This is a genomic window from Bacillus sp. I-2 (genome assembly GCF_001974945.1).
Classification (GTDB): domain Bacteria; phylum Bacillota; class Bacilli; order Bacillales; family Bacillaceae; genus Bacillus; species Bacillus safensis.
In genome coordinates this window covers 115,344-170,895 of sequence record NZ_LZRW01000044.1, presented here as the reverse complement: position 1 = coordinate 170,895, position 55,552 = coordinate 115,344, and the positions used below count along the sequence as shown (strand labels likewise).

Sequence of the window (55,552 nt, the reverse complement as noted above, 5' to 3'; positions counted from 1 at the left end):
ATGTGGTCACCTCCTCTCTCGAAGATGCTTCGAACTGCAGCTTAATCAGTTGTTCATCTAACTCAAACAAGCTGTTCAAACAACCACCCCTTTCATTTGATATAAATATGAACACATGTAACAAAAAGAAAGAACATTTTAGAATAGAACCTTTTATAAAACGCTTACAATTATGCGTTCTGAAAAATGTTCAATACTGTTACCTTTGTAAAGATATTATAATATTCAAAATTATAAGTCAATGTCCCTAGGGAAATTTAAATAAAAAAAGACGCAGTGATCACTGCGTCTCTTCCTTCTAACCTTCTATACTGCTTGTTAAATGTGGCTTCCTATATCTAAAAATTCAGATACAAATAGATTGTCTGTCTGTACTGCCATTTCTTCCTTTGTACCAATTTTTTCGATTCTTCCTTCATTCATCACCACAACACGATCAGCAATATCGAATGCTTCTTCTTGATCATGTGTCACAAAAATGGTGGTCATTTGAAAGTCACGATGGACTTTTTTCAGCCAATGCCTTAATTCTTTCCTCACCTTTGTATCAAGTGCGCCAAAGGGTTCATCCAACAGGAGTGCCTTCGGCTGAACGGCAAGTGCGCGCGCCAGTGCTACACGCTGCTTTTGCCCGCCTGACAGCTGATCTGGATACCGCTGCTCATACTGCGTAAGCTGAACAACCTCTAAAAGCTCATGTACCCGCTCTTTGATGTCTTTTTTAGGCAGTCTTTCTCCTCTAGGTTTAATTTTCAGTCCATATGCCACATTATCAAAAACCGTCATATTTCGAAAAAGCGCATATTGCTGAAACACAAAACCGATCTGCCGTTTTCGTACTGGAATGTGTGTGTAATCCTGATCTCCGAATAAAATCTGCCCGTTATTGGCGTAATCAAGACCTGCAATGATTCTTAATAACGTCGTCTTTCCAGAGCCAGACGGTCCTAATAAAGAGATCAATTCCCCATTTCTTATCGATAAATCCACGTTTTGCAAAACCTTTGTCTGACCAAATTGTTTTGATATTTGTTTTGCGGTAATTCCCAAGACCGATCCCTCCATTTATGTTGACCGCTTGCCAAGCCGATGATCCCTCTGCTGAATGATTTGCTTAATGATTAAAGTAATGACTGCCACAAACGCCATGAGAGACGCCACAGCAAAAGCGGCTTGAAATTGGTACTCATTGTATAAAATTTCGATATGAAGCGGCATCGTATTGGTCATCCCTCGAATATGACCTGATACAACCGACACGGCACCAAATTCACCAATCGCTCTTGCCCCGGCTAAAATAACACCGTAAAAAAGAGCCCATTTGATATTCGGCAGTGTCACAAAGAAAAAAGTCTTCCATCCGTTTGCACCAAGTGTGAGCGATGCTTCCTCCTCATGAATGCCTTCATGCTGCATAAATGGGATTAATTCTCTAGCAATAAACGGAAATGTAACGAATATGGTAGCTAGGATCATGCCTGGTACAGAATAAATGACTTTCCATCCATTCGTCATAAGCCAAGGTCCTAAAAGCCCGTTTGAACCAAATAAAAGCACAAATACAAGTCCAGCAATCACAGGCGAAACAGCAAACGGGAGATCAATCACAGTCGTTAACAAACGTTTTCCGCGGAAATTAAATTTTGTGATAAGCCATGCAGCACTCACCCCAAAGATCATTTGAAGCGGCAAGGTGACGACGACAATGAAAACGGTCAATTTGATCGCCGCGAGTGTATCTGGATGTGAGATGGCCAGAAGGTATGAACCCCACCCTTTCTCAAATGCCTTTGAAAACACGGCGATCAGCGGTATGAGTAAAAATAAAATCAAAAAAGCATACACGACCGTAATCAATAGGATTTTCACCGCTTTTGATTCGGTTACAGGACTTTTATACTGAACATGGTGCCGATGACTAAGCTCTCTCTCCAATGGTTTCACCTCACGTATACTTGTTTTTTCCGCTCAACATACCACTGAATGCCGTGAATCAATAACAGGATGAAAAATGAAAGAAGCAGCATCAAGCATGCAATCGCTGCTGCACCATGATAATCATATTGTTCAAGCTTGGACATGATCATCAGCGGTGTAATTTCTGTTTTAAACGGAATATTTCCAGCAATAAACACAACAGAGCCATATTCACCTAGCGCTCTTGCAAACGCAAGTGAAAATCCAGTCATCACCGCAGGAAACAAGGCCGGCAGCAGTATGTGAAAAAAGGTCTGTCTCCTTGTCGCACCAAGAATCGCCGCAGCCTCTTCCACTTCCTGCTGCAGCCCCTCTATCACAGGCTGAACGGTTCGGATAACGAATGGAATACCAATAAAAATCAGTGCCAAAATAATCCCAATCGGTGTGTACGCCACCTTTATATGCAGAAATTGACCAATCCATCCATTAGGAGAATAAAGGGTGGTGAGGGCAATACCCGCAACAGCTGTTGGGAGAGCAAAAGGCAAATCAATGAGAGCATCTAAGATTTTCTTTCCAGGAAATGTGTACCTGGCGAGAACCCAGGCAATCAGTACACCAAACCCTGCATTGATGAGAGCAGCTGCAAAGGAAGTCGTCACGGTCAACTGAAGCGACTTCAATACTCTTGCATCGGTAAAAACCTTCCAAATCCCCTCTGCTCCTAATGAAGCCGTCCAAATAAATACCATGGATAAAGGAATGACGACAATCGCACTCACATAAACGAGCGTCACCCCAAGGCTCAGCCCAAACCCAGGCAATATACGTTTTCTTTTATTGGCGGCTGCATGTGCTTTCTTCATCACATCGCCCCCTATTTTTGTCTGATGTATATTTGATCAAATAAGCCGCCATCATCAAAAAATCTTTTCTGCGCCTTTCTCCACCCGCCAAACGCTTGATCAATCGTCACCATATCAATCTTTTTAAACTGGTCTTTATATTTGTTTAAGACTTCTTGATTTCTAGGGCGATAATAGTTTTTCGCCGCAATTTCCTGCCCTTTTTTAGAATATAAATAATCTAAATAAGCCTTCGCCACTTTCTCTGTTCCTTTACGTTTCACATTTTGATCAACGACCGCAACAGGCGGCTCCGCTAGAATACTAATTGATGGGGTGACAATTTCAAATTTGTCTTTGCCTAGTTCGTGCTGCGTTAAATAGGCTTCATTCTCCCATGCAATTAACACATCCCCAAGTCCGCGTTCAACAAAGGTCGTTGTGGCTCCGCGTGCACCTGAATCAAGGACTTCGACATGTTCATATAGCTTTTTGACAAAACCCTTTGTTTTTTCTTCATTCCCATGAAATGTTTTATCGGCGTAGGCCCATGCAGCTAAGTAATTCCATCTCGCACCGCCGGACGTTTTCGGATTTGGCGTAATGATGGATACACCTGGCCGGATCAAATCGTCCCAATCTTTAATATTTTTGGGATTCCCTTTCTTCACAAGAAACACAATGGTCGATGTATATGGTGTTGACTGATTTGGAAATTCTTTTTGCCAATCTTTCGAAAGCAGTCCGCGATCTGCAATCGCATCAATGTCATATCCTAAAGCCAGTGTTGCCACATCTGCCTCGAGTCCATCAATAATCGATCTTCCCTGCTTTCCTGATCCACCATGAGACTGCTTGATCGTGACATCCTCACCTGTTTTGTCTTTCCAATACGTCTGAAAGGCTTGATTGTATTCCTGATACAATTCACGTGTAGGATCATACGAAACATTTAACAGCTCAACCTTTCCCTTTTGCTTTGAAGCTTCGTTTGCGTTTGAGCATGCAGTACTCGTCACAGCCAAGACTAATATAATGGTCACGACCCAGACCCATTTCCACTTTTTCATGTTATCCCGCTCCCCCGTTATCAAAAATAGTGACACCAACCTTGCCGTTTCATACGCAAAAAAGACCCTTAGCCACCTGAAATACATCACAGTCCTGTACTTCAAATTGCCAAGAGCCTTCGGTTGTCCGATCAGCTATGTATGATTGATGTTAGTCTATATATTATTCAAACTATTCACAGGTGTCAACTCTGTTTTTTTCATTTAAACAAAAAAAGAAACGCCATCTTGAAGAGGCGCTTCTTTTCCCGGGAAATGGTTTTTAATCAGCAGATAGCTTTAAATTGACACCGACAGCGGTTCCATTTCTCGAGGAGTCAGCTACTCCTGTAAATGTCCCTGCTTTCCGATCAATGAGTAAGGCTTGCACATTTCCTATATCAATAGGTGAACTGCCAAAACGGTGACCCATATCATTTAGCTTCGTTCTCACATCAAGGGGAACACCTACTTCGTAACGGTAAGAAGTTGTACTGTTTGTATAAATCCGCGGCTCTTCCACCGCATCTTGCAGCTCCATGTCGTATTCAAGCAAGTTTAGGATCGTTTGTGAAACAGAAGCAATAATGGTCGTTCCTCCAGGTGAGCCCACAGTCATGACCGGCTCGTTATCTTTGAATATGATGGTCGGGGTCATACTGGATAATGGACGCTTATTCGGCTGGACTTCATTTGCTCCGCCTGGTCTTGCGTCAAAATCTGTTAGTTCATTATTTAAGAAAAAGCCATATTCCGGAACAAGAATCCCTGTACCAAATAACTGTTCAATGGTTGTTGTGAATGACACGACATTTCCCCACTGATCGGCAACAGTAAAATGAGTGGTCTCGCCAATGGTTTTATCTTCTGGCTGCGGGATAATTGGGGATGGATTTTTTTCATCCTCATACGCCCATGGATCTCCTTCTTTCGGGTTTTTGTTCATTTGATCTAATTGAATGAGAGAAGCTCTTTTTGAAATGTAATCATCGTCTAGTAGTCCTTTTAGTGGAACATCTACGAATTCGGGGTCGCCTGCATATGCAGCACGGTCAGCATAGGAGAGATGCATTGTTTCAGCTAGCAGCTGATATTTTTCGAATGATTTGGGGTCATATTGTGATAGATTGAAGTGATCTAGTATTTTGAGCATTTGCAGCATAAACACACCGCCTGAGCTTGGTGGAGGCATACTGGCAAGCTGGTATCCTTTATAGTCCCCCCAGATAGGCTTGTCAGTCTTGGCCTCATAACGACCAAGGTCATCAGTAGTCATCGTTCCGCCAAAATCTTGGACTGTCTTTGCAAGTGCTTTTGCTACTTTTCCTTCATAAAATGCTTTGCTTCCTTTTTTTGCAATGAGCTTAAATGTTTTCGCAAGACCTGGCTGTACAAGCAGATCACCTTCTTTGAGCGGCTGATCATCTGGAAGAAAGATTGGCGCTGCAGCCGTTTTTTTCAGCTTTTCTTGATGATCTTCAATGGCTTTTGCCAGAACAGAATCGATTTCAAATCCATCCTCTGCAAGCTGAATGGAAGGCTCAATCAATTCCTTCATCGAACGGGTTCCCCACTTATCTAATGCTGCTTCGAGACCTTTTACTGTCCCTGGAACACCAACCGCATTACCGTGTGTGGACCGCTCAGCAAATGGGATGACTTTTCCCTCATCCGTTAAAAACATGTCAGGTGTTGCGCCCTGTGGTGCTCGTTCTCTACTATTGATGATGGATGTTTCTTTTGTCTTTCCATCATAAACCATCATAAAACCACCGCCGCCAATTCCAGACATCATTGGCTCTGTCACATTCAGTGCGTACTGGATGGCAACAGCAGCATCCACTGCGTTTCCACCTTTCTTCAATACATCAGCACCTACTTCTGATGCCAGCGGGTGAGCAGTAGCCACCATGCCATCTTTACCAACAGCTACTTTACTCCCATGAGATTCGTTCGCATTGACTTGGCTGACAGGCAGAAAAAACGAGAAAACAAACAGACATATGGACAAAACAGTTAGAGAAATGCGTTTCATCAACAACACCCCTTCCATATTCTTACTTTGACCTTACCGACTTCTTGACCAGAATACAATAGATTATTCTAAAATTTCAAAAATTTTCATCCTATCATCCTACATTTCCCAAATCAAACATTGTTTTTCAAAACATATGACGCACTCACTCATTAGGAATAAAGACACATTATTTCCAACGATTCAGCTTCAAGGTATAATAAACACAACAAAGAGGGGGAAAAACATTGAACAACAAAAGCAGATTATTTTGGGAAGACTATTGGAAAAAGAAATCAGAAAAAGCACCTGCTGATGCGTTTGTTTCGGCGTGGGCATTCGGCTCAGATCCTGATCATTTGCTTGATCTTGTAAAGCAAGGAAAAAAAACAGCCACTTGTTCTGGACACCTTTTTTATGAAAAGGAACAGGAGCCGCTTCCACAACCCGGACAATATGCGGTCATTTTGGACAGCCAGGAAGAGCCAAAAGCCATCATTGAAATTACACATGTAGATATCATGCCAATGAATGAAGTCCCCGTATCATTTGCACAAGCAGAGGGTGAAGGCGATTTATCTTATGACTATTGGTACAGAGAACATAAAGAATTTTTCACAGAAGCACTCCAATCATACGGTTTAGAATTCAAAGAGGATATGCTTCTTGTTTGTGAACGGTTTAAGCTGATTCATTCAGCTTCTTAGCCTTTAAGCGGTGCCAAAAATGGCCCGCTTTTTTCGTTGCTTTTCCCCTTTTAGAAAAAGGTGAGTTGAGATCACATCTTTAGGTCAGAATAAGATCAAATAGAAAAAGTGAAGAAATTTTCGACTACACCTGTTTTTTTTCGACAAAAGAATATATAATTATTTGATGTGTGCATTGTCTCATTTATACAATGGAGGGTTTTTACATGTTAAAAAGGAAAAAAGACAAGTTTTCCGTCTTGTTAACGGAAATTGCTAAAAATTTAGATGAAACTGCTGAGTATTTTGTTAGCTATAAAGTAACAAATCAAACCACTCTGAAAGAATTTTCTGACACATTGAAGGAATATGAGACAAAAGGTGATAATCATGTTCATACCATGATTAAAGAGCTGAACAAAGCCTTTATTACACCGATTGAACGTGAAGACATTCTTCAATTGACGAATAGCCTCGATGATGTTTTAGATGGAATTGAGCATTTTTCCGCAACATTAGAAATTTACTCAATTACAAGCTCTGACGAACATATCGACAAATTCAGCCACTACATCAGAGAGTGTGCGAAAGAAATTTTAATCACAATTGATCTACTAGCTGAAAATCGCTTGAAAGATATTCATCCGCACGCAATCAAGATTAAAGAGATTGAACATAATTGTGACAATCTTCATCGTAAATCATTAAAGAACTTGTTTGGAAAAGAAACAGATCCAATTAAAGTGATTCAATACAAAGAAATTTACGAAACACTTGAAGAAATCGCTGATTCCTGTCAAAGTGTTGCCAACAATCTAGAAACAATCATTATGAAGAATGCGTAACGGGGTTAGTTAAACATGGACACATTACTCATCCTTACCATACTTATTGTCATTTGTGCACTTGCTTTTGATTTCATTAACGGGTTCCACGATACAGCAAATGCCATTGCGACTTCAGTTTCAACGAAGGCATTAAAGCCTAGACATGCGATCATCATGGCAGCGTTCATGAACTTCTTAGGAGCAATGACATTTACAGGTGTGGCAAAATCCATTACAAAAGACATCGCAGATCCATTCACACTTCAAAACGGCTCTGTTGTGATCTTGGCTGCTTTAATTGCCGCTATCACATGGAACTTGCTTACTTGGTATTACGGGATTCCGAGTAGTTCTTCACATGCATTAATCGGATCAATTGCAGGTGCGGTTATTGCCTCTGCCGGTTTTGGCGCTTTAAACTATTCGGGATTCATTAAAATCATTCAAGCACTTTTGCTTTCACCTATCCTAGCTTTCGTATTGGGATATATCGTGTATACCATTATCAAAATTATATTTAGAAACAACAATCTCGCAAAAACAAATAAACAATTCCGACGTGTTCAAATTTTAACGGCTGCACTGCAATCGTATACCCATGGGACAAACGATGCGCAAAAAGCGATGGGAATTATTACGATGGCTTTAATTGCAGGTAATTTGCATACAACAGACGACATTCCTTTCTGGGTACAATTCTCTTGTGCGCTTGCAATGGGACTCGGTACTTCTATCGGCGGCTGGAAGATTATCAAAACAGTCGGCGGTAAAATTATGAAAATTCGTCCAGTAAACGGAGTATCTGCCGACTTAACGGGTGCAGCTATTATCTTCGGTGCGACGTTTATTCACTTACCTGTTAGTACGACTCACGTTATCTCATCTTCTATTCTAGGTGTAGGTTCTGCACACAGAGTCAAAGGGGTTAACTGGGGTACGGCAAAACGTATGCTTGTCACTTGGGTAATTACATTACCGATTTCAGGAACTCTAGGGGCTCTTATATACTTTGTGTTAAATGCGATTCTCTAATATCAAAGACCTGTCTGACAGGTCTTTTTTTATTTGCCCGTACACTTAAAACCCTTCTTCTGCAGGACATTTTTTCATGAAGCAGGGTTTCCAATCATATCCATAGAAATAAACAAGTATTCATCTGTCTATGGGAGAGAAGAACATGCTATTATTTTTTCAATTGACTGTATGGTTATTGCTAGGTGCTCTGGCTGTGTATGTATTTGCGGTTTGGCGCTTTGAACAAAAAGTAAAAGAAAAGATGTTTGCCATTCGTAAAACGTGGTATTGGATTTATGTAGCAGGTGCTGTTGTTTACTGGACAAATGACCCTTCTTCTATCTTCACCGACTGGATGCACTACTTGATCATTGCCGTATTTTTCGCATTAACCGATGCTTTCATCTTTCTTAGCTCCTATATTAAGAAACTCGGAAATCATGAGCTGGAAACTGACACGCATCAACTCCTTGAACAAAATAACGATCTGCTTCATTCCTACCTCAATAAACTAAAAACGTACCAATACCTATTGAAAAATGAACCGATCCATGTATATTATGGAAGTGTAGAGGCATATATAGAGGGAATTGAGCGGCTGATTTATTCTTTTGCCGACAAGATGAATATTCAAGCGGTGCTTTGTCCATACGATATGCAGGAACAAAAAGACGACCTGCTTCGGACACTTGACCAGCGGGCTCTTATTCAGGCGAAGCTTGACAGGCAGGAAGTATATTACGATGATTTCGGTCATTTAGTGCTCATCCCATTTTCTGTAGCAGATGCTCATTTTGTCATTAAGCTCACCTCCGATGAGATTGTCACGGAGTTCGACTATTTATTAATGACATCACTTACAACAATTTATGACCTAATCTTGCCTGACGAAGAGGAAGGTGATGAAGATGGACCACGCACTTCAAGGGGATAACAACAATCCTAAGAAAAACCCTTTTAAGATTTTAAAGAAAAAACGCCATATCAGTATGGCCGATTATAAGGTAAGCCCCCATACTGAGCGAATTTTTAAAAAGAATGAACAGCTTCTGGATGAGTATAAAAATAAAAAGGCTTGATTACACTAAAGGACGCGGAACGAAATCCGCGTCCTGATTCCATTTTTACATAGACTTGCATACAATACACTATACGCTGCAACGATTGAGGTGCCAAAATGAAAAAGAAAATCAAACAACTGAGATATGTTCAGTTTGCCGAATATCAGCCGTCCCCATATACTAAGCGATTAATTGAAAAGAGTGAAACAGCCATCCAATCATACAAACAGAAACACTCACTGATTTAACAGTTTAACCAGCTTCTCCTTCGTTTTAGGACCGTATATTCCATCACTTGTCAAACCGTTCACCAGCTGAAAGCGCGCTACGGCATTCGCCGTTTTTTCCCCGTAAACACCATCGATGCCTTTATCTGCAGCCGATTTATCAGGATAAAAATAAACAGCAGCAAGCGCTTTTTGGACGAGGCGTACGTGCTCTCCCTTCGTTAGAGGCGAAGTCACCTTTAAAATCCCATCTGGCAGCTCATACATCATTTTTCCATCGTTTCGATAAATTTTGAGAACCTGTCCAATTTGAATCTTGTTCGGGTCGCTAATGTTATTCCACTTCTGAAGATCTTGCACTGTGACGTCATGAGCTTTGGCAATACTCGTTAACGTATCCCCGCTTTTGACGACATACGTGATGACCGTCTCAGGGTCTCCTGCTGTTTCAATTCCTTTTTTAAATTCATCCCATGTAGCGAGAAGCAGGCGCGGACATGCTTTTCCAGACCAGTGCTGATGTGTGACCACATTAGCTAGTGGAATGTTATGTTCTTTCAGCAGCTTTTGAATGAGCCATTGCGCATGTTTGACCGCTTGCTGGAAATTTCCATCTTCATTTTCACAAATTTCAATACCGATCGACTTTCTGTTCCCATTTCCATGTCCGTCCCCTGCATGCCAGCCATTTTCATTTAACGGCAGATGCTGAAAGATTTCATGATCATCCACTGTAAAGTGCCAGCTCACTTCTGTCGTTGGTCGTTTCACATATGCCGCATGACTTTTCGCATCCGCTCCCTTTGACGTGTTTGCTGTGTTATGAACCGTCACATACATCGGTGTCATGGCGTATCCTGGGCGGTTCCCGTTTCCAACTGGAATAAAATCTTGATAAATTTCTACCATGTTCTGCACTCCCTTTTGCTAAATTGAATTGATCTTTCTCATCAATTGGTGGCGTTCGTAAGACAACTTGGGTTTGTTTTAGTGATAAGACTATGGTAAAATTTGAATTCAATCCACTCTTTTTAGTAATGGAAAACGCAAAAATGAAGAAAAAAACAGGAATTAATTCCATTTTTCCTTGATTTTATGTTAAAATTGTTAAAAATAAGCCGATATTAAAAGTAAGTAATAGCTTCATTAGCTATTTAGTCCTATATGGACTTTTCTTTTACGCCAAAAACAGAACATACGTTTGCATGGAGGTTTTTAAATGACTGGTTTTTTAACCCATTTAGAAGAAGAGATTAAACGGTTATATGCCAAATTACAAATAAGCGGTCCTGCTTATAGAGACATGCAAAGGATCGCTTCTGAATTTCATGTATGGGTTCACTATGAGGATACTGGCAGCATGATGATCAAACATCAAGGTCTTTACAGTATTATATTAAACAGATCTCTATCGTCAGAGGAACAATGGCAGGATTTTGCCCACGAGCTTTGTCATGTGCTGAAGCATGCAGGCAATCATTTCAAGATGCACAAACTCTTTCGAGAACTGCAAGAGTTTCAGGCTAAACAATTCATGTATCACTTTTGTGTGCCGACCTTTATGCTGATGCAAATGAAGCTTCCAAACCTTCGGCAGCAAGCTATTTTGCACATTGCGCAAACATTTCACGTCACCTGGGCCTTCGCTGAAAAGCGACTCGCCTTGTTCGAACAGCGAAAAGCAGGCATTCGCTTCCAACAAGAGTTTACATCTTATTTAATGAAAGCCGAGAAGGTCGCGGAAAAAGAAGCTGTTTATCAAACGTAAGCCTCTTCTGCATAGGGCGACAGGGTTTATCCATAAAGATTTAATACTTGCTTGAGTACATTTGTGTACCGATAAAATTGCTCATTTTGCGTTTCACGGCGATAGCGCCGTCTGAAGTCTTGAAAGAATGCTCTTCTTTGCGCCTGACTGATTTCAAGCTGTACACTTTTTCCGGTCAGACATTGATTATTAATATTGTGAGGATGTGTTCCAGAATAGCGATCAGATTCAGATAGCAGCACTGCGGGAAATCCATTAAGCGTTAAACGTTTCACTGTTTCTGCCGCTTTTTCTCTGTCTGTCCCGCCCACTAATGTTTGAAGCACCTCCGTTTCCCCGTAGCCATGGAGCGCAAACGTGTAATGATGGGTATGCACTAGAGAAAGGCAGACCGGCTCATTGAAACGTGTGCTTGTAATATGAAGCACATGATTGCCTTTCACTTTAAGGCCTTCAAATAAATACATAGAATCATCACTTGCGATTTCATGAATGAGCTCACTCACGCCAGATTCAATTCCCCCAGCATGAGGGGACAAAACCAAAAGCTGGTCTCCTTTCCGCTCGTGAAGAATTTGATAGTCGATTCCCTCTCTTTCATGAGCGGAAAGCTCTTCATAACTTTGATATGTATCAATGATTTGCGTCATTCCATCTTCCCCATTTCTCTATATGAGCATAAGTCTACTGATCTTAAATTCTTTTGTAAAGGGATTTCGCATGACCTATCGACTTAATACATCCTTAAATTTTCCTTATCTTTTCGGCTATCTGTTGAATTTTGAGAAAAAATGACCGATAATTGAAATGAATAGAACTTTTGGACTATATGAATCTTTTTGCATTCTCTCTCATAAATTAGAAATATTGTGATCTACATCTGGAGGAATTCATGTTAAAAAAGAAAACCACCATCACCCTTGTCATCTTAATCCTTAGCTTCGCTGGCATCATTTACTGGAAATGCTTTTCTCTTCAAGGCGTATCTCACGGAACCTTTATCCGCTCGATGACATCACCTGACGGAACATATATCATCAACACCTATCGACATAGCGGAGGGAAACTAAAGGAGAACGCAGTTAGAGCAGAGATTGAAAACAAACTCACCCGCCGAAAGAAAACGATTTACTGGAAATACCCTGATAAAGACCCTCTCATTAAATGGAAAAATGGACAGCTTGTTCAAATTGGGCATGAGTTTTTAAATGTGGTAAAGGGAGAAACATACGATTATCGCTTTGACCGGAACAAAAGAAAATAGCGTATCAAAAAAAAACGAATCCCTCTTGGATTCGTTTTTTACGTTGACATCACATGCTGCATGAATTCTTTCATTTCTTTACTTACGCTCGTTAGTCGTTCCACAATTTCACTAAACTCTGTCACAAGTAAAGCCTGCTCTGATGATGAACCTTTCATATGGTCCATACTCTCAAGTAATGTATGTATATTAGAGGAGATCCCTTGCAGTGAACTTTCAATGTTTTCTGTTGCACGTGAAGTTTCACTTGAAAGCTTTTGAACCTCACTGGCTACAACACTAAAACCAGCCCCCTCTTTTCCTGCCCTGGCTGCTTCGATTGACGCATTCAATCCGAGCAAACTCGTTTGTTTCGAAATGCCCTTAATCATTTTTGTAATATCAGATGTTTTTTTCGAGCTTTCAAGTGTTTGCTGCGTTTGTAAGGTCATTTCCTCACTTGTCGCAGAAAGCTCTTCTGAATGTGCCGCCACCACATGCACCTTTTCTTGAATACTTTGAATGATGTCATTTAATGACTCCATATATGCTTCAAGCTCTAATTGATTTTTAAGTGGATAACCTAAAGCGAGTGCGCCGATCACTTGTTGATTTTCATCAAAAATTGGCAGACCCATTGCATTTAACGGTATTCCGTAAACCGATTCAGGCACAAACATACTTGATGTCTCACCTCTGAGCGCTTTTTTCATATTTAAATCATCTGGCTTAATGAGTTCTCCGGCTCGAATTTGAAAATCCACATCTTTCGATGGCAAATACAGCAAGAATTTCTCTCGATCAATGACACCCATCGTCACTTCGTTTTTTAAAATCTGCATCATATAAGGTGCTGCTGTCACAATACTCTGTAGTATATCCAATTTCTCTACCCCCTTATATAGTTTATCGGTCGTTCTTCTTAAATTAATAGATACTTTTTAAAAATAATGATGATGATTAGAAGAAATTCTTCATATTTACGAGTAAAAAGAAGTACTTTTCCTTTCTATATTCAAACGTATATTTGCTATAATTAATGAATTAACATATGATGAAATGGTCATGTAATCATTTTGTGTATTCATTGGAGGCGCATGTTGTGACACAACCCATGAAATATGAGCGGGCAATCGTCATTGGCGGAGGTATCACCGGGATGCTCGCTGCAAAAGTTTTATCAACATATTATCATCAAGTCTTAATTATTGAAAAGGATGAACTGCCAGACTCTCCTGAGAATCGTCTCGGCACTCCTCAAGCCTTTCATCCACATAGAATGCTGCCACTTGGCAAACAAATCGTTGAACGTCTATTCCCTGGTTATACAAAAGAGTTACTGGCAATGGACGGATTTAATACCATGCATCAAACCTCTCGATTTATCACAAAAGATGGCGAGTTAACGCTCACTGATACAGAAGAAACTGCCGTCACAAGACGCGCAATGCTAGAGTGGGTGCTGATGCAAAGAATGGTAAAAGAGGAACATGTGCAGTTTTTAGAAAAACATGAAGCCATCTCTCTTCAGTTTAAAGAGGGAACAAATCAGGTCATGGGGCTCATCGTGAAGAACCGGCAAGTAAAACCTGGCAGCATTCATGAAATGAAAGCAGACTTAGTGATCGATACGTCTGGAAGAATGTCCAAATTGCCAAAATGGCTGAAAGACGCTGGATGGACCTTACCAAAGACTGATGAGTTACATGTGTTTCTAGGCTACAGCACAAGATATTATCACATACCATCAGGGGCCCCACCCCTGCAATCAATGGTCGTAGTTGGCCAGCCAGACAAGCAAATTCCAACAGGACTGTTTGAACGGGTAGATCATGATTTAGTGGCTGTTCTTCTTTCTGCAGCTGGCGGTTCACATTATCCAACAACGGATGCTGATCAATTTGATTCAGAAACCGCTGCACTGACCCACCCCGCGATAGCAGAAGCCATCCCCCATTTAACGCCCTTTACAAAACCAAAAGGATTTAGAGTTCCTTCTTGCGTGAGACATCACTATGAACACATGCAGGATTGGCCAAGTGGATTATTGGTGATGGGCGATGCCTTGTGTACGTTAGATCCCATTCATGGACAGGGCATGACAAAGGCAGCCCTCGAAGCACAAACACTTGACCGTATGCTCAAACAAGCACAAAAAAATGAGCGGCTGTCTTTTGAAAAGGACACATTACAACAAATGCAGCAAGCGAGTGAACTTGGCTGGTGGCTTTGTGCAATTGCTGATATGGCGTGGGACGGTGTCGAGTTAAAAGGAGAAACAACCATCCCCCACTTGACGTTCGTACAGGAATTTTTAAATCGCTACGTACAATACGCCATTGTCACAAAACAGCCTGAACGACTTGAAGCGTATCACCGGATGCATTCTTTCTTAACAGAACCGAGAGAAATCATCAACTTAGAACAGCTGAACGACATGATTCAAGCTGACACCTCAGGAGAAACCGCCGAATGGTGGAAGCAATGGGATCAAAAGAACGATGAAGGCAACCGAGCTTTTTTCCATGAAGCGGTTCCTGACTTCCGTCTAAAGCACTTGCTGTCATTCGATTGAAACAAAAAAAGCCCCTTCAAAGGGGGCTTTTTCATTAACGTAATAATTGAAGTACGTTTTGCGGTTGCTGGTTTGCTTGCGCTAGCATTGCTTGAGATGCTTGAGAAAGAATGTTGTTCTTTGTGAACTCACTCATTTCTTTCGCCATGTCAACGTCACGAATACGAGACTCAGCAGCTGTTAAGTTTTCAGCAGAAGCACCAAGGTTATTGATTGTGTGCTCTAGACGGTTTTGGACTGCTCCAAGAGCTGAACGCTGTTTAGATACAGCGCCGATTGCTGCGTCGATTTTTGCTACTTCGGTGTCAAAGTTAAAGCCTTCTTCATTTACTTTAATATCTTTGACAGTCAATGTTTCAGCGTCCATTTTACCAATCTTTACATTGATATTTTGCTCAATGTTCGCTCCAATTTGAAATTGGAATCCATCCTCAACGCTACCATCCAACAAATTCTTTCCGTTAAATGCTGTACGCTGAGAAATACCATCAATTTCATCAACCAAAGCAGTGAGTTCTTCTTGAATAGCTGTTAAATCTTCTGTTTGTTGAGTCCCAACGTTACCTGCTTGAACTGTTAATTCACGCATACGTTGAAGAATCGCATGTGTTTCAGTTAATGCACCTTCAGCAGTTTGAATAAGAGAAATGCCATCTTGTGCGTTTTTAGACGCCATTTCTAATCCGCGGATTTGTCCACGCATTTTTTCAGAGATCGCAAGACCTGCTGCGTCATCTCCTGCACGGTTGATACGAAGTCCAGAAGAAAGCTTTTCCATGTTCTTTTGCCCTGCTCCATTGTTGGCAGACAAACGGTTCAGTGTGTTAAGTGCTGCGATATTGTGGTTAATTCTCATGTTAAATGACCTCCATGTGTTTGAACCAATTGGACGTCCTTATCCAAAAGTTCTAAATTAGAATTTTTTTGTAAGCCTTACAATCCATTTATCGAACTTTAATGGAATATGTTTAACAAAAAAGGAATAAATAAGGATAAAGTCTCATTCACTATGATCGTTTCGCTAGAGTATGCCAAATTTAAAGGTCATTTTTCATGATTTTATCATAGGGATTTAAGAATCATAAGAGTGTGGGGAATTCGAAGAAAAAACATCATAAAAAAAAGCCCCATAAAGGGGCCTTTCATTAACGTAGTAATTGAAGTACGTTTTGTGGCTGTTGGTTCGCTTGTGCAAGCATTGCTTGAGACGCTTGAGAAAGAATGTTGTTCTTAGTGAACTCACTCATTTCTTTCGCCATGTCAACGTCACGGATACGAGACTCAGCAGCTGTTAAGTTTTCAGAAGAAGCACCTAGGTTATTGATTGTGTGCTCTAGACGGTTTTGAACCGCACCAAGTTTAGCACGTTGAGATGAAACTTGGTTAATTGCAGCATCAACACCATCAAGTTGATTATCAAAAGATGTAGTAGCAAAATCAGTTACATCAATATTGCTAATTTTTACAGTAGCACTACCTAAATCAGCAGCTTTCATACTATCAATGTTTACACTTAATTGTTGACCAGAATTTGCGCCAATTTGGAATGTAAGTTTATCAGTAGCAAAAGTACCATCTAAAAGGTTTTTACCGTTAAATTGAGTACGGTCAGCAATCCCTTTACTACCTGCTTCTCCACCTACTTCTTCAACAAGTGCATTGATTTCATCTTGGATTGCTTTAAGATCTGTAGCAGCATCTTGGGTACCAGTGTTTCCAGCTTGTACGACTAGTTCACGAACACGTTGAAGGATTGAGTGAGTCTCAGTCAATGCACCTTCAGCTGTTTGGATAAGTGAGATACCGTCTTGTGCGTTTTTAGAAGCCATTTCTAATCCGCGGATTTGTCCACGCATTTTTTCAGAGATTGCAAGACCTGCTGCGTCATCTCCTGCACGGTTGATTTTAAGACCAGAAGAAAGTTTCTCCATGTTCTTTTGGCTCGCACCGTTGTTTGCAGACAAACGGTTTAATGTGTTAAGCGCTGCGATATTGTGGTTAATTCTCATTTCCTATTACCTCCATGTATGTGGGACCTAACAGACGTCCTTGTCTGAAAAAAGTCCTTTATTCTAGGGCTTATCAACCCTGACAATTCTATTATCGGATTTGTTTATAGGATGTTTAGAAGATTTTTTAAAAAATATCTTATTTTTTAATGACGTTATTCCTAATTTTAACAATTTCATCAAAATAAAAGCTGCTGATCTCTTATCAGCAGCTTTACAATTTATGAATATCAGTATTGCTTGATATCAAACATTAAGATATTTTGGTACACAACGTAATCCTTCTTACTTGTGAAAGGACCTTTATTGTGTTCATCATTGATTTCATAGAAGTTCATGCCAATTCCAAAACTTCTCTCTTTATACCAGTTTAGAAAATCGTTGATTTCTTTCATTGAAAGCAAATAATCCTTTTGCAGCCCGTTTATCATGGTAATTGAAAGTATACCTTTTGTTGATTCTTCACCAGGTTTTGTCCCGTCCTGATCTTTCGGTTCTTCGGTTGAACCATCGCCAGGTTTTGTCCCGTCTTGATCTTTCGGTTCTTCGGTTGTGCCATCACCAGGTTTTGTCCCGTCTTGATCTTTCGGTTCTTCGGTTGTGCCATCACCAGGTTTTGTCCCGTCTTGATCTTTCGGTTCTTCGGTTGTGCCGTCACCAGGTTTTGTCCCGTCTTGATCTTTCGGTTCTTCGGTTGTGCCATCATCTGGCTTTGATTCACCTTCAGCAATTTGTAAATCTTTTAGTGAGATAGAAATCACTGATTTGTAATCACTTTTAATCGATTTTGAATGATAATCTTGCTGGAAATTTCGTCCACCTATGATATATATGGTATCCTCAATCGTTACAGCACTTGAACCTACTCTAGCTTCAGGTAAATTGATCGAGCTTCTTTTCACAGAATTCGTTTTAGCATCATAAAACTGTGTGTATGGTGATAATAGACTGGCTCTGTCATCATACTGACCTCCAGCCATGAACAATTTTCCCTGATATGTTGTAAATGCAGCCCCTAGTTGATAAAACTTTAACTGTGATTTTGTTTGTACCCATTGATTTGTTTCAATGTTGTATTCATACACTTGGGAATTTTTGTGATTACTAACTGTTCTTTCTCCACCTGTAGCATAAATTTTGTTGTCAACGACTTCTGACATAGACATACCAGTAAATTGCTGAGGAAACATTTTTAATTGTAGCCATTTATCTGTTTTTGTATCATAACTATAAAAATTATGTTCTTGATAAGGACTTTTATTCGTTGCAAGAATATAAATCTTATCATTTACAACACTTGCACTTATGTCACCTTTTGTCACAGCATAGTATGGTATATTAATCGGTGTTTTTGCCCATGTATCTAATTCTGCATCATAAATATCAATCGTATTTGTGCTATCTTGATATGCTCCTCCAATGACATATACTTTTTTACCTATCGCCACTGCCGTACTATCTGTTCTTTCTCTAGGCATGTCAGCTTTTGAGCTCCACTCATTTTTGTGAGGATCGTACATGTAGGTATTTTTATTACTATATGCCTTTTCACTACTTCCCCCAAAAACAAAAATCTTCCCATCTACTACTGCGGAACTAGAATGAAGTCTCTCTTCCGGTAAGTCTGCTCGCTTCGTCCACCCATTTGTCTCAACTGCATGAGCTTTTAACGGATGGATTGTGACCATCATTAAAATAGTCAAAAGCACTAAAAATAAACCTTTTTTCATCGTTTCTTTCCTCCATATCTTAAATATCCCCCCTTTTATCGACATATTTGTAATAAAATTTAATTTTTATCATTGTACACCAGAACAAATATCCTCAAATTGCACCTGTTATTTACCCTCACACATACATCACCGGTGTCGATATTTTAATAATCTTTCCGCCGCGACGATAAAACCTTGGGACGCGGCGGCTTAAGGTGGCGATGACTTCGTAGTTGATCGTATTGAGCATTTCGGCGATTTCATCGACAGAAATTTCTCCTCCCTTTTGACGACCATATATGACGACTTCTTCGCCTTGCTTTGCTTTCATTTCTCCTAAACTGATCATGGTCATATCCATTGTGACGCGGCCAGCAATCGGCATTCGTTTTCCTCGGAAAAGCATGAATCCTCGATTGGATAAAGCACGTGAGTACCCATCTGCATAACCGATTGGTATGGTTGCTATCACTTCATCAGGTTTTGCTACATAGGTTGCCCCATAGCTGACGGTTCTTGGCTTTGTCACCATTTCCTTCACGAACGCAATCCTTGCTTTTAAACTGAGAGCGGGCTCTAGCTTAACAGCATCTAAACTCTCAATGTATTGCGAAGGGTACAGTCCATATAGCCCGATGCCGAGCCGAATCATATCTGCGCTAAATTCAGGAAACGCGATAGCAGCCGCTGTATTGTTCATATGTACTGTGGGCAGTGTAATGCCTTGTTTTTTTAAGAAACGAAGAAAATCAATAAAAATGCTGTGCTGCAGCAGTGTGAAATCAGGGTCAGGCTCATCCGCAGTGGAGAAATGCGTAAATATTCCATCCCACCTCAGGTTTTCACTCTTTTCAAGCGCCTCCACCACCTCTAACAGCTCTTCCTTTGTCCGTACACCTAATCGTCCCATCCCTGTGTCAACATTGATATGAATCCCAAGGCGATGCTGACTTTCTTCTTCCGCTAAGATCTCATTTGCTTGAACAATCCAGTCTTCTCGAAGGCCGGATAGGTCAATTCTCCAGGCTGCAGCCCTTTTCACACAGTCGAGCGGGGTAAATCCAAGGACCAGAATCGGTGCTTCAATTTTTGCTCTCCGCAATACAATGCCTTCTTCCAAGCTGGCAACCGCAAGCTCTGTCGCACCGCTTTCTAGTGCCTGCCGCGCTACTTCAACTGAACCGTGTCCATAAGCATTCGCCTTTACGACAGCCATGATCTTACTTTTCCTTGGAATATGCGCTTGAATGGCTTCGATATTTCTTTTAATCGCGTCAAGATTGACCTCGATCCAGACTTCCCTGCAAAGCTTTTGCATGTATGTTTCCTCCAGTCATTTCGATATCAATGTTCGTTTTCGTGTCTAGTCTATCTTTATTCATTTTTGAGAAAAACATTCAACCGCAATGATTGAACCAGCCTTGTCTTGATTGACATAAAAAAAGAAACCACCTCAAATGGTGATTTCTTCTTTATGAACAGGCATTTCATTAATCCGCAGATTTCATCATTGAATCAATTTCATGATAAATCTCTTCCAGATTTTCTCGTTCAGTCAAATACTCGGCAGTGCTCTTACAAACAGGCACATCAAATGTCAGAAAGGTGAGCGTGATCGTTGATGATTCCTGATCATTCATAGTTAATCTCAATTCAAGTGTCGAGATCTCTTCATTATTATCAATCTCAACAGATTGTTCAATCGGCACACCATCTTCTAACATGTCAACTTGTTTCAACTCTTTCAAGGAAAGCTCAGTGACTTCAAACTTGAATTTTCGAGATGAGCCGCCAGGTTGGTGTGTAATAAAGCGCATTACCTTTCGCTCATCATCAATCGCAAAGCCTTTATCAACATTTTGTGAAAAAAGGTATGTGGAAGCCTGAAAACCGTCTTCTTGAAAAAGCATCATCATTTTATCTAATAATATGTTTGGATCATTCTTTTCTTTTTGTCTTTGCAGCCTACCCGCTATCCATAAAATGACCATTGCACCGATGATGCTAAAAACCGTTCCCAGCCCATTACCTACATCTACGAAAATAGTAAAGCCTAAAATAGCAACAATAAAAGCGATTACAATGCCTATGATGAATATCACTCCATGCTCCTCCTGTCATGACCCTCATTGTTATATTGGTTTAATCAAGTATAGCATCTGGATTTTGATCGAAAAAAAATCTACTATAGACTAAACAGATACTATATTCATTTCGCTTTTAAATAGAAAGGATTTTTATGATGAACCTCTACACGACAGACGAAATCATTGATGCTCTTTTTAAAGCCTGGTCCTCTCAATCTAGTTCAAAATGGAGTAAAGACAACCCGGCCAATGGACAATGCGGTGTCACTTCTTTAGTCGTCCATGATCTGTTAGGCGGAAAAATAAACAAAACCGCATTACCCAACGGATGGCACTTTTACAACGTAGTGAATGGAACAAGAATCGACTTTACTTCTTCACAATTCTCTGAGGAAATCGTTTATATGGATGTACCTTCAAATCGAGAAGAAGCATTTGAAGATACGAATGAGGATCAGTATCGATATTTAAAAGAACGAGTCCTAAAATATTTAAACATATAATACTCATGAAAACAGACCATATGAGGTCTGTTTTCATTGCAGTTTGATAAAGTGTTTAAAAGATAGGCAGTAAGAATTCACACACCTTATCTTCGCCTTCTTCTTCTCTATATCTCTCCATTATAGGTGCCTGACGCATGTTTAATCGATTGTTTTGGATCATTTGAGGCAATTGTCTCCAGAACAAATTCACTTTTTCGGTTGTATGTGTCACTGTAAACACAGCATACGTTCCTCCTTCAAAATGACCAGTCTGAACCATTTGATCTTTTGTGAAATCTCTATTTGTCATAAGCATGAGGTCGTATCTGCATTTTTCTGATGGAATTTTTCCAGGATCATCTTGAGGAACACCATATATACCATATTCCTTTAATTCATCATTTAATTGATGTTGCTTGATCCATTTCTTAAATCTCTTCATCATCTCAAAATTCTCTTTGCTGCCATATGATCCGATATTTCTCATATACACCATTTTCATATTCGTTAACATTTCAATGTTGTAATTCATGATTTCCCTCCAACTCGTATTGGAAGACTGGCCAATCATTCCTTACAAACAACGGTAACATCCTTTAAAATAGAATGCAGTAGGATATTAAAAATAATTGAATGTATGATGGAAAATACATATGGAGGATTTGCGATCTATATCATACATGAAGTAATCTCATTTTCTCCATTAGATATCAAATTTTTTAAATAAAAAAGAACGGACTATAGCCGCTCACTTGTTATTGATTTTCCTTTGAAGATTTAGCACCAAGAAAGACGCCAATTAAATAGATGATTGTTCCGAAAAACAAACCATTTAACAAACTGATAAACAACATCTTACAAACCAGGCCAACATAATAAGACGCTGGCGTCCCTGGAAACACAGCCATATTGAACAGGCTAATCATAAAGGTTAAAGCAAAGGATATAATGAAAATCCTTCGAAATAATGTTGATTTTAACATTGTCACTTTACTTCCTCCTCAATATCTTTTCTATGGAAAAAAATTCTTTATTGGTAGCATATATTCCGTCTTAAAATAAAAAGCCCTTAAGGGGCTTTTTATTTAAGCAGTATAACCGATACTTGCAGTATGACCTCTCCTAGCTTCATCATGACTTGCTGTCACTTCAGATGTAAAATAACCAACAATACTGATCATACTAATCATCACGCATACGACTGTTAACGTTTTAAATTTCATACTGACAGTCCCCCCGCTTCACTTGAGTTTGGAAATAAAGAATTTTCTCATAAAAAAGCATCGCATTGTCTTTATCTCCCATTTCATTATAATATTTTGCAGCATCTTTTGCTAAATCTTCAAGATCAGGATACATTGACTTTATTTCTAGCAATTCCATTATTTTTTCCAACTGCTCAAAATTGTTCTCAACGTATAGTGATCTTAAAAATTTGAATATCAATAACAGCACATGGTCTTTCAGTTTTTCAGATAGTTCTATACCGTTATTTAAAGCATATATACCTAAATCCTGTTCTTTCTTTTTGAAGTAGGCTTTTGACAACATAATGAGCGGGTCTAAGATTCTATTTAAATGCTCGTATCCCTGTTCTCTAAATGCTCGAATTGAGTCATTAAAATGAATAATTGCTTGTGCTATTTCTTTATTATGAAAATAACTCAACCCTAAATTATAGAGTGCTGATCCTTTTAATCGTTTTGTTGAGTTGTCGGCGGCTTTTTCTAGTGCGTGTTGAAAATGGGGTATTGCTTTTCGGGGCAGCCCATATCTATATAGTTTAACCCGATCACAAAAGAACATTGTATTTCTCTTACAGTGTATGTATCTTTTTCTCGATAACATTGTATCGCCTGTGCGATATGGTGCATGGACATGTGGGTTTGTTTCATGTGGTAATAGATTTCAGCCATCTTGTAATTGAACTCGGCCCGTTCAATATCGTCGCTGACAAGAGACAGCTTTTTTTCTGCCCGTTTATAGAAGGTAATCGCATTTAGGTATTCATAGTTTTCAAATTCATACATGCCGTAGAAAAAATTGAAGTAATACTCGAGCAATCCTGTTAATTTCTCTTGGTCCCTTTTGATCTTCATTGCGAGCTCCTTGAAGTTGGCCCGCTCTTTCCCATTTTCTAAAGGATTCAAGTAATCAAGCATTAATTTATGTCTGAACTCCATGAGTGAGAAATACAATAATAAATCTTGATTTTCTTCCATATGATCAAGCATTGATTTGATTTCCTCTTTATATGCTTCGGCGTCCGGTACGTTAAATCTTTGAATATGATATTACCATTCATTGATTTTCAAACCGACGTGAGAAGAAAGCACTTTCTCCATCAGCCCTTACCCCTTCCTCTATTTTCCCTATAATGACATATATTATCATTTCATGAACCATTCGACACCGAAAAGAAACCGCAAAAAAGCCCTATAAAGGGCCCGTGAATGATAAGATAAAAAGACTTCTATTCATAAATAAGCACCCAGTATTCCGCCCCAGGTTCTCCTTCTTCTACAACAGCCTTCCAGCCTCTTTTTTGATAAAAAGATAAAGCTTTGTGATTTTCGGAGACACATTTGAGGGTGACCGGTGTTCCCAAAACTTTTATCGCTTGTTTGAGCAGCAGATCGCCAGCCCCTTGACCAGCAGCTTCTGGATGTACAAACAAGAGATGAATAAAACGATCTGGTACATATAGAGAAATGAATCCAAGGATTTTATTGTTCTCCTCAGCTAAGAAAATTTGCTCTTCCTGCGTATCTTGATCAAAATCTTGCAGATTGAGTTCTTCTGTATTGAGCCAGTGAAAGCTATGGCACCGTGATTCTAAATAGATTTGTCTTAATTGTGGATAATCGATCGTTTTTGCTTCTCGAATGAGCAATAGAATTCCCCCGTTTTTATTGAAATGTGAAGCAGCATTATTTAACTCGACACTTCTCCTTCTTTTCTACCAAGTTTCATAGATAACTGAACGCCAATCATTAACGAGACGATGACAAGCATTGCCACAATGGAAGCATCAAAATGTCCGCTTAGATCGAAAACCAAGCCAATGAAAAACGGACCGAATCCACCCACAATGTACCCGCCCATCTGCGACATCGCAGACCAGGTTCCGGCTTCCTCCGGAGTACTCGTCTCCATAATCGGGAGCATAAGCGCTAAAGGGAATAATCCACCTGCACCCATACCTAGGAAAATGACGGCTGGCAAGATCGGCATTGGCAGAAGAAGAAAGATAAGGCCAATGAGTTCAGACAGACTGCATAAGATGAGAAATAATTTCGGTTTTCCTAATCGAGTAACGATCGCTGGAACGAGTAGTGCCACCGGTATCTGAATGAGTGTAAATATGGTCAAGAGCATTGCAGCATATTGCGGACTGTTGCCAAAGCTAAGAGCAATCGGTGAAATCCATGCCGTCAAAGAATAAAACATACTGGACATAAAGCCAAAGAACAAGGTGAATTGAATGGCCTTTTTGTTTCTCAACGGCAATTTTAACGGCAACGTTACATGATCACTCTGCTCATTTTTGCGAACTAAACCTATCCATAGAATAAGGGCAATCACCCCTAGAATAGCCCAGCAGGACAATGCAAATGGAAGGTGATGCTGACTGCGCAGATAAATTGGAATGGTGAAGCCGGAAGCGAGCGCTGCACCAATCGTCATCGAAATTGAATACACACTGACGATACCAGGATTTCTCGGGAAATATTTTTTAATAAAACTAGACAATAAAGGACCTGCGAAGCTAATCCCTACCCCTCCAGCAAACGCAGTCATGAGCAGGATAGCAACCGATTGGCTAGTACCACGCAGTGCAGTGGCAATCGTGATCAGAAGAATCGAGAAAAACAGCGTTCTCTCTAAACCAAAACGCCGGCTGAGTATCGTTGCAACGGGAGCAAATATTCCCATACAAAGGACAGGCAAAGTGGTCAAAAGACTTGCTGTCAGTGCGTTTACGCCAAGCTCTGATTGGATCATGCTCATCATGGAAGCCACGGACGTAATGATCGGACGTAAGTTTAAAGCGGCTAAAAATAAAGCGGCTAAATAATATATTTTTTTCATCAATACCCTTCTTTCTCTCTCATCTTGTTAAGGTTACTTTGAGTATAAATCTGCCGCATTCATTGATCAATACAATAAATCGTATTATGATGATAGGAAAAGACTATCATTTATGAAAGGTGGACATATGGATACCCGGCATATTACCTATTTTATGGCTGTATTCAACCATTTGCATTTTACAAAAGCCGCTGAGCAGCTAGGCATATCACAGCCTACACTTAGCCAGCAAATTCGACTGCTTGAAGCAGAAGTTGGGATGCCGCTCTTTGATCGAATCGGCAAAAAGGTCGTTGCTACCGAAGCCGGTTCGCTGCTTTATCAATATGGCATGAAAATGCTTCAAGCTGAAAGAGATGCAAAAAATGCGATGAAAGAACTATTATCAGAAAAACGAGGAACCGTTCGTCTCGCAGTACTCCCCTCCGATCTTGATTTTCAGCTGGTGCCACTTTTTGTAGAATTTAAAACACTTTATCCCGAAACCAATCTGAAGGCATATTCAAATATCTTTGTTCGTGAAGAAGTTCTTTCGCATAAAGTGGATCTCGGCATCGGACTGCGAGGGCCTGCGGATAAGCGTCTCGTTCAAATTCCACTTGGAAGTGAGCCTTACGAATTATTTGTTCATTCAGAAAGTGATTTGGCTCAAAAGAGCGAAGTGTCATTAAAAGAGCTGACTCACCATGCGTTGGTCATGTATCCGAAGGGATATCTAGGAAGGGATTTAGTAGATGACGTATGTAAAGAACAGGGTGTTGAACTGGACACTGCCATGGAGGTTGGGTCCGCGTTTTCGCTATTGCAGCTGGTTGAAGCCGGGATCGGTGCAACCATTCAGCCAAGAGGATTACTAAAACAACATTCGACGTGGCCTAATATTGTTTCGATCCCTATTGCTGAGCCAGCACCTGTCCGGCACTTGGAATTAATTTATTATGCAGATCGATTTGTCAGCAAAGCACAGCAGCAGCTATCTGAATGGCTGATAGACTTTTTCAAATCAAGAACAAATTAAAAAGTGAGGTTAACACATGAAGAATGCAGATAGCATATTTACAAGAACAAACCGAGTTGTTATTCGCCAATTCGATAGACAGGATATTGAAGCGTTTTATCAATACCGAGCAAATCCCACAATTGCAATATTTCAATCCTGGGAAAACTACACATACGAAGATGCTGAATCATTTGTTCAACATCAATATCGAGTTCATTTATAAAAAAGGAAAATCCAAATCCGTTTTCATTGATCAACTCAAACAGTTTTTCATGAATTAGATTAAAAAAAGCCCTTTTCAGGGCTTTTTTTGGATTCGTTCTGATTGATTAGCTTTCGTTTGCCAACATGTATGCTGCAGTTTCATGCATATCTTTCAATCCTGATCTCTGTGCGTACTCGGCCACAGTGATCGCACTTGTCGTCAGAAGTTCTATTATATGTTCATCCATTCCTGGCCAAGTTCTCCCGCCTGCTTTTTCATACGCATGGATAAGTTTTGTTAATCCTTCTTTCCCAAAGAGAAGTTGATGCGACAAAAAATCTGCAGATACATCACCAACCCCCACTTCAGACCAATCAATCACACCCGTCACACATTGATTTTCATCAATCAGAATGTGGCCAGGATGCAAATCTCCATGCTTCACTCCCACGAAAGGCGGCCATAAAGAATCTTTAGCTAGCCATTCTTGCCAGCGCTCCCATAAACCGCTGTTAATGGTGTATTGCGATTTGACACGTTCCATTCGCTGTTTCATTGATCCTCTTAATTCATGAGCACTGAGCATCTCCACACCGATCGTTTTAAATGGCTGTTGATCTAAGGAATGTACATTCGCTAAAACTCTTCCTAATGATTCATAATAAGCTTGCGGTACTTTCGTTTGGTCAAAACTCCACACATACGATTCCTTCTCCACATCAATACTAGCCGCCGGTACCCCCTCTAATTGTTTATAAGCAATCAGACTTTCTGAAAAGATAGACCACTGAGGGACCTGAAAGTGAACCTGCTTACTCATATGATCTAATGTCTTTTTTTCTTGTAAGGTATGTTTCATTGATTCAGGTCTGCGAGGCACTCTTAATATCCATTGATCACCATGTAAATCTTCGACATGCGCGACACGAAAATCAACACCTGATTCATTTATTTTAATGGTATTCTCTGAAATGTCTAATCCGTGATGATTGGCTAACTGCTTTAATTCTAATCTATTCATATTCATTCCTCCAATTGCTCATTTAGTCATGATCAATAGGCATCAAGAATATCATCACAAAAAACCACAAAAGGCTACTTTATGTGGTCAGAGTAAACAAAGCTGGACTTATGCCATTCTTTGTATTAAAAAACATACAAAAAAGACAGAACAATTATCTGCCTGTCTTCTAGTGAAATTGCATACTTTCCCGCTGAAGATCATTAAAAATGTGCAGACTACCCCGTTTACTCCGTTTGATGAAAACAGAGCCTTTGAACATATGAAATTACTGATTGTTCAAAGTTTGCTGGCGTAATCTTCCTGCATGCATCATCTTTAACCATCCTCCTCTTTATCATATAAAGTTACTATACTTTATTTAAATATGACTTTCAATAAGATTACAAAAAGAAGCCCTTTTCAGGGGCTTTTATTCTTTCACTATCTTTTTTTCACTGGATGAATGTCTTCTCCCAAAAAAGAGGTATTAGGCTCACCACTATTTTCTAGGAACTCCGCTATTTCTTTCAGCTCTTGATTGATGAGGTCATTTCTTTGCATATCCGGGTTTAACAGAAGGATGGAGTGAATCGTTGTCGCTGCTTCATATAAAACATGTTGATCTTTTATCTGTTTGATGCATTGTTTCATACGATCGAAAAACCATTCAATCTCTTCAATTTCTTCCATCGGATAATGTGCCATTTTAAAGAGATTCTGCTGACGAAGGTCTTGTCTCTCAAAAATTTGTTCAAGCTCTTCTTTACTGACATACAAATCCGAGGATTCCTCATCAATCTCTACTACCTCGACCATCACATCTTCAGCTGTATATAACTGCTCAATAAAATCATCGAAAGTATCCGCCAGCTTAAAATCGACTCCCATTTCTAAATCAAAATAGTGAATAGGAGGATGTTCTTTCGTTTGTCGATAATCCATTGCGATCCATGTATCTTCTTCTCCGCTGATGATTACAAGTCCCTCAGGCAGCTCCAATTCATCACTTAACTGAAGACTATTCATGATGCCATCATCTTTGGCGATTCCTCTTAAATGGTCAAATTGAACATGATCCTCAGCCCATGAATTCGGCTGTTCAGTTGGGAAAGCATTACGAACTGTAAAACCACCGTTCCATTCTAAAATGAGCTTTTTATATGTATCAGGTAAAGTGACACCAAGTCTTCCCTCTGCTTCACGAATTTTTTCCTCATCTATCTTTTCTAACGTGAAAGGACTCTCTTCTTCTTTCTCCCAGAAAGGTTTCAAAGTGGATGCCTCCCTATATTTATTGAGATAAGTATAGCATTGACCAACTGTTCATTTGCTCATTCTACTTCATAAAAAAACAGACTATTAAAGTCTGTTTTAATCTTGTCTATACGTTTTCAGAGGTTGTATTTCGATCAATCATAGTCGTGTTTCGATTTGATTTTTGATGTTCCTCCATAGTTGTATTCCGAATTGATTTTGTTTCAATGAGTTTCAAAGTTTCTGCTGTTGAAACACTTAACAATACAATGGAAACAATGACTAGTAATTTTTTAATAATCATACAGACACTCTCCTTTTTGAATATCATTTTGAGCTTTAAGAGCCTTTTTATAATATTCGACAGCTTTTTCAAAGTCCCCCTTTTTTTCAGAAGATAATCCTATACTTTGAGCAAATACCTCGACATAGACATATAGTTGCTTTTCCTCAAAATAATCTAGCACTTCTTGAATTGCTTTCTCATTAGCATCTATATAAATCGCTTTTAAAGCTTTAAATAACATCAAACACAACGAATCATTTATCTCTAAGGAGCACTTAAGACCATCTTCTACGAGTGGAGCGGCTTCATCATGTTGACTAGACTTATACAACGACCAGCTTAAACTAAATAGGGTGATTGGTTTTATTTCAATACTTCGTGGTGTAATAATGTCTAAAACTTCTCTGTAGCGTATAATTGCTTCAGTGTACTTTTGTTGTCGATCATATGTATTCGCTATGTTCAATAGAATTTTAGCAATTAACATATTATCGGCGAGCTCTTCTGCTATAGAAAAAGCTGTATTTAGATGCTTTAATGACTTGTCATATCGCTTGAAATCATCATAATTTCCTGCAATAACAATCAAGCTTTGTATTTGGCGAACTTTATATTGTTCATGCTGCTTATAGATGTCTAAGGCTTTTATAATATGATGCATAGAAACATGAGTTTGTTTCATAATATAGTAGGCTTCAGCCACCTTGAAGTGAAACTCCGCTTGCTCAATATCATCGACCACCAATGCGAGCTGCCTTTCAGCGATCTTATAATATTGGATAGCCTGTATGTATTCTTTCTTACTAAACTCATGCATTCCTCTAAAAAAAGCATTATAGTATTGCAGCATACCAGAAAGTTGATGATTTGAATTTTCGATTTTATCAACCAAATCAGAAACAGAAGGCGATCGTTTTTCTGAAGGTTTAATATAATCGAGCATAAGCTGATGTCGAAAACACATCAATTGATAGTAAATGAGCAGGTCTTGATCCTCTTCCATTCGCTCAATTTCTCGTTCTACCTCAGCTTTCAAAATCTCTGCATCAGGTACACTGAATTGCCGAATCATTTTATACCATTCATTTATTTTCACACCTACATGTGAAGATAGAACCTTCTCCATCCCTTATTCCCCTTCCACTAATTTCCCTTATATTACATTTATTATCACATGTATAAGTTTTCAAGGCACCGAAAAGAAACCGCAAAAAGAACAATTGAGTAACCGTGATTTTACATATTTCTTCTCACAACAGAAAAAAGCAGACTCTGAAAAAGTCTGCTTTTTTCTAAAAATCAAATGGCTGCACCTTTTGAAAATTAAGTATACAATGACTCGTTTAACCACTCTTCACAATGTTCTATCAGCCACCTCAAATATTCCACATATTGACCGACATGAAAACCGTCACAAACAGCATGATGGACTTGAATGGCGACTGGCAAGATAATTTTCTCTTCTTCCAGCTTAAATTTGCCTAACGTAAATATCGGCAGTAAATAAGTTTCATCTGTAGATACATTAAGGTTAAAAGAAGTAAAATCAATCCAAGGCAGGCTTGAAATATTGAACATATTTTCTGGCATATGAGGTTTCGGAAATAGTTTGTTACTTTCGTTATAAGCTTCAATATCAGCTACACAGCTTTTATAAAACCGAGCAAAATTTTCGTCATAAGGCGTCCAAATACTTGAAAATGTCTTTGTTTCTTTATTTAGAATCGTATAACTAGGGTGGAGAAGATCCCAGTGACCAAGTTCATCGTTCACTAGATCCATCCGAAACTCCGGTATTTTTTGCACAGCCCTTGCTAACAAATAAATTTGTACAGGATATACTTTTAGCTTTTGTTCTTTTAATATTGAATACAATGTCGTGATGTCTAGATTGATCACCAGGCTATATGAGCATCGGGTTACCTTCATATAATGATGAAAGTGCTCTTTTCTCGGATAATTTTCATCTATTTGTTTAAACATTTTTATCTCCTCCTGAATGTAATTTCATGTATTCAGGAGGAGACTTTATCTGTTTTCACCACCACAATCATCCTTTCAAGAGATATGTCATGTTTTTGTCCATTCAAAGTCTACCATGAGTTTTTCCTACGATAAAGTCTTCAGCAACTCTTCGTAAGTCATCTTGCCTAATGTGAACTTTTCTAGTGCTATATATGTTTTCTCCGCTGTGGTATTCATTCTATTATGACATTCATTCACTAACTCATGTTCATTTGGTAATGGTTCATGTATATGTTCTTTTTTTCGAAATGCTTCATAATATCTTATACCAAATATTCTCTGAGACATCGCATTGATGTGAATTCCGTCCGGATTAGGTATAAGGCCTTTCGCAGTAACATAATAACAATTTTCATGATGATGTGCATATTTTTGTAGTTTCTCATTCATCAGTTGATATTCCACACACCCTGCGCCAAATGCTGACTTTCCCAAGAAATCACCCAAACCTCCTATTACAAGCGGAATGTTAGGTACAGATAACTCAGTTCTTAGTTCATGAAATAATCTTAGTATTTTTTCATCGTATTCTTTGTATTTCCCATCTTGGCTGTCACTTTCTCCTTGATGCCATAATATTCCTACCAATTCGCTATTTTCCTTTGCAAATTTAGCTTCACTTATAGCATGACGAAATAATGCTCCATCCGGCGGCCACTCATCAATGGAACTGCCTCCCTCTGCACAAGGAATCAGGCCAATCTTCTCTCCTTCATGATCCTTACACCAAGACTCCGCAAAGGAAGCCGCTAGTCCTACGCCAGCTACCGGCCTATCAAAATGAATGGGCTCAGTCATCATTTGCCATCTACCATTTCGCAGCATCATGATTCTTTCATTATAAATCGGAGGCACTTCATGTTTGAAGCCGCGCCCCGCCATATTTGATTGTCCAATTAGTAAAAATGACTTCATATCTTCCTCCCCCTCGATAAATGGTTTATCAAATATCTATTTACCTGAACGTTATCATTTTACCCTTCTTTATTTTTCATATTTGTCTATTTTTGTCGAAATGATAGTAAACAGGAATTACTTAGTGTAAGATCCTTATGCATCTATCAATCAGGAGGATCTACTATGAAGAAATATTTTGTATTATGTTTTACATGTTTATTATTGTTAACAGCTTGTAGCAATGCAGCATCTACTAAAAAACAGCTCACCACAGATAACGTGATTGAAGCTTTCAAAAGTGCTGGGCTTGAAGCAGAAAAACCAACTGATCTTGAACAAAAAGAGTTTGGAAATATAAGAGAAGAAGGAAAAAGGATTCTCATTCCTTCTTTAGGTGAAAATGCTGGTGGAAGGATTTTTAAATTTGGAAATGAAACTGACCTTAACCAAGCCAAATCTTATTATGATGAGTTAGGAAATGCTGGATCTATGTTCTTCTCTCACACATATTCAAAAGGGAACTTCCTGCTTCAAATGAACGGAGAAATGAAGGATTCTGAGTTTGAAAAATATAAGAAAGTAATGGATGAGGAAATAAAATAGTTTCATATTTTTTTACCGATTGCTTCTTTAATCTTTAACAGAGAAGAGTTCTTTACGATGGTCTCTAATTCAGCTGGATCGAACCGTCACCTCACCCAGTTAAGGTGAATGACCTTATCCTAAGCAAACAGACCTTCCCTGAAAAAGACTGATTTAATAAGGTTCTATGATGAGCCTTTCCGATAAAAAATGTGCATTTTTGAAGAAAACTGAAAGGGTTCGTCCCCAATCCGTCCCCATAAAAAACAGACCCTTAAAGGTCTGTTTTAATTTAATTCATATCTAATGAGAAGCCTTCATCTGCACATAACTTTGTATTTCAGTTTTTCCACATATGCTTTAATAGTGCTGTCCATCCTCTGCCCTTTTATTGGTTACACCTTGAGCAATTCTGCTTAAATTATAAGATAATAAACCGGATAAAGATCTACCCTTTCCCTTGTATAGAGAATTGGTCAAATTAATCTGATAACATATTTAATCAGTGTGTGCGATAGCCTTGACTTCAATCAATTGCTCTGGGAAAGCCAGATATGTCACACCAATGAGACTGCCAGCTGGTCTGTGTTGACCTAAGTATTCCTTGAATAGATCTATGACCGTTTCGGAGTGTTCTTGTGGATTTGTTAGAAAAATTTCAACATATGCAATGTTGGATTTCGTAGCTCCCAATTCCACCAATACCCGATCAAGGTTCTCAAATGTTTGCAGAGTCTGAGCTTCAATATTCTCCTTACCAACGAACATACCATTTTTATCGTATGAAAACTGACCTGAAATGTAGATTGTTCCTTTAACGCTATATCCTTGGGTAATACCGTGATCCCATAGATTGTGATTGTAGGTTTTAATATTAGTCATCGTTTTCTCTCCTTTATTTCAAAGTAAAGTAAGTATAAAATGAATATAAATAAAAAAATAGTACGCACTATTTAGATAGCTACTATCAGAAAGGATAGTGTCAATATGAGTATGGCTGATTATAGAAAAACGGGTAATATCCAAGAGACACCTTTTGGATATACATTATCAGTTATAGGAGGCAAATGGAAAATGCTAATTCTGTATCTCCTTTCGGAAAATCAACCCGTTCGCTTTAATGATATGAAAAGGAGACTTGGAACGATTACCTTTAAAACATTGAGTGCACAACTTAAAGATTTGGAGGCAGATGGGATGATTATACGAAAGGAATATCCACAAGTCCCCCCTAAAGTGGAATACAGTCTTACAGATAAGGCAGAAACACTTTTACCAATTTTAGAACAGTTATGTGATTGGGGAGAGAAAAATCGAAGTAATTAAATTCTTTTTGTATACATAATTCAAAGTATTGACTATGAAGATACAAAAGAAAAGCAGCTTTTGATAAAGCAATGGAGCGTATAGGGAACTTCTAATCTTAATGAAAAAGATAGTAATGATTAGGCCCCATCCGTCCCCATAAAAACAGACCTTGCAGGGTCTGTTTTTATTTTGCCTATACGATTTGAAGTTGTGTTTTGATCAATTGAAACAGCAATGAAAATAGCAGATAATATTCAAATAAAAAAAGCCCCCAAAAAGGGCTTTTTTATTAATAGACTTCATGCTTAACCAAAGTAGCCGTTTTCTGCGGTTTGAAAATCATTTGAGGAATTTATATGTACAGTGGTTGTGATCCCCATTAATAAGGTAAGGCTTAATATCATAACTTTCAGGTGCTTCATTCAGCTTCCTCCTCCATCCATGTCAATTTTTTGGCCTGTGATTCCAAACCTTCATCAAAGTATTTTGATGCCAGTTTGTAATTATCCTGCTTTTTATAAAATCTTGCTGCCATAATTGACAATTCTGCGGCATCTGTCCAAAGTTTTTGATTTTTCAGTAAATCAAGAGCTGCGTCGAGCTGAATTTCATCATCTGTTACATATATTGAATGTATGATATTTAACTTAGCAATATACGCATTGTCAGCTAATTCATTCGCTAACATGAGTGACTCGTTGTGTGCATCCAGTCCTTGAGCTTTTTTATCTAACTGGAAGAGTACACGCGCTAACATGTAATTTGTTCTCATATACAGTGGTTTGTGTGGCTTTTTTAATTCAACCGAAAAGACATTTTGTAAACATTCTAAAGCTTGCTGAAGCTTTCCTTGACGCTCATAACATATCCCAAGATTGAAATACCCTAGCGCTTGTGGAAAATCAATTTTAGATTCTGCTGCTAAATTGATAGCATCCTTATAGGTGGATTCAGCTTGTACAAATTGGTTTAAATCCATCTTATTTGATGCGATTACCATTAGAGTAGTAGCAACCCGACTCTCTTGTAAATCTGCTGATTTAAAGCTTTCTAAAGCTTTTTTGGCGTGGTTAATGGAGAAATGATTTTGTGCGATTTCGTAGTATGCAATCGAAAGCTGATAATTAAATTCAGCACGTTCTAAATCGTCAGGAACGTTTCGAAGTCGGGTCTCTGCAATATGATAATAGTTGATAGCGTCTGAAAAGCGCTTTTTATAAAACTCATACATGCCATTGAAGAAGAAATAATAATACTGAATCATGTCATCCGTTTTCTGCTTCTCTTCAATGTCTATTTGCTTCAATATATCTTTTGATCCCTCAAACTCCTGCGCCAACATTTTGTATCTGGAATCAATCAAGTTAAAGTATAATAAGACATTTTGATCTTCTTCCATATTTTCAAAGGCTATTACGATCTCTTTTCTCTTATTTTCAGCCTTTAGAATGTCCTGTTTCTTTATATATCCGTACCAATCACCGATCATTTTAGCAACAAATGGGCTTGCTACTTTTTCTCCCAAACAAACCTCCCCCTATCCATTCCTTTATTTTCCCTATAATTACATATATTATCATCCGTTTGAATATTCCACACCGAAAAGAAACCGCAAAAAAGAGAGACGAATTCGCCTCTCTGGTATGCCTTTTATTATTTGATGATACTCCAAATAAATCTTCCACTAGTATGGCCTGTTTTTTGTGCCCAAAGCTTACTAAAGGAAACTTGTTTTCATAGCAACTTGTTCTCCTTGATTTACTATAAGTGGATCTTTATTTTTTTCTAAAAATTTAGCAATTTGATTTAGATTTCCATTAATTTTATCGTTGATTGGCATATTGGGATTCAATAAGAGAACGTTGTTAATCGTAGAAGCTACTTCATAAAGATCATCTTCATCTTTTGTTTTTTCAATGTGATATTGCATCTTTTTAAAAAACCATTCAATTTCGTTCAAATCAACCATCGGGTAATATTGAATTTTATACAGATGACCTTCATCAAGAATGTCCAATTCAAATATGGCTTCAAGTTCTTCTTTACTTAAATGAGCTTCGGGAAGTTCATATTCACCCTCTGCTGCTTCCTCATCAGTGTACTCAGCTGTATAAAGCCCCTGAATGAATTCATCAAAGGAATCTGCTAACTTAAAGTCTTCTTCCATCTCAACATCAAAATAATGAATTGCAGGATTCTCTTTCGTTTTTCGATAATCCATCGCTACCCAAGTATGGCCATCCCCGTTAATCAAAACAAGCCCTTCTGGCAGCTCCCACTCTTTCATTAAATAGGCACTATCCATAATTCCTTCACCTTCTGCAATTCCTAAAAGATGATTAAATTGGATATGATCCTCAGCCCATGAATTAGAGTGAGTGGTTGGAAAAGCATTATGAACTATATAACCGCCATTCTGTTCTAATATGAGCTTTTTATATGTATCTGGCAAAGTGATTCCTAGTTTCTTTTCAGCTTTAGATATTTCTGCTTCGCTGATCTTTTTTAACGTATAGTAACTTTTTTCCTCGTCTATTTCCCAAAAAGATTTCAAAGTTTATTTCCTCCTAATTTCATTTAACTAAACTTCAACACGAACTTATATTCTGACAAACTATTTTTGGTGGTGATTGTCTGTCTGATCTCGAGAGAAAGATTTATCGAATTATTGATAATATGAGCCGCTTCCGTAAGAATCCAACAATTGATGATCTGAAAAGAAAAACAGGTAAAGACGAGAAGACTGTTAGGCAAGCAATCGAAAACCTCCTGCCAACTGGAAACAATCTGGCGGATAAAGTTCGCCCCCCAATTCGTCCCCAATTAAAATAAATAGAACAAATATTCATTGTCAGAAAAACAAAAAACCCTTGCTAGGCAAGGGTTTAAACGATGATTCCGACTGGGCTCGAACCAGCGACCTCTACCCTGTCAAGGTAGCGCTCTCCCAGCTGAGCTACGGAATCGGGTTATGTATCAGTTCTGGGCTTTCTGTTACTGACAGTCTCTATTATATAACCATAATAATAAAGCGTCAATGGTTTTGTTCAAAAAAGGTCAAAAAGCCGGCGGCTGTGCCGGCTTTTTTCTCTCCTTCTTTATGATTGGTTCACAAGGACGGGCTTTAGTTGATCAAGTGCTTGTTTGAAGTCGCGTTTGAGATCTTCTCCGTTTTCAACTCCGACACTTAAACGAAGCAGCCCATCTGTAATCCCTCTTTTTTCTCTTTCTTCTTTTGGCATAGCCGCATGTGACATTTTGGCTGGATACGACAGAATGGATTCGACGGCACCGAGGCTGACGGCGAATACAGGTAATGTGACGGCATCCACTAATTCTTTGACAGCCGCTTGGTTTTCTAGTTCAAATGAGAGAACCGCTCCTGCTCCGCTCGCCTGCTTTCGCTGAATGTCTGCCCCTGGATGGTCATCTAAACCTGGATAGTATACTTTTTTCACCGCAGGATGTTCTTTTAGAAATGAAGCTAGTTCGAAGGCCGTTTGGCTGGCTTTTTCTAATCTCACCTGAAGGGTTTTTAACCCCCTTAACACAAGCCAGCAATCCTGCACGCCAAGGACCGCACCGAAGGAGTTTTGCAGCGAATAGAGTTCGTCTCCTAGCTTCTCATCTTTCACCACAGCTAAGCCTGACAGCACATCACTATGGCCGCTTAAAAATTTCGTTGCGCTGTGCAGAACAACGTCAACACCAAGATCAAGCGGACGCTGAAGCGCAGGTGTTAAAAACGTATTATCTAAGAACGTCAGACAGCCATGCTCTTTCGCAATCTGTACGACACCTTTAATATCTGTAATGCCTAGTGTTGGATTTGACGGTGTTTCCATGTAAATGACCTTTGTATTCGATTGAATGCCTCTTTTGACTTCATTCAAATCGGTCATGTCCACGAAGGTATGCTCAATTCCAAATCTTGAAAGAACTTGGGTGATCATTCGGAAAGTCCCGCCGTACACATCTCTTGTGACAAGGACGTGATCTCCCTTTGATAATAGAAGAAAAGCGGTTGAAATAGCAGCCATGCCTGATGCAAAGGCAAGCCCTCTCGTTCCTCCTTCCAGCGCTGCAATCGTATCCTCTAATGCTTGACGTGTCGGAGTTCCCGATCTGGAGTAGTCATATTGGCCAAATTCATCGAAGCTGCTTTGATGAAATGTGGATGCATGCTGAATGGGTACACTGACTGCACCTGTTGAACGGTCTGTTTTAAACGCATTATGAACGAGTTGTGTTTCAAGTGTCCAATCGTGTGTGGTCATTTGGCGTATACCTCCTCTTTTACTTGTGAGAGTGCCTGTTTCAGGTCTGCTTTCAGATCATCTACATGCTCGATGCCAACAGAGAAACGGAGCAGCTTGTTACATACACCGTTTGCAATGCGAATCTCTTCTGGAATATCCATATGCGTTTGTGTCGCAGGATATGTAATGAAGCTTTCGACTCCGCCAAGGCTTTCAGCAAAACAAATCGTTTTCAGCTGCTTCAAAAATGGATTGACCCATTCCTCTTTGGCTACTCGGAATGACAGCATGCCTCCCTTTCCTGGGTAAAGCACATCTTGAATTTCTGGCTGCTTCTCTAAAAACTGTGCCAGCTCCTTCGCATTTGCCTCGTGCTGGCGCATTCTAAGAGCCAGTGTTTTCATTCCTCTCATTAAAAGCCATGAGTCAAATGGTGATAGAACCGCTCCAATCGCATTTTGATGCTGGAACATGTCTTCAGACAGCTGCTCTCCTTTTGTCACCACAAGCCCTGCAAGAACGTCATTATGTCCGCCTAAATATTTGGTTGCGCTATGAATGACAATGTCCGCTCCAAGCGTAATCGGCTTTTGCAAGACTGGTGTGTAAAAGGTGTTATCGACAATCACCAAAGCGCCATGCTCTTTTGCAATCTTCGCTATTTTTTGAATATCTGCTTCCTGCATCAGTGGATTTGTCGGTGTTTCAATAAAGACCGCTTTTGTGTTTGGCGTGATTTTAGAGCGTAAACAGTCTTCATCTGAAAAATCATCATAAAGAAAACGTAATCCGTACTTTTTCCATTCGTTTTCAAACAAACGGTATGTACCGCCATATAGGTCTGAAGAGACGATGAGTTCATCTCCGCTTTCAAATAGAGCCATGATCGTTTGAATCGCCGCCATTCCCGAGCTGAAGGCAAAACCGGCCGTCCCTTCTTCGAGTGAAGCAATTGCATCCTCTACGAGCTGTCTTGTTGGGTTTTTCGTTCGAATGTAATCAAATCCTGTAGATTCACCTATCCCTCTATGTCTGTATGCTGTCGAAAGATAAACGGGAGGACTGACAGTGCCAGTCACCTCTTCGCTACGGTTTCCAATCTGCGCTAATTTCGTTTCCACATGTTCTGTCATTTGACACCATCCTAAGTAAAAATCTGATTTCAAAACAGAAAACCCCTTCTTCATAAGAAGAAGGGGTTTAATCGCTTCCTCTTATCTTCCAAGCAAAAAAGCTGCTTGCTGGATTTAGCACCTTGGTACATCACATGAAGTGATGCATACCGGTTGCTGAGGTTTCAAAGGGCCAGTCCCTCCACCTCTCACGATAAGAATGTGTTGTCTGTCTGTTCTAATTCTTAATACTGTAACCCATTAAATCTCATTTTTCAAGGGGAAATGTCATGATTAATTAAAATTTTCTGTATTTTATAACAGAATCGAAGTTATAGGGTTTGATTGCATGTTAGCATATAGGAACAACGTTGTTTTTCATGTTACAATGAATGGAAACGTTTCACTTTATGATGAATTTGGTTAGCTGGAGGAATGGATTATGGTGAAGAAAACAGGAATCATTCAAGAAGAAACCTTACAGTCAAAAGAACTTGGGGCAGACATGACCATTTTGATCTATTTGCCAGTCAATTACTCCCCCCTTTATACATATCATGTCATCATTGCCCAGGATGGTCATGATTATTTCCGCCTAGGCAAAATAGGCAGACAGGCAGAAGAATTGATGCAAAACAAAGAAATGGAACGCTCGATTATCATTGGTGTTCCTTATGAAAATGTCACGGAAAGACGAAACACGTATCATCCAGATGGTACAAAGTTTGAAGCGTATAAACGCTTTTTAGCAAATGAACTGGTCCCTTATATTGATAGACACTTTCCAACCTATCAAATTGGATCAGGACGGACGTTTATTGGTGATTCACTGGGTGCGACGATTTCCCTTATGACAGCCATTGATTATCCTTCTTTATTTGGCGGGCTGATTTTGCAGTCCCCTTACGTTGACGAGTCGGTTCTAGAAGCCGTCAAACAGTCGACAGCCCTTTCTCATTATGCCATTATCCATCAAATTGGGCTTGAGGAAACGGCTGTGAAAACAACAGATGGCCAGGTGCTTGATTTTGTTCAGCCGAACGAAGATTTAAAGGCCCTTCTTGAACAATCTGGTGCGGATTACTTATTTGAGACATTCGAAGGGGATCATAAATGGACGTTTTGGCAGCCGCTCATTGCGCCTTCGTTAAAAAGAATGCTCCCATATTCGTTAATCAACTGAATTTTGTTATAATAAACAATAATAAATACTTTCTTATTCAGGAGGGAACATGATGAAATACGGAGTTGTTATATTTCCATCAAAAAAATTGCAAGATATTGCGAACTCTTACCGGAAGCGTTATGATCCGAACTATGCACTCATACCGCCTCATTTAACATTAAGAACACCTTTTGAATTAACGGATCTAGAAGCGGCTGAGGTCGTCTCAACGTTAAGAGATTATGCAAAAAATGCTTCTCCTATTACGTTACGTATTAAAAAATTCAGTTCATTCGCTCCTGTAAACAACGTCATTTATATGAAAGTAGAACCGAACGAGGACATCATGGCGCTCAATGAAAGATTGTACGCAGATCCACTTGCTGGTACACCTGAATATGCCTTTGTTCCTCATGTGACAGTGGCTCAAAAACTATCAGATGATGAGCATTCAGACGTACTTGGCACATTAAAGCTGAGAAAGATTGACCATGAAGAAACAGTGGATCGCTTCCACCTTTTATATCAATTAGAGAACGGATCTTGGACCGTCTATGAAACATTTATTTTAGGAGAAGAGGGTTAAAGACATTTGAAAACAGTCATCGCAACAGAACAAACACAACGAGAAGATGCATATTATGTACGAAAAGAAGTATTCGTAAAAGAACAAGAAGTTCCAGTAGAGATCGAAATAGATGAACTAGAAGACAAAGCCACCCATTTTGTCATTTACAATGATGACAAAAAGCCTCAGGCGGCCGCTAGACTGCGGATCATTGAGGGATCAAAGGCAAAGCTTGAACGCATTTGTGTGTTAAAAGAGGCGCGCTCCCTCGGCCTTGGCCACAAACTATTAGAGGCGCTAGAAACAGAAGCGATTGCTAATGGAGCAAAAGAAGCGGTTATGCATGCCCAAGTCCAAGCTCTTCCTTTCTACGAAAAGAAAGGCTACAAAGCGGTTTCTGAACCGTTTGAAGAAGCAGGGATCACACATGTCAAAATGACAAAAACGCTGTCTGTTTGACCAAAAGAAAAGCCAGAGCATTCAAGATGCCCTGGCTTTTTCTTTTTCATTATCATCGTTCGCCACAGGAAGAAAGCGCAATCATTTATATATACGTATTGATATGAATGCCCTTGCCTTCCTCCATAAACATATCTCGTACAAAGCGTTCCCGCTTTTTTTGCTGTACTTTCGTTTCCGCTTCTGTCACTAAGTCCTCTTTTTTCTCCAGCTCTCTGTATATCTTGTCATGAAAGGTGCGAGTAACCTTTGTTACTTTCGCATAGTCTTCTTTATCCTGAGGAGCTGGACGATTGATATATTGAAAATACAGATCCGGCTGAATCGGGGCTATATATCCCATCAAGAACGCCTCCTTTGCTTCTCTTCTATTCTACTATTCCCTAATTATGACTGTTTGAAACACGCCTCATTTGATATGATTAGATGTGTTTCATTTTAAGATTGATTGACTATTGGAGGACTAGCTTTGAAATGCGCACGACGACATGATCGAACGATCTCATTACATATGTATTCGAGAGAACACTATCAATTCCTCCATGACGAGGGAAAAAAAGGACAATTATTCTGCCCATATTGCGGACAACCGGTCTTTTTTAGATTAAATATACATGATGAACCTGCCTTTATTCATAAGCACATGTCTCAGCAAGAGATTTGTGAAAAAGCTGAAGAACAAGCTGATCACAATAAAACGGCAGAACAAGAGGAAAGAGCTTCCTACAAAGAACTTGGAGGCTTCCGTTTTCCAACCGGCAAACAGATCATCTCGCAAACAAGCGAATCATATGACTGGCAGGAACCAAGGTCGATTCAATTTAGCGACGCCTTACATTTAGAAGAGAATGAAGAAGTTCATACGATTGACCTCTTCCCGCATATCACCTTTAGCACACCGCAGCTTCAAGCTGTCACACATTTGGATGGTCCGATGCTTGTGCTGGCTGGTGCCGGCAGCGGGAAAACAAGAGTCCTGACGGCTAGAGCGGCTTATCTCATGTCCCATCATCATATTCCTGCTCACCATATTTTACTCGTAACTTTCACCACAAAAGCGAGCAATGAGATGAAAGAAAGGCTGCGTAAGCAATATCAGCTTCATCCTTCACAAGCCAGCCAAGTGGTGACAGGCACCTTCCACAGTCTTTTTTATAAAATGCTGCTTCACGATGACGCAAGCAAATGGAACGGCCAGCATCTGATCAAGTTTGACTGGCAAAAGGAGCAATACATCCGAAAAGCCATTATGAATGAAGGACTTGATGAGAAAGACTACCCTACCGATCAAGTACTGCAATCGATCGGCTATTGGAAAAATGCCTTTTTACCAGGTGAACTTCCTGATTTGAAGGATGAAAAGGAACAACACATGTGGACGATCTACCAATCATATGAACAGCAAAAACGAGATCATCAGCAATTTGACTTTGATGACATGGCGATTGCCTGCTTACATATGCTCACAGAACAGCCAGACCTGCTAAAGCGGTATCAAGAACGATTCCAGTATATTTTAGTGGATGAATTTCAGGATATTAATCCAGTGCAATATCAATTAATTCAGCTTTTAGCCGGAGAATCAGAGCAGTTATTTTGTGTAGGGGATGATGATCAAGCCATTTACGCCTTTAGGGGTAGCAATCCTGCTTTCATTCTTGAATTCAAACAGGACTATCCTTCGGCTCAGATCGTCCATTTACATGCGAATTACCGGTCTCACCATACGATTGTCGCAAGTGCTGATGCGATTATTAAGAAAAATCAGCATCGTTATGAGAAGACGTTAAAAGCCGTGCGCGCGGAGAAAATTCCTCCGACGCTCTTCTATCCATATGACGAAGAAGAGGAAGCGACGATGATTGTCGCAGATATTCAGGAGAAAATTAAAAATGGTGCAAAGCCGAATGACTTCTGCGTGCTGTTTCGAACGAATACAGGCGGCCGTGCGATTTATGAACGGCTGCATCAATCGGCGATTCCATATGAGACGGATGCTGGCGTCAAAGCCTTCTACAGCAGACGAATGGTTCGGGTACTCCTCGCCTTTCTTTCCTTAAGTCAGGATGCAGATGATGTGGCCGCCATAAAACAGCTGCTGCCCGTTTTCTTTTTAAAGCAGCAAACCCTGAATACACTAAAGGCACTGACCATCACAGAAGATTGCTCAATGATAGAAGCGCTTGGAAAACTGACAGATATACAGCCGTTTCAACGGAAAAAGCTGCAATCAATTGTTCCTTTGTTCCGAACGTTACGGACGTTAAAGCCATCGGACGCAGTGACATTTATTGAACAAAAAATGGGACTCGGGGATTACTTAAAAAAACGGGTGAACGATACGAATGTACTTGAAAAAGGAGCGGATGATGTACGTGATGTGAAAACAGCCGCCAAACGCTTTGAAACGATTGAAGCCTTTCTCGCACATGCCGAACATATGAAGTCTGCCGAAAAGGAAAAAACAGATGAACCCGGTGTTCAGCTCATGACGATCCACCGCGCAAAGGGACTTGAGTTCCAGACAGTATACATTACTTGTGTGGTCGACGGGGCACTTCCCCATGATTTCTCACTGGATGAACTCAGAAACGGTGATGAAGAAGCGCTGGAAGAAGAGCGCCGTTTATTATACGTTGCTATGACAAGAGCTGAACAATCTCTTTATCTGTCTGTTCCATCATTTAGACGAGGAAAAACGGCTCATCGTTCTCGCTTTTTATATCCTCTTCTAAAGAAAAACCGTGAATTATTTACGCAAAAACAACAGGCCCCCCTTTAAACGGAGAGCCTGTTGTTTATTTTTTGTTGTTCATCATTTTAGAGATTGTATTGAAATCAAGCTTTTCTTTTCCACTTGTAATCGATTGAACGATTTTGTCTTCCATTTCTTTAGGTACACGTTTGTTCGCAAGCTGTGCTACTTTTTTAATGACACCTCGAACGGTATTCTCATCTTTAAAGTTGGCATTTTGCAAAGAACCTGCAAGTTTAAACACATCATTCATATTCACACCGGTTTTGTTTTCTACGCTTTTAAAGAATTTATTATCCATTCATTTGCCTCCTCTTTGTGGAGTAATCACCTTACTATATGAAAATAGGCGAGATATGTGCCTATCCTAAAGCCTTGTTTGACCAAAGAGAAAGGAAAGCAAAAGGCTTCCCCCTTGCTTCCCTCACCTTCTTACTTTTTAGTAGTTAAAGAAAGAAGCACCAACGATGATTAAAAGGATGAAAAGCACAACGACAAGAACAAATGTTGATCCATATCCGCCGCCGTAGCCACCACCGTAGCCGCCGCAAGAACCGCCACCGTAACCGTAACTCATATATAAGCACCTCCTCTTCTCCCTTACAAAGTATGAAAAATGAAAGAAATGGTTTGGACGATCACATAAAAAAGTGCGGAATTTTTATTTCTGCTGTTTAAAGATGTAATCTGCCTCTCTATGACGCACCATGAATGCTTCTGTTTCCTTCGCAAAAGCATCCATCTTCACGCCAAATGCTTTTAAGTGCTCCTCAAGATCATTCGCTTTATCCGTTAGATCCAATTCAGCCTTCTCGTGCGCTTGTTCTTTCCCATCATGAGGTTTAGTGAACAAGGAACCGATTAATTGTTCGAATGCATCCATTCTGGTCACCCCTTCTCTCTTACATATGCATCACTCAAAAAAAGGGCAACAAAAAAACCGGATAAATCCGGCTTTTGTTTTTCTCTTCTATTGAGGTTTCTTTTTGTTTCCACAGCCGCAGCCTGTTTTCTTGATTTTCTTCGTATATACAGATTGTTGATTTGACTGCGCTGGATAACCTTGAAGCGTATGTGACGGCGTTTCGTTTGGTTTCATCGCAACCCTTCCTTTCCTATTCCATGATAGTATATGCATTTGTTGAAAGCGTGTCTGATCAGAATGCCTGTTTATTTCACAAGCTTTGAGACGACCGCTTCAATGATGCCTGCTGCTGCGGCAATCGCTAATAGTAAATTAAGCCACATACTAATGACAGGAAAAAGTATGTATATCAGAAGTAAGGCAGCAGTGCACCATATGCCAGTACACCAATAACAGCTTAACAGTTCTCCAACCCAAGACCGCAGTCCTTCCCCTTTAATGATGATATATGTTTCGACCTCACCTTGTTCGTTTACTTCTTCCTGTTCTTCATGAAATAGACGGCGGAAAGGGGCTGTAATGGTATCAAACACAATCAGTCTCGTCAGTCTAAAGGATGCGAGGGCAAACACGACAAATGACAAAGCACCGCTCAGAAGCCTCCACCTCCTTCTTTCTTCTTTTTCCGTCCTTTCTTTATATATGCAAGAAAAAAGACCGTCATGATGAATCGAGCGGAAATAAAATTGGGTTGTACTTTTTCACACTTTCCGATTCCACCTTGAGTCCTTCCTGCATTAAATAATGTATAGATAAGAAAGGAGTGAAAGTATTGTCTATTGAAGAAAGTGCTGAAATATTATATACACAACTGTTAAACGAATTAATCAGCAATTATGATGATTTCATTGAGATCAAAGATTCCGAAAATGTCACAATTCATAAAACAGATGTAACAGCTGCACTCTCCCTTCAAGCGACCGTAACGACAATCATTACTCTTTTAATCCAAATTCTTGTACCAGACGATGAATTGGCTGCCGACATCACAGACCAGCTTTTATCCACACAACAAGTGGAAGTCCAAAAGAAAACTGTGATTCAAATCATCAACTGCTATAACATTACGATTACATTATCAGATGCATCCATTATGAACTCCGTCCAAATTCTCACTCAAACATTGAATGTGCTCTTAGTTGAAGCTGGCATTCTTTGACCCTTTCTTTTTCTAATGACGTATGAAAGAGGTGAAATCATCGTGGCTGAAGAGAACGAAAAAAAGGAGTTTCAAATCAATACTGATATTGATCCATTAACAAGTCTTCTTGTAAGTGATGTGTTAAACAAAAACAATATCACTGATGATCAGAAAGCAAATATCTCAGATGATCAAAGAAGAATGATTTTGAAATTAGTGGAGGACTTGCAAAAGAAAGCAAATGATTTCGTAGAACAGCAGCAGGAGAAAAAAAGGCAAGCTGAGGCAGCAAAACAGCCGGAACAAGAGCCTGAACCAAAAGTACGTCCAAAACGAAATTCACTTCGAAATCGTATTCAGCAGCGCCGTGATGCGCAGCGTAATAACGATTAAATAAAAATGGGTTGCCTGCTAGGGTAAATGCCCGAGACAAAACCACGCATTCCAGCATTTAATAAAGTAAACGGAAGGAGGAATAGAAATGGATTCTAAACCATATTCTTGGGTCGCTCTAGATCGTAACTGTACACATCACGGACACCACGGACACCACAGATACCACGACGATTGCAACTATGAAAGAAAAGCACTTTGTGACGACTATTATGATGATGAAAATGTCTTACAAGACTTGGATCAAGTAAGTTTCACAAAGCAGACATCTGAAGAAGTCATTATCGTCAGAGACTCTTGTGACATTAACGTCTCTTCTGTTGATGCACAGGTTGCAGCATCTATCCAAGTAGCGATTCAAACAGCGATCATCACTATTACAAATATCTCAATCGCAGACGGTGATTTGGCAGACCGCGTCACGCAGGATCTCTTACAAGCTGCTACTCACAAACAAACAAACCGCCAAAAACTTGTCATCGAAAATTCAAGAAACGTTACAGTATCTACAATCGATGCGGACATCTCTATCGCAATCCAAACACTTACTCAAACACTTGTTGCGACAATCGTTGCAATCGGTATCCTCTAATGTCCAAAAGCAGAGCGAAAAGCTCTGCTTTTCCTTTTATCAAAATACATCAAATATAAATGGTCATTTACCCACACCAACTAGCGGGCGCATACATATGTTGTTAAGGACTAAAGTCAAATACCTTGTTAAAGGAGCTGAAATCCATGAGCTGCGGAAAACACCATGGCCGACATGATGAAAACTGTGTATGCGATGCGGTTGATAAGATTTTAGCAGAGCAGGAAGCTGTAGAAGATAAATGTCCTACGAGCTGCTACAGTAATTTATTAAGCCCAACAGTTTCTGGAAAAGATACGATTCCGTTTTTACTTTTTGATAAAAAGGGCGGGTTGTTCTCTACTTTCGGAAACATCGGAGGATTCGTTGACGATTGCCAATGCTTCGAATCTATTTTCTTCCGGGTTGAAAAATTACACGACTGCTGTGCTACGTTATCTGTATTAAGACCTGTTGATGTACACGGACATACGCTAAGCGTGTGTCACCCTTGTGACCCTGACTTCTTTGGTCTAGAAAAAACGGACTTTTGTATTGAGGTTGATCTAAACTGCTTCTGCGCAATCCAATGCTTAAACCCAGAGCTTGTCGACAGAGTCATGCCATCAAAAGATAAAAAGCATCATCACCACGGCTAAATCAACAGGCCGCTCATCTAACTTGTCATGAGTCAAAGCATCCCCTTCCTCACGAATGACAGCCAATGATGCGGAGCAGTCAGCATAAGAAGCGGCCGCTTCCGCATTGGTTAAAAGTAGATGCACGAGCCGGCAAAGATAGCTTGAAGATGATGACAGTGCTCAAACACTCAAACAAATTTCCTAGTATAGGAGGGTTGAATATGAGCCGCAATCATTCATGGAGCTGTGTAACAGAGGCTGTTGAAAACATTAGCGACTTGCAAAATGCTGTCAAAGAAGATTGCCCGACCAGCTGTTACAGCAATCTCCTTTCTCCATCACATTCATTAGGTGACACTGTCCCGTTTGTTCTCTTTACATCCAAATCAAAACCATTCGTCGCATTCGGAAACGTCGGAGAAGTAGATGCAGGCCCTTGCTTCAGCACTGCATTTTTCAGAGTCGAACATATCTGTGATCACTGTGCAACACTCAGCTTGCTTATCGCATTTGACAAAGACCGTCATATTTTAGATTTTACAGATAAAGATTCCTTATGTGATGTGTTCCGATTAGAAAAATCGAAGTATTGTGTTGAAGTAGACCTTAACTGCTTTTGCGCAATCGAGTGCCTAAACCCAAGACTCATCAATCGTAACTGCTAACAAAAAAAGTCCCTAAATGGGACTTTTTTTGTTAGTTAAAAACCTAGTGGGTGGATGGAAGAAATCTCAGCAATCGCTAATTCGACTGGATTTCCCCCGCCTGCTGTACGAATGATCACTGTATCATCTTTTCGATCCATGATGATTCCTCTATATGTTTTACCATCAGCTTCAATCAGACAAAGAGCCCTTGGCATATTATGAGGCAGTCTTGTGAGAAAATCGACTTTTTCATCAATACTCATCTGACTTAAAGGCTTTTTCACTCGTTTTCTTCTTGGTTCTTCTTTTGTTTCATGAAAGACACCTTCTGGCTGGTTTCCCTCTTCTTCTTGAGACTCTCGCTTTTGTATGAGCTCTAGTTCTTGTGAGATCTCTTGTTCCTGCGCTGGCTCGGCTTCTTCTGTGATCTCTTGTTCCTGTGCAGGCTCGGCTTCTTGTGGGATCTCTTGTTCTTCTGTAAACTCAACTTCTTGTGTCATATCTCGTTCATGTTGAAGTTTAGGCGGCTCGGCTTCTTTTTTATGCTCTATTTCTTGAGCTGCAGGCTCCTCCTGCGTGCTTTCTTCGATCACGTCTTTTGCAGTGGTATCACTTTCTGGCTGTTTTTCTGATTTCTTTCGCTTTCTCACAATATTTTGCATGGCCGGCTTTGATTCATGATAGCTCGGCTGAACAATATACATCAGCGGCTTTTGATTCTCATCACCTTTATTTGACATACTAATCCCTCCCGAATGATTCATTCCTTATATATATGAACGGAGGCCTTAAATCAGAAGAAAAATAAAAAAACAGCATACCCTTCATCGGTATGCTGCAAGTCATGTATTCGTTTAGCGGGCAATGATATGGAAGCCGGAATCAACATGCAGATTCTCACCTGTCATGCCGCGAGATAGATCACTGAATAAGAATAGAGCGGTATCGCCAACTTCTTCAGGAGTTGTTGTACGGCGAAGTGGTGCGCGCTCTTCGATATCCTTCAGAATGGTATTAAAGCCGCTGATGCCCTTTGCAGATAACGTACGAATTGGACCAGCAGAAATACTGTTCACGCGGATGCCTTCTGCGCCTAAATCAGCTGCTAAATATTTCACACTTGCTTCAAGTGATGCTTTCGCTACACCCATTACGTTGTAGTTTGATACAACACGTTCTCCGCCTAGGTATGTAAGCGTCACAATGCTTCCACCCTCTGTCATTAATGGACGTGCTGCTTTTGCTACAGCAGTTAATGAGTATGCACTAATGTTGTGCGCCAAAAGGAAACCTTCACGGTTCGTGTTCAAGTATTCGCCAACAAGCTCTTCCTTGTTTGCAAATGCAATGGCATGCGCAACGCCATGAATGACTTGTACTTTTTCTTTAATTGCAGCAAAACATTTTTCGATTTCTTCATCACTTGTCACATCACATGGAAGAATGATTGAATCATCACGCTCAAGTGTGCTTGCCAGCTCTTTTACCGATTCAGCAAGACGATCTCCAACATAAGTAAAAATCAAACGAGCTCCAGCTTCATGAAGTGAGCGGGCAATTCCCCAAGCGATGCTTCGTTTATTGGCAACACCCATCACCACGATATTACGGCCTTCTAAAGAAAAGTTCATATGTAATAAAGCCTCCTATTTTTTCAAGACATAGTATTAGTACCTGATCATAATATTATCACAGATCATAAGAGAATGACAATTTCCGCTGAAAGAAAGTTTCATTTTCGCGAAAAAACCGCCCTCACAAGTGAAGACGGTTCGATACCCTTATCGTTTGATTCTGTTTTGCTGATAAGCAAAATGGTTCGTAGGTCCGTGTCCAGCTCCAATACGCAAAGGGAATTTAATGGCTTCATGAACAAAGGTTTCTGCTGTTTCAAAGGCTTTTTGCATCGAATATCCTTTCGCAATTTCAGCTGTTAATGCTGCTGCAAACGTGCAGCCTGTGCCATGTGTATGCGGTGTATCAATATGTTCATTTGTGACTTCAATAAAGCCTTTTCCATCATACAGCAGATCTGTAATCATCCCATCAGATGGCCCATGGCCGCCTTTGATCACGACATGTTTCGTACCGAGCTCATAAAGGCGCTCCGCTGCCAGATAGCGGTCCTTTTTCGTCTGAATTTGTATCCCTGTCAGTACTTCTGCTTCAGGAAGATTCGGCGTTACAGCATAGCTGACAGGCAGCAAGTGTGTTTTCATCGCAGAGACCGCATCTTCATTTAATAAAGAGGCCCCTCCTTTTGCGATCATGACTGGATCTACAATCAGCTTCATATCATATTGAATCGTTTTTTCAGCTACGATCTTGATCATGTCTGCACTCCACAGCATCCCTGTTTTGACGGCATCTGGCAGTAAGTCTTCTGCCACTGCATCTATTTGACGCTCTAACGCCTCAATTGAAAGCGGGTATATCCCGTGAACACCTAGTGTGTTTTGCGCAGTAATCGCCGTGATCGCAGACATTCCGTACACACCGAGCTCCTGAAAAGTTTTCAAATCTGCCTGAATGCCTGCTCCGCCGCCAGAATCAGAACCCGCGATTGTGAATGCTTTTTTGATCGTCATTTCTTCACACCTCTCATTAGCCAATCCATTGATGATAAATGGTTCTTGCTTTAGAAATATCATTCGTACCATGAACAAGCGCTCTGCCATCTTTAAATAAGACAAGCTTAAACTCATCCTTTTGACACGAAAGCAAATATGGATTTTCAAGCACATCCATCCCTGCTTGCTTTAACCGAAGAGCTACTTCATGTAAAGGCGGCGGTGTTTCTGCTGCACTGCGGATTTGTACCGTATTGCGGCCGCATAGTACATCTGCCTTCGCTCTCTTGTCATATGAAAGAAATGGATAGGTCTTTAGTCCACAGCTTGGACATTGCTTCTTCTTTAAAGACGCAGCCGACCGAATGTCAGACCGTTCATTTTTCCATAAATCGAAGGATTTTAAAATTGGCGTCACTTGATGTCCTGTTAAATATTTAAGTGCATCTGCCACTTGATATGCGGCCACCTGCTGCACAACTGGACTAATGATACCTGCTGTATCACATGTCATGCCTTGTGCGGGTAAATGTTCAAGCAGACAGTGTAAACACGGCGTCTCACCAGGGATTACTGTGAATTGAATGCCGTAACTTGCTACACAGGCCCCATAAAGGAACGGAATTTGATGTTTGACAGCGGCATCATTTGCGATCATTCTTACCTCAAAATTATCCGCTGCATCGACAATGATTGAAGCCTCACTGACAAGTTCGTCAATATTGTGAGCAGTCACATCGATTACGATTCCTTTGATGTGCACGTCACTGTTTACTTGCTTGAGTCTTTTTTCAGCCGCTACAGCCTTTGGCAGCCGATCCTTCACGTCTTGCTCCGTGTAAAGCTGCTGACGCTGAAGGTTGCTCCATTCAATATAATCTCGGTCCAAAATGGTGACAGATCCAACGCCGGCACGAACGAGCATTTCAGCACTTGCGGTTCCAAGTGCCCCCGCTCCAATAATGATCGCCTTTGAGTCATTTAGCCGCTTTTGCCCCTCTGTTCCGATTGGCTGAAAAAGCTCTTGGCGTGAATAACGAGTGCTCAAAATGACGGCATTCCTTCCTGTGGACTGCTCGCTGTCCCATAGTTTTTTAGCGGAATACGTCCTGCCTCATAGCCTAGTCTTCCTGATTCAATCGCCAGTTTCATTGCTTTTGCCATTTTCACAGGATCCTTTGCACCAGAGACAGCGGTATTTAGTAATACAGCGTCTGCTCCAAGCTCCATCGCATAAGCTGCATCCTTCGGAGAACCTACGCCAGCATCAATAATGACCGGTACCTTCGCCTGCTCAATAATAAATGAGAGATTCAAAGGATTTAGTAAGCCTTGGCCTGAACCAATCGGTGAAGCACCTGGCATGATGGCATGGACACCGAGTTCTTCTAATTTTCTTGCCAGCACCACATCATCAGATGTATATGGCAGCACGATAAATCCTTCCTCGAGCAGCATTTCAGATGCTTTTAATGTTTCAACTGGATCTGGCAAAAGAGACCTTGAACAGCCAATGACTTCTACCTTGATCATGTCACAAAGTCCAGAAGCCTTTGCTAAACGGGCAATACGCACTGCCTCTTCTGCTGTACTTGCTCCAGCTGTATTCGGAAGTAGCGTATATTTTGATAAATCAAGCTGCTCCAAAAAATTAGGCTGAGATGCTTCGAATATGTTCATTCTTCTGACAGCAAAGGTTAAAATTTCGGCTTCCGATACGTTCACCGCTTCTTTTTGAACCTCAAATGATGGGTACTTTCCTGTTCCGAGTAATAGTCTTGATGTGAATGTTTTTCCGCCAATGTGCAGCATTGGATCATCCTCCTCCTACGAAATGAACGATTTCAATCGTGTCATTTGGTTGAATTTCTACTTGTTGAAACGCTTCTTTATCAATGATTTCATGGTTCTTTTCAACGATCACCACACGGTTTTCAAGCTGATAGGCTGATAGCAGATCATAGATCGTTCCATTCTCTTGATCGAAATCAACGATTCTGCCATTCAATTGAATCTTCATACGAATAGTGCCTCCTTTCGTCCAATACGAAACGCGTGTAGCCATTCCTCTTTGACCGGTTCGTCTAATATCAGGTCACGAATGATTTCTCCAGTAATCGGCGCAAGTAAAATGCCATTCCTGTAATGCCCTGCAGCAAAAAGAATACGCTTATCTTCTGGATGTCTTCCGATATAAGGATGCCGGTCGTTTGTCGCCGGACGAAGGCCTGCCCAGCACTCTTCAATCGGCATCTCCTTAATAGAAGGCATAAGCTGAGACGCCTTTTGAATCACAGCTTCCATGCCGCCAAGCGTTGGAACAGCCTGCCACTCGTTTGGCTTCATTGTTGCGCCGATGACAAGCTTTCCGCTATCTCGCTGAACGATATAACAATGATCATGATAAATGGTGTGTGCGAGCGCCGGACCATTATTCCATACAGACACACATTCCCCTTTTACTGGATAAAGAGAATGCGATAATCCGAGTTCTTCAAAAAAACGGCCAGACCATACACCACTTGCGATTGTCAGATCATCACATGTGAATGTGCCCTTCGTTGTTCTGACAGTTAACGCTTCTTTGCCCCGCTTCACATCGATCACAGGTGTACACTCTTTCACATCTGCTCCGTACCGGACGGCCGCCTGCCATAAAGCCCTGCATACAGCGTAAGGCTCCACATGCACATCCTCTTCAATCAAACCTGCTCCCAGCATGTGATCTGTAACTTGAGGCATACATTTTTTTACGCTGCTAGCGTCAAGCCATTTAAATGTAGACAAATGCTGCATCCGGCAAAGGGCTTGTTTCTCTTCTTCTGTAAAGGCGACCTTCATGATACCGCCCGCTGAAGTTCGAATATCAATGCTTGATTCATGCAGAAGATCGACTTTTAATTTTTCGTACAATGCCTGGCTTGCTCTGCCTGCCTGAAAGAAAACATCTTCATGACCCTCTCCTTCAGCATGTGCACCGAGCATCCCGGCAGCCGCACTTGTCGTTTGCTTCCCTATCTCATTCGCTTCAAATAAGACCACCTGTTTTCCTGCTTTTGCAAGGTGATAGGCGATGGAGACCCCTATGATTCCACCACCAATGATTGCAACGTCATAATGCTTTTTCATAAGGATTCTCCTTTACCTTTTCAGAAAATGCTTGTGCCATCATACGTGGCTGATGATGAGCAAAAATCCCAGACATGACAGCGATTCCTTCCACATTTGCGTGTTTCAATTCTGGAACTCGTTCTGGGGTCACCCCGCCGATGGCCACCACTGGAATTGTTAGTGCAGAAGTCAGTTCTTTCACAAGCTGTACACCTCTTGCCTGAAGTCCTGGTTTACAAGAGGTGTCATATACGTGCCCAAACATGACATACTCTGCTCCATTTTTCTCTGCTTCTTTCGCTTCTTCTATCGAATGGACAGATACTCCCGCATGAAGGTGAGGGAATTTTTTTCGCAGCTCTTTTGGCGAAAAGCTGTGGCCCGGGAGATGCACCCTGTGAATATTGGTAAGCAGCGCAACGTCTACTCTGTCATTGATCACGAGCTTTTCTTTCGGCACACCTTCTAAAAGGAGATTCTTCACGAGATCAACAAGCTCACTTGCTGTTTTAGACCGTTCCCGAATATGAATAAAATCCACTTCAGACGCTATGGCTTTTATTTGTTTGATCAGTTCACCCGCAGAAAGGGAATCATTTGTCACTGCGTGGAGTTCCATTTGCACCAACCCCATCTAAGCAAACTGTTTGCCACATTTCTTTTTGATACGCCATCTCCCAAAAGTGATATTCATAATAGCTTGAAATCACGAAATTTTCTTTCATATTGGCCCGTACATGGTCTGGTGCTTTTTCTGCTAGTTCATCAAAGCGGTTCACTTGTTCGAAGACGAGTTCCTTAAACCAATCGCCTCCGTATGTCAAAATCCATTCTTGGTAAATTGGATGGTCAGGTGTTGTTTGTTTCAGCTTTTCACCTACCTCATAATAGAGCCAGTAACACGGTAATAACGCGGCTAAAATCTCTTCAAACCGTCCGCTTTTTACAGATCGGTACATATGAGAGGTATACGCATAAGCAGTGGGAGAAGGCTTAAAGTTCTCAATGGCTTCATCAGAAATTTGCAGAAGCTCTGTAAATTTCCTATGCAGCGACAGCTC

The 55,552-nt window shown here is 40.2% G+C and carries 67 protein-coding genes, 1 tRNA gene, 1 pseudogene and 1 riboswitch (2 of these 70 only partly in view); of the genes and pseudogenes, 23 read left to right on the top strand and 46 right to left on the bottom strand.

What is annotated here, in order from left to right; genetic code table 11:
• The 6 genes from BAE31_RS15720 to ggt form a co-directional block, all read right to left on the bottom strand.
• Positions 1-79 carry the 5' portion of a PTS sugar transporter subunit IIA gene (locus BAE31_RS15720; protein ID WP_041105930.1) on the bottom strand. The gene continues 389 nt to the left of window position 1, outside the view, so 79 of the gene's 468 nt are visible here — the first part of the coding sequence; it begins with the start codon at positions 77-79; the stop codon falls past the left edge of the window.
• Positions 80-318: 239 nt separating this feature from the next.
• Positions 319-1,050 (bottom strand): sulfate/molybdate ABC transporter ATP-binding protein, encoded by a 732-nt coding sequence (locus tag BAE31_RS15715; RefSeq protein WP_052462925.1) that lies wholly within the window; start codon positions 1,048-1,050, stop codon positions 319-321.
• A gap of 15 nt (positions 1,051-1,065) precedes the next feature.
• Positions 1,066-1,935 (bottom strand): sulfate ABC transporter permease subunit CysW, encoded by an 870-nt coding sequence (gene cysW / locus BAE31_RS15710; RefSeq protein WP_076840906.1) that lies wholly within the window; start codon positions 1,933-1,935, stop codon positions 1,066-1,068.
• 5 nt (positions 1,936-1,940) lie between these two features.
• Positions 1,941-2,786 (bottom strand): sulfate ABC transporter permease subunit CysT, encoded by an 846-nt coding sequence (cysT, locus tag BAE31_RS15705; protein WP_041116359.1) that lies wholly within the window; start codon positions 2,784-2,786, stop codon positions 1,941-1,943.
• Between the two features lie 11 nt (positions 2,787-2,797).
• Positions 2,798-3,835 carry a sulfate ABC transporter substrate-binding protein gene (locus BAE31_RS15700; protein ID WP_076840905.1) on the bottom strand — a complete coding sequence of 346 codons (1,038 nt, stop codon included), beginning with the start codon at positions 3,833-3,835 and terminating at the stop codon, positions 2,798-2,800.
• 262 nt (positions 3,836-4,097) lie between these two features.
• A complete protein-coding gene (ggt, locus tag BAE31_RS15695; protein ID WP_076840904.1) occupies positions 4,098-5,849 on the bottom strand; it encodes a gamma-glutamyltransferase in 1,752 nt (583 codons plus the stop codon).
• 227 nt (positions 5,850-6,076) lie between these two features.
• Between ggt and BAE31_RS15690 the strand changes: the two genes are divergently transcribed.
• The 6 genes from BAE31_RS15690 to BAE31_RS19740 all read left to right on the top strand — a co-directional run bounded on the left by BAE31_RS15690 (position 6,077) and on the right by BAE31_RS19740 (position 9,664).
• Complete coding sequence (locus BAE31_RS15690; RefSeq protein WP_076840903.1) at positions 6,077-6,535, top strand: ASCH domain-containing protein; 459 nt, start codon at positions 6,077-6,079, stop codon at positions 6,533-6,535.
• 206 nt (positions 6,536-6,741) lie between these two features.
• The gene (locus tag BAE31_RS15685) at positions 6,742-7,359 is read left to right on the top strand and encodes a DUF47 domain-containing protein (protein ID WP_024426775.1); all 618 of its coding nucleotides are present in this window, start codon (positions 6,742-6,744) and stop codon (positions 7,357-7,359) included.
• 15 nt (positions 7,360-7,374) lie between these two features.
• Positions 7,375-8,373, top strand: coding sequence for an inorganic phosphate transporter (locus BAE31_RS15680; RefSeq protein ID WP_017359158.1), 999 nt, complete (start codon positions 7,375-7,377; stop codon positions 8,371-8,373).
• A 145-nt stretch (positions 8,374-8,518) separates the two neighbouring features.
• Positions 8,519-9,289, top strand: a complete 771-nt coding sequence (locus tag BAE31_RS15675) for a type II toxin-antitoxin system SpoIISA family toxin (RefSeq protein WP_024424960.1) — start codon at positions 8,519-8,521, stop codon at positions 9,287-9,289.
• A complete protein-coding gene (locus tag BAE31_RS15670) occupies positions 9,264-9,434 on the top strand; it encodes a type II toxin-antitoxin system SpoIISB family antitoxin (RefSeq protein WP_024424961.1) in 171 nt (56 codons plus the stop codon). Before BAE31_RS15675 ends, BAE31_RS15670 begins: the two co-directional genes overlap by 26 nt.
• Before the next feature lie 98 nt (positions 9,435-9,532).
• Entirely contained in the window at positions 9,533-9,664 is a 132-nt protein-coding gene (locus BAE31_RS19740) for a type II toxin-antitoxin system SpoIISB family antitoxin (RefSeq protein WP_120207232.1), read from the top strand.
• On the opposite strand, the gene BAE31_RS15665 is transcribed toward BAE31_RS19740, so the two are convergent.
• Positions 9,653-10,552 carry an N-acetylmuramoyl-L-alanine amidase gene (locus tag BAE31_RS15665; RefSeq protein WP_076840902.1) on the bottom strand — a complete coding sequence of 300 codons (900 nt, stop codon included), beginning with the start codon at positions 10,550-10,552 and terminating at the stop codon, positions 9,653-9,655. The genes BAE31_RS19740 and BAE31_RS15665 overlap by 12 nt on opposite strands.
• A 310-nt stretch (positions 10,553-10,862) precedes the next feature.
• Between BAE31_RS15665 and BAE31_RS15660 the strand changes: the two genes are divergently transcribed.
• Positions 10,863-11,411: an ImmA/IrrE family metallo-endopeptidase gene (locus BAE31_RS15660; protein ID WP_024424963.1), complete on the top strand. Its 549-nt coding sequence runs from the start codon at positions 10,863-10,865 to the stop codon at positions 11,409-11,411.
• A gap of 26 nt (positions 11,412-11,437) precedes the next feature.
• Here the strand turns inward: BAE31_RS15660 and BAE31_RS15655 are convergent, their stop codons facing one another.
• Positions 11,438-12,061: a poly-gamma-glutamate hydrolase family protein gene (locus tag BAE31_RS15655; protein WP_076840901.1), complete on the bottom strand. Its 624-nt coding sequence runs from the start codon at positions 12,059-12,061 to the stop codon at positions 11,438-11,440.
• 242 nt (positions 12,062-12,303) lie between these two features.
• Between BAE31_RS15655 and BAE31_RS15650 the strand changes: the two genes are divergently transcribed.
• Positions 12,304-12,675: a DUF5412 domain-containing protein gene (locus tag BAE31_RS15650; protein WP_076840900.1), complete on the top strand. Its 372-nt coding sequence runs from the start codon at positions 12,304-12,306 to the stop codon at positions 12,673-12,675.
• A gap of 38 nt (positions 12,676-12,713) precedes the next feature.
• Here the strand turns inward: BAE31_RS15650 and BAE31_RS15645 are convergent, their stop codons facing one another.
• On the bottom strand, positions 12,714-13,538 hold the full coding sequence (locus tag BAE31_RS15645; RefSeq protein ID WP_041105915.1) for a methyl-accepting chemotaxis protein: 825 nt from the start codon (positions 13,536-13,538) through the stop codon (positions 12,714-12,716).
• A 218-nt stretch (positions 13,539-13,756) separates the two neighbouring features.
• On the opposite strand from BAE31_RS15645, the gene BAE31_RS15640 reads away from it, so the two are divergent.
• Entirely contained in the window at positions 13,757-15,229 is a 1,473-nt protein-coding gene (locus BAE31_RS15640; protein WP_076840899.1) for an FAD-dependent oxidoreductase, read from the top strand.
• Between the two features lie 34 nt (positions 15,230-15,263).
• On the opposite strand, the gene hag (BAE31_RS15635) is transcribed toward BAE31_RS15640, so the two are convergent.
• From hag (BAE31_RS15635) to BAE31_RS15615, 5 genes are all read right to left on the bottom strand, one after another.
• Positions 15,264-16,085: a flagellin Hag gene (gene hag / locus BAE31_RS15635; protein WP_024426770.1), complete on the bottom strand. Its 822-nt coding sequence runs from the start codon at positions 16,083-16,085 to the stop codon at positions 15,264-15,266.
• A 289-nt stretch (positions 16,086-16,374) separates the two neighbouring features.
• Complete coding sequence (hag, locus tag BAE31_RS15630) at positions 16,375-17,238, bottom strand: flagellin Hag (RefSeq protein ID WP_041085097.1); 864 nt, start codon at positions 17,236-17,238, stop codon at positions 16,375-16,377.
• A gap of 230 nt (positions 17,239-17,468) precedes the next feature.
• Positions 17,469-18,968, bottom strand: a complete 1,500-nt coding sequence (locus BAE31_RS15625; protein WP_076840898.1) for a Kelch repeat-containing protein — start codon at positions 18,966-18,968, stop codon at positions 17,469-17,471.
• Positions 18,969-19,086: 118 nt separating this feature from the next.
• Complete coding sequence (alr, locus tag BAE31_RS15620; RefSeq protein ID WP_076840897.1) at positions 19,087-20,268, bottom strand: alanine racemase; 1,182 nt, start codon at positions 20,266-20,268, stop codon at positions 19,087-19,089.
• Positions 20,269-20,440: 172 nt separating this feature from the next.
• Complete coding sequence (locus BAE31_RS15615; protein ID WP_076840896.1) at positions 20,441-21,052, bottom strand: GlsB/YeaQ/YmgE family stress response membrane protein; 612 nt, start codon at positions 21,050-21,052, stop codon at positions 20,441-20,443.
• Between the two features lie 140 nt (positions 21,053-21,192).
• On the opposite strand from BAE31_RS15615, the gene BAE31_RS15610 reads away from it, so the two are divergent.
• A complete protein-coding gene (locus BAE31_RS15610) occupies positions 21,193-21,540 on the top strand; it encodes a YunG family protein (RefSeq protein ID WP_087975684.1) in 348 nt (115 codons plus the stop codon).
• A 55-nt stretch (positions 21,541-21,595) separates the two neighbouring features.
• On the opposite strand, the gene BAE31_RS15605 is transcribed toward BAE31_RS15610, so the two are convergent.
• The 6 genes and pseudogenes from BAE31_RS15605 to BAE31_RS15585 all read right to left on the bottom strand — a co-directional run bounded on the left by BAE31_RS15605 (position 21,596) and on the right by BAE31_RS15585 (position 25,614).
• The gene (locus BAE31_RS15605; protein WP_076840895.1) at positions 21,596-22,054 is read right to left on the bottom strand and encodes a GyrI-like domain-containing protein; all 459 of its coding nucleotides are present in this window, start codon (positions 22,052-22,054) and stop codon (positions 21,596-21,598) included.
• A gap of 223 nt (positions 22,055-22,277) precedes the next feature.
• Positions 22,278-22,511: a hypothetical protein gene (locus tag BAE31_RS15600; RefSeq protein WP_041105908.1), complete on the bottom strand. Its 234-nt coding sequence runs from the start codon at positions 22,509-22,511 to the stop codon at positions 22,278-22,280.
• A 96-nt stretch (positions 22,512-22,607) separates the two neighbouring features.
• Entirely contained in the window at positions 22,608-22,745 is a 138-nt protein-coding gene (locus BAE31_RS19510; RefSeq protein WP_139336397.1) for an aspartate phosphatase, read from the bottom strand.
• Positions 22,735-23,810: pseudogene (locus BAE31_RS15595) on the bottom strand (response regulator aspartate phosphatase). The gene BAE31_RS19510 and the pseudogene BAE31_RS15595 overlap by 11 nt, the downstream one beginning before the upstream one ends.
• Positions 23,811-23,995: 185 nt before the next feature.
• Positions 23,996-24,415 carry a GNAT family N-acetyltransferase gene (locus tag BAE31_RS15590; RefSeq protein ID WP_076840894.1) on the bottom strand — a complete coding sequence of 140 codons (420 nt, stop codon included), beginning with the start codon at positions 24,413-24,415 and terminating at the stop codon, positions 23,996-23,998.
• 41 nt (positions 24,416-24,456) lie between these two features.
• Entirely contained in the window at positions 24,457-25,614 is a 1,158-nt protein-coding gene (locus BAE31_RS15585) for an MFS transporter (RefSeq protein ID WP_076840893.1), read from the bottom strand.
• A gap of 127 nt (positions 25,615-25,741) precedes the next feature.
• Between BAE31_RS15585 and BAE31_RS15580 the strand changes: the two genes are divergently transcribed.
• Positions 25,742-26,632 carry a LysR family transcriptional regulator gene (locus BAE31_RS15580; protein WP_151862981.1) on the top strand — a complete coding sequence of 297 codons (891 nt, stop codon included), beginning with the start codon at positions 25,742-25,744 and terminating at the stop codon, positions 26,630-26,632.
• Positions 26,633-26,943: 311 nt separating this feature from the next.
• On the opposite strand, the gene BAE31_RS15570 is transcribed toward BAE31_RS15580, so the two are convergent.
• From BAE31_RS15570 to BAE31_RS15540, 5 genes are all read right to left on the bottom strand, one after another.
• Complete coding sequence (locus BAE31_RS15570; RefSeq protein WP_076840891.1) at positions 26,944-27,840, bottom strand: macrolide 2'-phosphotransferase; 897 nt, start codon at positions 27,838-27,840, stop codon at positions 26,944-26,946.
• Positions 27,841-28,263: 423 nt separating this feature from the next.
• Complete coding sequence (locus BAE31_RS15560) at positions 28,264-29,094, bottom strand: SMI1/KNR4 family protein (protein ID WP_076840889.1); 831 nt, start codon at positions 29,092-29,094, stop codon at positions 28,264-28,266.
• 275 nt (positions 29,095-29,369) lie between these two features.
• Positions 29,370-30,488: a response regulator aspartate phosphatase gene (locus tag BAE31_RS15550; protein ID WP_076840888.1), complete on the bottom strand. Its 1,119-nt coding sequence runs from the start codon at positions 30,486-30,488 to the stop codon at positions 29,370-29,372.
• A gap of 197 nt (positions 30,489-30,685) precedes the next feature.
• The gene (gene catA, locus BAE31_RS15545) at positions 30,686-31,345 is read right to left on the bottom strand and encodes a type A chloramphenicol O-acetyltransferase (RefSeq protein ID WP_076840887.1); all 660 of its coding nucleotides are present in this window, start codon (positions 31,343-31,345) and stop codon (positions 30,686-30,688) included.
• 126 nt (positions 31,346-31,471) lie between these two features.
• Positions 31,472-32,302 (bottom strand): sialate O-acetylesterase, encoded by an 831-nt coding sequence (locus BAE31_RS15540; protein ID WP_076840886.1) that lies wholly within the window; start codon positions 32,300-32,302, stop codon positions 31,472-31,474.
• Between the two features lie 165 nt (positions 32,303-32,467).
• Between BAE31_RS15540 and BAE31_RS15535 the strand changes: the two genes are divergently transcribed.
• Positions 32,468-32,887: a stress protein gene (locus BAE31_RS15535; protein WP_076840885.1), complete on the top strand. Its 420-nt coding sequence runs from the start codon at positions 32,468-32,470 to the stop codon at positions 32,885-32,887.
• A 477-nt stretch (positions 32,888-33,364) separates the two neighbouring features.
• On the opposite strand, the gene BAE31_RS15530 is transcribed toward BAE31_RS15535, so the two are convergent.
• A complete protein-coding gene (locus tag BAE31_RS15530) occupies positions 33,365-33,748 on the bottom strand; it encodes a RidA family protein (RefSeq protein ID WP_061109701.1) in 384 nt (127 codons plus the stop codon).
• 105 nt (positions 33,749-33,853) lie between these two features.
• Between BAE31_RS15530 and BAE31_RS15525 the strand changes: the two genes are divergently transcribed.
• Entirely contained in the window at positions 33,854-34,192 is a 339-nt protein-coding gene (locus tag BAE31_RS15525) for a winged helix-turn-helix transcriptional regulator (protein WP_024424994.1), read from the top strand.
• Between the two features lie 400 nt (positions 34,193-34,592).
• On the opposite strand, the gene BAE31_RS19735 is transcribed toward BAE31_RS15525, so the two are convergent.
• Together BAE31_RS19735 and BAE31_RS15515 are read right to left on the bottom strand one after the other, a co-directional pair.
• Positions 34,593-35,699, bottom strand: coding sequence for a Rap family tetratricopeptide repeat protein (locus tag BAE31_RS19735; RefSeq protein ID WP_076840884.1), 1,107 nt, complete (start codon positions 35,697-35,699; stop codon positions 34,593-34,595).
• A 192-nt stretch (positions 35,700-35,891) separates the two neighbouring features.
• Positions 35,892-36,728, bottom strand: coding sequence for an SMI1/KNR4 family protein (locus BAE31_RS15515; protein WP_076840883.1), 837 nt, complete (start codon positions 36,726-36,728; stop codon positions 35,892-35,894).
• A gap of 80 nt (positions 36,729-36,808) precedes the next feature.
• Between BAE31_RS15515 and BAE31_RS19960 the strand changes: the two genes are divergently transcribed.
• Entirely contained in the window at positions 36,809-37,006 is a 198-nt protein-coding gene (locus BAE31_RS19960) for a hypothetical protein (RefSeq protein ID WP_076840882.1), read from the top strand.
• Positions 37,007-37,067: 61 nt separating this feature from the next.
• Here BAE31_RS19960 and BAE31_RS15505 read toward each other — a convergent pair.
• From BAE31_RS15505 to BAE31_RS15495, 3 genes are all read right to left on the bottom strand, one after another.
• Positions 37,068-37,140 (bottom strand) — tRNA-Val (locus tag BAE31_RS15505).
• A 132-nt stretch (positions 37,141-37,272) separates the two neighbouring features.
• Complete coding sequence (gene metC, locus BAE31_RS15500; protein ID WP_075622836.1) at positions 37,273-38,451, bottom strand: cystathionine beta-lyase; 1,179 nt, start codon at positions 38,449-38,451, stop codon at positions 37,273-37,275.
• Positions 38,448-39,566, bottom strand: coding sequence for a methionine biosynthesis PLP-dependent protein (locus tag BAE31_RS15495; RefSeq protein ID WP_076840881.1), 1,119 nt, complete (start codon positions 39,564-39,566; stop codon positions 38,448-38,450). The genes metC and BAE31_RS15495 overlap by 4 nt, the downstream gene beginning before the upstream one ends.
• 78 nt (positions 39,567-39,644) lie before the next feature.
• A riboswitch (SAM riboswitch) is annotated at positions 39,645-39,766 on the bottom strand.
• 221 nt (positions 39,767-39,987) lie between these two features.
• Between BAE31_RS15495 and BAE31_RS15490 the strand changes: the two genes are divergently transcribed.
• Genes BAE31_RS15490 through BAE31_RS15480 form a run of 3 tightly spaced genes read left to right on the top strand, consistent with a single transcriptional unit; the run spans position 39,988 to position 41,737 of the window.
• Positions 39,988-40,728, top strand: a complete 741-nt coding sequence (locus tag BAE31_RS15490) for an alpha/beta hydrolase (RefSeq protein ID WP_041110170.1) — start codon at positions 39,988-39,990, stop codon at positions 40,726-40,728.
• Positions 40,729-40,780: 52 nt separating this feature from the next.
• Positions 40,781-41,296: a YjcG family protein gene (locus tag BAE31_RS15485; protein WP_024426454.1), complete on the top strand. Its 516-nt coding sequence runs from the start codon at positions 40,781-40,783 to the stop codon at positions 41,294-41,296.
• Between the two features lie 6 nt (positions 41,297-41,302).
• Entirely contained in the window at positions 41,303-41,737 is a 435-nt protein-coding gene (locus tag BAE31_RS15480) for a GNAT family N-acetyltransferase (protein ID WP_076840880.1), read from the top strand.
• Positions 41,738-41,822: 85 nt separating this feature from the next.
• Here BAE31_RS15480 and BAE31_RS15475 read toward each other — a convergent pair whose 3' ends face one another.
• Positions 41,823-42,080: a hypothetical protein gene (locus BAE31_RS15475; protein WP_024425007.1), complete on the bottom strand. Its 258-nt coding sequence runs from the start codon at positions 42,078-42,080 to the stop codon at positions 41,823-41,825.
• A 126-nt stretch (positions 42,081-42,206) separates the two neighbouring features.
• Here BAE31_RS15475 and BAE31_RS15470 point away from each other — a divergent pair, with 126 nt between their 5' ends.
• On the top strand, positions 42,207-44,519 hold the full coding sequence (locus BAE31_RS15470; RefSeq protein WP_076840879.1) for a UvrD-helicase domain-containing protein: 2,313 nt from the start codon (positions 42,207-42,209) through the stop codon (positions 44,517-44,519).
• Positions 44,520-44,535: 16 nt separating this feature from the next.
• Here the strand turns inward: BAE31_RS15470 and spoVIF are convergent, their stop codons facing one another.
• The 5 genes from spoVIF to BAE31_RS15450 all read right to left on the bottom strand — a co-directional run bounded on the left by spoVIF (position 44,536) and on the right by BAE31_RS15450 (position 46,013).
• Positions 44,536-44,793: a sporulation-specific transcription regulator SpoVIF gene (gene spoVIF / locus BAE31_RS15465; RefSeq protein WP_034282022.1), complete on the bottom strand. Its 258-nt coding sequence runs from the start codon at positions 44,791-44,793 to the stop codon at positions 44,536-44,538.
• Between the two features lie 138 nt (positions 44,794-44,931).
• Positions 44,932-45,069: a YjcZ family sporulation protein gene (locus BAE31_RS15460; RefSeq protein WP_024426457.1), complete on the bottom strand. Its 138-nt coding sequence runs from the start codon at positions 45,067-45,069 to the stop codon at positions 44,932-44,934.
• Positions 45,070-45,153: 84 nt separating this feature from the next.
• Complete coding sequence (locus tag BAE31_RS15455; protein WP_041110165.1) at positions 45,154-45,375, bottom strand: hypothetical protein; 222 nt, start codon at positions 45,373-45,375, stop codon at positions 45,154-45,156.
• An 87-nt stretch (positions 45,376-45,462) separates the two neighbouring features.
• Complete coding sequence (locus BAE31_RS20050) at positions 45,463-45,591, bottom strand: hypothetical protein (RefSeq protein ID WP_255290946.1); 129 nt, start codon at positions 45,589-45,591, stop codon at positions 45,463-45,465.
• 71 nt (positions 45,592-45,662) lie between these two features.
• Entirely contained in the window at positions 45,663-46,013 is a 351-nt protein-coding gene (locus BAE31_RS15450; RefSeq protein ID WP_024426459.1) for a DUF1360 domain-containing protein, read from the bottom strand.
• 167 nt (positions 46,014-46,180) lie between these two features.
• Here BAE31_RS15450 and BAE31_RS15445 point away from each other — a divergent pair, with 167 nt between their 5' ends.
• The 5 genes from BAE31_RS15445 (at position 46,181) to BAE31_RS15425 (ending at position 48,828) form a co-directional block, all read left to right on the top strand.
• Positions 46,181-46,576: a spore coat protein gene (locus BAE31_RS15445; protein ID WP_225315488.1), complete on the top strand. Its 396-nt coding sequence runs from the start codon at positions 46,181-46,183 to the stop codon at positions 46,574-46,576.
• Between the two features lie 42 nt (positions 46,577-46,618).
• Complete coding sequence (locus BAE31_RS15440; protein ID WP_041110161.1) at positions 46,619-46,951, top strand: hypothetical protein; 333 nt, start codon at positions 46,619-46,621, stop codon at positions 46,949-46,951.
• Between the two features lie 88 nt (positions 46,952-47,039).
• Entirely contained in the window at positions 47,040-47,543 is a 504-nt protein-coding gene (locus tag BAE31_RS15435; protein WP_041110160.1) for a spore coat protein, read from the top strand.
• 146 nt (positions 47,544-47,689) lie between these two features.
• Positions 47,690-48,181 (top strand): CotY/CotZ family spore coat protein, encoded by a 492-nt coding sequence (locus BAE31_RS15430; RefSeq protein ID WP_003211658.1) that lies wholly within the window; start codon positions 47,690-47,692, stop codon positions 48,179-48,181.
• Positions 48,182-48,384: 203 nt separating this feature from the next.
• Positions 48,385-48,828: a CotY/CotZ family spore coat protein gene (locus tag BAE31_RS15425; protein ID WP_041110159.1), complete on the top strand. Its 444-nt coding sequence runs from the start codon at positions 48,385-48,387 to the stop codon at positions 48,826-48,828.
• Positions 48,829-48,863: 35 nt separating this feature from the next.
• Here the strand turns inward: BAE31_RS15425 and BAE31_RS15420 are convergent, their stop codons facing one another.
• The 9 genes from BAE31_RS15420 to tenA form a co-directional block, all read right to left on the bottom strand.
• A complete protein-coding gene (locus BAE31_RS15420) occupies positions 48,864-49,550 on the bottom strand; it encodes a CotO family spore coat protein (protein WP_076840878.1) in 687 nt (228 codons plus the stop codon).
• A 114-nt stretch (positions 49,551-49,664) separates the two neighbouring features.
• Positions 49,665-50,441: an enoyl-ACP reductase FabI gene (gene fabI / locus BAE31_RS15415; protein WP_024425017.1), complete on the bottom strand. Its 777-nt coding sequence runs from the start codon at positions 50,439-50,441 to the stop codon at positions 49,665-49,667.
• 150 nt (positions 50,442-50,591) lie between these two features.
• Positions 50,592-51,398 carry a bifunctional hydroxymethylpyrimidine kinase/phosphomethylpyrimidine kinase gene (thiD, locus tag BAE31_RS15410; RefSeq protein WP_076840877.1) on the bottom strand — a complete coding sequence of 269 codons (807 nt, stop codon included), beginning with the start codon at positions 51,396-51,398 and terminating at the stop codon, positions 50,592-50,594.
• A 16-nt stretch (positions 51,399-51,414) separates the two neighbouring features.
• A complete protein-coding gene (locus BAE31_RS15405; protein ID WP_076840876.1) occupies positions 51,415-52,428 on the bottom strand; it encodes a thiazole biosynthesis adenylyltransferase ThiF in 1,014 nt (337 codons plus the stop codon).
• On the bottom strand, positions 52,425-53,192 hold the full coding sequence (locus BAE31_RS15400; protein WP_025093416.1) for a thiazole synthase: 768 nt from the start codon (positions 53,190-53,192) through the stop codon (positions 52,425-52,427). The genes BAE31_RS15405 and BAE31_RS15400 overlap by 4 nt, the downstream gene beginning before the upstream one ends.
• A 4-nt stretch (positions 53,193-53,196) precedes the next feature.
• Positions 53,197-53,400 (bottom strand): sulfur carrier protein ThiS, encoded by a 204-nt coding sequence (gene thiS, locus BAE31_RS15395; RefSeq protein ID WP_024426466.1) that lies wholly within the window; start codon positions 53,398-53,400, stop codon positions 53,197-53,199.
• The gene (gene thiO / locus BAE31_RS15390) at positions 53,397-54,509 is read right to left on the bottom strand and encodes a glycine oxidase ThiO (protein WP_076840875.1); all 1,113 of its coding nucleotides are present in this window, start codon (positions 54,507-54,509) and stop codon (positions 53,397-53,399) included. Before thiO ends, thiS begins: the two co-directional genes overlap by 4 nt.
• Complete coding sequence (gene tenI, locus BAE31_RS15385; protein WP_075623696.1) at positions 54,493-55,110, bottom strand: thiazole tautomerase TenI; 618 nt, start codon at positions 55,108-55,110, stop codon at positions 54,493-54,495. The genes thiO and tenI overlap by 17 nt, the downstream gene beginning before the upstream one ends.
• Positions 55,085-55,552, bottom strand: partial view of a thiaminase II gene (gene tenA, locus BAE31_RS15380; protein ID WP_076840874.1) — the 3' portion only. Its footprint extends 243 nt past the window's final position; 468 of the gene's 711 nt are visible here — the last part of the coding sequence; its start codon lies off the right edge, out of view; it ends in the stop codon at positions 55,085-55,087. The genes tenI and tenA overlap by 26 nt, the downstream gene beginning before the upstream one ends.

Excerpts from the sequence above, each read along its gene's own strand:
- spoVIF (WP_034282022.1), bottom strand. The coding sequence starts at position 44,793 with ATGGATAATAAATTCTTTAAAAGCGTAGAAAACAAAACCGGTGTGAAT.
- BAE31_RS15460 (WP_024426457.1), bottom strand. The coding sequence starts at position 45,069 with ATGAGTTACGGTTACGGTGGCGGTTCTTGCGGCGGCTACGGTGGTGGC.
- BAE31_RS15430 (WP_003211658.1), top strand. The coding sequence starts at position 47,690 with ATGAGCTGCGGAAAACACCATGGCCGACATGATGAAAACTGTGTATGC.
- alr (WP_076840897.1), bottom strand. The coding sequence starts at position 20,268 with ATGCAAAAGCTTTGCAGGGAAGTCTGGATCGAGGTCAATCTTGACGCG.
- BAE31_RS15530 (WP_061109701.1), bottom strand. The coding sequence starts at position 33,748 with ATGACTAATATTAAAACCTACAATCACAATCTATGGGATCACGGTATT.
- BAE31_RS20050 (WP_255290946.1), bottom strand. The coding sequence starts at position 45,591 with ATGAAACCAAACGAAACGCCGTCACATACGCTTCAAGGTTATCCAGCG.
- BAE31_RS15435 (WP_041110160.1), top strand. The coding sequence starts at position 47,040 with ATGGATTCTAAACCATATTCTTGGGTCGCTCTAGATCGTAACTGTACA.
- BAE31_RS15570 (WP_076840891.1), bottom strand. The coding sequence starts at position 27,840 with ATGAATAGATTAGAATTAAAGCAGTTAGCCAATCATCACGGATTAGAC.
- BAE31_RS15670 (WP_024424961.1), top strand. The coding sequence starts at position 9,264 with ATGGACCACGCACTTCAAGGGGATAACAACAATCCTAAGAAAAACCCT.
- BAE31_RS15475 (WP_024425007.1), bottom strand. The coding sequence starts at position 42,080 with ATGGGATATATAGCCCCGATTCAGCCGGATCTGTATTTTCAATATATC.
- BAE31_RS15665 (WP_076840902.1), bottom strand. The coding sequence starts at position 10,552 with ATGGTAGAAATTTATCAAGATTTTATTCCAGTTGGAAACGGGAACCGC.
- BAE31_RS15655 (WP_076840901.1), bottom strand. The coding sequence starts at position 12,061 with ATGACGCAAATCATTGATACATATCAAAGTTATGAAGAGCTTTCCGCT.
- hag (WP_041085097.1), bottom strand. The coding sequence starts at position 17,238 with ATGAGAATTAACCACAATATCGCAGCGCTTAACACATTAAACCGTTTG.
- thiD (WP_076840877.1), bottom strand. The coding sequence starts at position 51,398 with ATGACGATCAAAAAAGCATTCACAATCGCGGGTTCTGATTCTGGCGGC.
- BAE31_RS15550 (WP_076840888.1), bottom strand. The coding sequence starts at position 30,488 with ATGGAGAAGGTTCTATCTTCACATGTAGGTGTGAAAATAAATGAATGG.
- BAE31_RS15495 (WP_076840881.1), bottom strand. The coding sequence starts at position 39,566 with ATGACAGAACATGTGGAAACGAAATTAGCGCAGATTGGAAACCGTAGC.
- thiS (WP_024426466.1), bottom strand. The coding sequence starts at position 53,400 with ATGAAGATTCAATTGAATGGCAGAATCGTTGATTTCGATCAAGAGAAT.
- fabI (WP_024425017.1), bottom strand. The coding sequence starts at position 50,441 with ATGAACTTTTCTTTAGAAGGCCGTAATATCGTGGTGATGGGTGTTGCC.
- BAE31_RS15625 (WP_076840898.1), bottom strand. The coding sequence starts at position 18,968 with ATGAAAAAAGGTTTATTTTTAGTGCTTTTGACTATTTTAATGATGGTC.
- ggt (WP_076840904.1), bottom strand. The coding sequence starts at position 5,849 with ATGAAACGCATTTCTCTAACTGTTTTGTCCATATGTCTGTTTGTTTTC.
- thiO (WP_076840875.1), bottom strand. The coding sequence starts at position 54,509 with ATGAAAAAGCATTATGACGTTGCAATCATTGGTGGTGGAATCATAGGG.
- BAE31_RS15490 (WP_041110170.1), top strand. The coding sequence starts at position 39,988 with ATGGTGAAGAAAACAGGAATCATTCAAGAAGAAACCTTACAGTCAAAA.
- BAE31_RS15420 (WP_076840878.1), bottom strand. The coding sequence starts at position 49,550 with ATGTCAAATAAAGGTGATGAGAATCAAAAGCCGCTGATGTATATTGTT.
- BAE31_RS15675 (WP_024424960.1), top strand. The coding sequence starts at position 8,519 with ATGCTATTATTTTTTCAATTGACTGTATGGTTATTGCTAGGTGCTCTG.
- BAE31_RS15680 (WP_017359158.1), top strand. The coding sequence starts at position 7,375 with ATGGACACATTACTCATCCTTACCATACTTATTGTCATTTGTGCACTT.
- BAE31_RS15455 (WP_041110165.1), bottom strand. The coding sequence starts at position 45,375 with ATGGATGCATTCGAACAATTAATCGGTTCCTTGTTCACTAAACCTCAT.
- BAE31_RS15535 (WP_076840885.1), top strand. The coding sequence starts at position 32,468 with ATGAAGAAATATTTTGTATTATGTTTTACATGTTTATTATTGTTAACA.
- BAE31_RS15700 (WP_076840905.1), bottom strand. The coding sequence starts at position 3,835 with ATGAAAAAGTGGAAATGGGTCTGGGTCGTGACCATTATATTAGTCTTG.
- BAE31_RS15685 (WP_024426775.1), top strand. The coding sequence starts at position 6,742 with ATGTTAAAAAGGAAAAAAGACAAGTTTTCCGTCTTGTTAACGGAAATT.
- BAE31_RS19740 (WP_120207232.1), top strand. The coding sequence starts at position 9,533 with ATGAAAAAGAAAATCAAACAACTGAGATATGTTCAGTTTGCCGAATAT.
- BAE31_RS19510 (WP_139336397.1), bottom strand. The coding sequence starts at position 22,745 with ATGAAATTTAAAACGTTAACAGTCGTATGCGTGATGATTAGTATGATC.
- hag (WP_024426770.1), bottom strand. The coding sequence starts at position 16,085 with ATGAGAATTAACCACAATATCGCAGCACTTAACACACTGAACCGTTTG.
- BAE31_RS15660 (WP_024424963.1), top strand. The coding sequence starts at position 10,863 with ATGACTGGTTTTTTAACCCATTTAGAAGAAGAGATTAAACGGTTATAT.
- BAE31_RS15425 (WP_041110159.1), top strand. The coding sequence starts at position 48,385 with ATGAGCCGCAATCATTCATGGAGCTGTGTAACAGAGGCTGTTGAAAAC.
- BAE31_RS15525 (WP_024424994.1), top strand. The coding sequence starts at position 33,854 with ATGAGTATGGCTGATTATAGAAAAACGGGTAATATCCAAGAGACACCT.
- metC (WP_075622836.1), bottom strand. The coding sequence starts at position 38,451 with ATGACCACACACGATTGGACACTTGAAACACAACTCGTTCATAATGCG.
- BAE31_RS15650 (WP_076840900.1), top strand. The coding sequence starts at position 12,304 with ATGTTAAAAAAGAAAACCACCATCACCCTTGTCATCTTAATCCTTAGC.
- catA (WP_076840887.1), bottom strand. The coding sequence starts at position 31,345 with ATGTTTAAACAAATAGATGAAAATTATCCGAGAAAAGAGCACTTTCAT.
- BAE31_RS15540 (WP_076840886.1), bottom strand. The coding sequence starts at position 32,302 with ATGAAGTCATTTTTACTAATTGGACAATCAAATATGGCGGGGCGCGGC.
- BAE31_RS15610 (WP_087975684.1), top strand. The coding sequence starts at position 21,193 with ATGAACCTCTACACGACAGACGAAATCATTGATGCTCTTTTTAAAGCC.
- BAE31_RS15400 (WP_025093416.1), bottom strand. The coding sequence starts at position 53,192 with ATGCTGCACATTGGCGGAAAAACATTCACATCAAGACTATTACTCGGA.
- BAE31_RS15485 (WP_024426454.1), top strand. The coding sequence starts at position 40,781 with ATGAAATACGGAGTTGTTATATTTCCATCAAAAAAATTGCAAGATATT.
- BAE31_RS15605 (WP_076840895.1), bottom strand. The coding sequence starts at position 22,054 with ATGAATTACAACATTGAAATGTTAACGAATATGAAAATGGTGTATATG.
- cysT (WP_041116359.1), bottom strand. The coding sequence starts at position 2,786 with ATGAAGAAAGCACATGCAGCCGCCAATAAAAGAAAACGTATATTGCCT.
- BAE31_RS15580 (WP_151862981.1), top strand. The coding sequence starts at position 25,742 with ATGGATACCCGGCATATTACCTATTTTATGGCTGTATTCAACCATTTG.
- tenI (WP_075623696.1), bottom strand. The coding sequence starts at position 55,110 with ATGGAACTCCACGCAGTGACAAATGATTCCCTTTCTGCGGGTGAACTG.
- BAE31_RS15585 (WP_076840893.1), bottom strand. The coding sequence starts at position 25,614 with ATGAAAAAAATATATTATTTAGCCGCTTTATTTTTAGCCGCTTTAAAC.